The sequence below is a fragment of the Pseudomonas sp. AM4(2022) genome (genome assembly GCF_036346515.1).
Lineage (GTDB): Bacteria > Pseudomonadota > Gammaproteobacteria > Pseudomonadales > Pseudomonadaceae > Aquipseudomonas > Aquipseudomonas paracarnis.
This window is the reverse complement of the sequence record NZ_JAOTNW010000014.1, coordinates 112,474-153,628: the sequence shown is the minus strand read 5'-3', so window position 1 is coordinate 153,628 and position 41,155 is coordinate 112,474. Positions and strand designations below refer to the sequence as shown.

24 protein-coding genes (1 of these 24 cut by a window edge) are annotated in these 41,155 nt (G+C 62.2%); 10 read left to right on the top strand and 14 right to left on the bottom strand.

Translation table 11 applies throughout. The annotated features are described in order from the left end of the window. The coding region (locus ODQ19_RS19685; RefSeq protein ID WP_442962767.1) for an amino acid adenylation domain-containing protein at nucleotides 1–7,795 on the top strand (7,795 nt) is incomplete at its 5' end. A 221-nt stretch (nucleotides 7,796–8,016) separates the two neighbouring features. Here ODQ19_RS19685 and ODQ19_RS19680 read toward each other — a convergent pair. Next, a complete protein-coding gene (locus ODQ19_RS19680; RefSeq protein WP_330211002.1) occupies nucleotides 8,017–10,389 on the bottom strand; it encodes a TonB-dependent siderophore receptor in 2,373 nt (790 codons plus the stop codon). Nucleotides 10,390–10,544: 155 nt separating this feature from the next. Further along, on the bottom strand, nucleotides 10,545–12,197 hold the full coding sequence (locus ODQ19_RS19675) for a cyclic peptide export ABC transporter (RefSeq protein WP_330211001.1): 1,653 nt from the start codon (nucleotides 12,195–12,197) through the stop codon (nucleotides 10,545–10,547). 202 nt (nucleotides 12,198–12,399) lie between these two features. Between ODQ19_RS19675 and ODQ19_RS19670 the strand changes: the two genes are divergently transcribed. After that, complete coding sequence (locus ODQ19_RS19670) at nucleotides 12,400–13,227, top strand: N(5)-hydroxyornithine transformylase PvdF (protein WP_330211000.1); 828 nt, start codon at nucleotides 12,400–12,402, stop codon at nucleotides 13,225–13,227. A 154-nt stretch (nucleotides 13,228–13,381) separates the two neighbouring features. On the opposite strand, the gene pvdO is transcribed toward ODQ19_RS19670, so the two are convergent. Genes pvdO through pvdM form a run of 3 tightly spaced genes read right to left on the bottom strand, consistent with a single transcriptional unit; the run spans nucleotide 13,382 to nucleotide 16,919 of the window. Beyond that, nucleotides 13,382–14,254 carry a dihydropyoverdine dehydrogenase gene (gene pvdO, locus ODQ19_RS19665; protein ID WP_116665926.1) on the bottom strand — a complete coding sequence of 291 codons (873 nt, stop codon included), beginning with the start codon at nucleotides 14,252–14,254 and terminating at the stop codon, nucleotides 13,382–13,384. Between the two features lie 28 nt (nucleotides 14,255–14,282). Next, entirely contained in the window at nucleotides 14,283–15,551 is a 1,269-nt protein-coding gene (gene pvdN, locus ODQ19_RS19660) for a pyoverdine-tailoring periplasmic protein PvdN (RefSeq protein WP_330210999.1), read from the bottom strand. Between the two features lie 18 nt (nucleotides 15,552–15,569). Then, nucleotides 15,570–16,919 (bottom strand): pyoverdine-tailoring dipeptidase-like protein PvdM, encoded by a 1,350-nt coding sequence (gene pvdM, locus ODQ19_RS19655; RefSeq protein WP_330210998.1) that lies wholly within the window; start codon nucleotides 16,917–16,919, stop codon nucleotides 15,570–15,572. 142 nt (nucleotides 16,920–17,061) lie between these two features. Between pvdM and pvdP the strand changes: the two genes are divergently transcribed. Next, nucleotides 17,062–18,690 (top strand): pyoverdine maturation tyrosinase PvdP, encoded by a 1,629-nt coding sequence (pvdP, locus tag ODQ19_RS19650; RefSeq protein WP_330210997.1) that lies wholly within the window; start codon nucleotides 17,062–17,064, stop codon nucleotides 18,688–18,690. Between the two features lie 9 nt (nucleotides 18,691–18,699). On the opposite strand, the gene ODQ19_RS19645 is transcribed toward pvdP, so the two are convergent. Further along, nucleotides 18,700–19,242, bottom strand: a complete 543-nt coding sequence (locus ODQ19_RS19645; RefSeq protein WP_330210996.1) for a thioesterase family protein — start codon at nucleotides 19,240–19,242, stop codon at nucleotides 18,700–18,702. 109 nt (nucleotides 19,243–19,351) lie between these two features. Here ODQ19_RS19645 and ODQ19_RS19640 point away from each other — a divergent pair, with 109 nt between their 5' ends. Next, complete coding sequence (locus ODQ19_RS19640) at nucleotides 19,352–20,323, top strand: GlxA family transcriptional regulator (protein WP_330210995.1); 972 nt, start codon at nucleotides 19,352–19,354, stop codon at nucleotides 20,321–20,323. A gap of 140 nt (nucleotides 20,324–20,463) precedes the next feature. On the opposite strand, the gene ODQ19_RS19635 is transcribed toward ODQ19_RS19640, so the two are convergent. After that, nucleotides 20,464–20,850 carry a hypothetical protein gene (locus ODQ19_RS19635; protein ID WP_330210994.1) on the bottom strand — a complete coding sequence of 129 codons (387 nt, stop codon included), beginning with the start codon at nucleotides 20,848–20,850 and terminating at the stop codon, nucleotides 20,464–20,466. Nucleotides 20,851–20,995: 145 nt separating this feature from the next. Further along, nucleotides 20,996–21,718 carry a pirin family protein gene (locus ODQ19_RS19630; RefSeq protein ID WP_330210993.1) on the bottom strand — a complete coding sequence of 241 codons (723 nt, stop codon included), beginning with the start codon at nucleotides 21,716–21,718 and terminating at the stop codon, nucleotides 20,996–20,998. Between the two features lie 181 nt (nucleotides 21,719–21,899). Here ODQ19_RS19630 and ODQ19_RS19625 point away from each other — a divergent pair, with 181 nt between their 5' ends. Next, the gene (locus ODQ19_RS19625; protein ID WP_330210992.1) at nucleotides 21,900–22,850 is read left to right on the top strand and encodes a GlxA family transcriptional regulator; all 951 of its coding nucleotides are present in this window, start codon (nucleotides 21,900–21,902) and stop codon (nucleotides 22,848–22,850) included. A gap of 150 nt (nucleotides 22,851–23,000) precedes the next feature. Beyond that, nucleotides 23,001–24,449: a winged helix-turn-helix domain-containing protein gene (locus ODQ19_RS19620; RefSeq protein ID WP_330210991.1), complete on the top strand. Its 1,449-nt coding sequence runs from the start codon at nucleotides 23,001–23,003 to the stop codon at nucleotides 24,447–24,449. Here the strand turns inward: ODQ19_RS19620 and ODQ19_RS19615 are convergent. Both ODQ19_RS19615 and ODQ19_RS19610 read right to left on the bottom strand, forming a co-directional pair. Beyond that, the gene (locus ODQ19_RS19615) at nucleotides 24,396–27,158 is read right to left on the bottom strand and encodes an ATP-binding protein (RefSeq protein ID WP_330210990.1); all 2,763 of its coding nucleotides are present in this window, start codon (nucleotides 27,156–27,158) and stop codon (nucleotides 24,396–24,398) included. The two genes, ODQ19_RS19620 and ODQ19_RS19615, sit on opposite strands and share 54 nt — an antisense overlap. Before the next feature lie 58 nt (nucleotides 27,159–27,216). Continuing rightward, nucleotides 27,217–27,615, bottom strand: a complete 399-nt coding sequence (locus ODQ19_RS19610; RefSeq protein ID WP_014718805.1) for a helix-turn-helix domain-containing protein — start codon at nucleotides 27,613–27,615, stop codon at nucleotides 27,217–27,219. Nucleotides 27,616–27,820: 205 nt separating this feature from the next. Between ODQ19_RS19610 and ODQ19_RS19605 the strand changes: the two genes are divergently transcribed. After that, the gene (locus tag ODQ19_RS19605; RefSeq protein ID WP_116665916.1) at nucleotides 27,821–28,729 is read left to right on the top strand and encodes a LysR family transcriptional regulator; all 909 of its coding nucleotides are present in this window, start codon (nucleotides 27,821–27,823) and stop codon (nucleotides 28,727–28,729) included. A gap of 615 nt (nucleotides 28,730–29,344) precedes the next feature. Here ODQ19_RS19605 and ODQ19_RS19600 read toward each other — a convergent pair. Together ODQ19_RS19600 and ODQ19_RS19595 are read right to left on the bottom strand one after the other, a co-directional pair. Beyond that, nucleotides 29,345–29,827, bottom strand: a complete 483-nt coding sequence (locus ODQ19_RS19600; RefSeq protein ID WP_330210989.1) for a copper chaperone PCu(A)C — start codon at nucleotides 29,825–29,827, stop codon at nucleotides 29,345–29,347. Continuing rightward, nucleotides 29,827–30,435 carry an SCO family protein gene (locus tag ODQ19_RS19595; RefSeq protein WP_330210988.1) on the bottom strand — a complete coding sequence of 203 codons (609 nt, stop codon included), beginning with the start codon at nucleotides 30,433–30,435 and terminating at the stop codon, nucleotides 29,827–29,829. The genes ODQ19_RS19600 and ODQ19_RS19595 overlap by 1 nt, the downstream gene beginning before the upstream one ends. Nucleotides 30,436–30,616: 181 nt before the next feature. On the opposite strand from ODQ19_RS19595, the gene ODQ19_RS19590 reads away from it, so the two are divergent. From ODQ19_RS19590 to ODQ19_RS19580, 3 genes are all read left to right on the top strand, one after another. Then, nucleotides 30,617–31,000 carry a DUF2946 domain-containing protein gene (locus ODQ19_RS19590; RefSeq protein ID WP_330210987.1) on the top strand — a complete coding sequence of 128 codons (384 nt, stop codon included), beginning with the start codon at nucleotides 30,617–30,619 and terminating at the stop codon, nucleotides 30,998–31,000. 62 nt (nucleotides 31,001–31,062) lie between these two features. After that, a complete protein-coding gene (locus ODQ19_RS19585; RefSeq protein WP_330210986.1) occupies nucleotides 31,063–31,608 on the top strand; it encodes a putative natural product biosynthesis protein in 546 nt (181 codons plus the stop codon). A 130-nt stretch (nucleotides 31,609–31,738) separates the two neighbouring features. Beyond that, complete coding sequence (locus tag ODQ19_RS19580) at nucleotides 31,739–34,642, top strand: RHS repeat-associated core domain-containing protein (protein ID WP_330210985.1); 2,904 nt, start codon at nucleotides 31,739–31,741, stop codon at nucleotides 34,640–34,642. 54 nt (nucleotides 34,643–34,696) lie between these two features. Here the strand turns inward: ODQ19_RS19580 and ODQ19_RS19575 are convergent, their stop codons facing one another. Together ODQ19_RS19575 and ODQ19_RS19570 are read right to left on the bottom strand one after the other, a co-directional pair. After that, nucleotides 34,697–39,127 (bottom strand): SpvB/TcaC N-terminal domain-containing protein, encoded by a 4,431-nt coding sequence (locus tag ODQ19_RS19575; protein WP_330210984.1) that lies wholly within the window; start codon nucleotides 39,125–39,127, stop codon nucleotides 34,697–34,699. Next, nucleotides 39,124–41,155 carry the 3' portion of a neuraminidase-like domain-containing protein gene (locus ODQ19_RS19570; RefSeq protein ID WP_330210983.1) on the bottom strand. The gene runs 2,648 nt beyond the window's last position, so the window shows 2,032 of its 4,680 coding nt (coding positions 2,649–4,680); its start codon lies off the right edge, out of view — the gene reads right to left on this strand; it ends in the stop codon at nucleotides 39,124–39,126. The genes ODQ19_RS19575 and ODQ19_RS19570 overlap by 4 nt, the downstream gene beginning before the upstream one ends.

Here is a 41,155-nt window from a genome sequence, read left to right as displayed (position 1 = left end):
GTTCGGCAAGCCCGGCGGCCGCGTGTATCGCAGCGGTGACCTGACCCGTGGCCGCCCGGATGGTGTGGTGGACTACCTGGGTCGTGTAGACCATCAAGTGAAAATCCGTGGTTTCCGTATCGAGCTGGGCGAGATAGAAGCGCGTCTGCGTGAGCAGGACAGCGTTGGCGAAACGGTAGTGGTGGCCCAGGAAGGGCCGACCGGCAAGCAGCTGGTGGCGTATGTCGTACCCGCTGATCCAGCCCTGATTGATCAGGTCGAGTTCCGTGAGGTGCTGCGCCGTGCATTGAAAACCTGCCTGCCGGACTACATGGTCCCGGCGCACTTCATGCTTCTTGCCCAGATGCCGCTGACCCCCAACGGCAAGCTCGACCGAAAAGGCTTGCCGCAGCCGGACGTTACCCAGTCCCAAGGTGTATTTGTCGAGCCGGTTACCCCTTTGCAGCAGCAGGTAGCGGCCATCTGGGTCGACGTCCTCGGTGTCGAGCGGATCGGCCTCACTGATCACTTCTTTGAACTGGGCGGGCATTCACTGCTGGCCATGCAGGTCATTTCCCGCCTGCGTCAGTTACTAGCGCATGAAGTCGCCCTGCGCACTTTGTTCGAACAGCCGCAGCTGGAAGGCTTTGTACTGGCGTTGCAAGCGCTGGATAACACCATGCTGGTACCGTCGATGGTGGCAGTCTCCCGTGCCCGACCACTGGCGTTGTCCTATGCCCAGGAGCGTCAGTGGTTCCTCTGGCAATTGGAACCCGAGAGCGCGGCCTACCATGTGCCTAATGCGTTGCGCCTGAGCGGGCAGCTGGATCGCCCGGCCCTGCAGCGCAGTTTTGACGCTTTGCTCGCGCGCCATGAAGCCTTGCGCACTGTGTTTGTCACGGACGGTGAGCACACGCTGCAGCACATCTTGCCAATCGCCACATTGCAGCTGGATTTTGCCCGGTTGGAAGGTGCGTCTGCACAACAGGTGCAGGCGCGGGTGGAAGCGGAAATCGCCCGGCCTTTCGACCTGCGCCAGGGCCCGTTGCTGCGGGTGACGTTGCTGCAACTGAGCGAGCAGGAACATGTGCTGGTACTGGTCCAGCACCATATCGTGTCCGATGGCTGGTCGATGCAAGTGATGGTCGATGAGCTGGTGCAACTCTACGCGGGATTCAGCCAGGGCAGACCGGCGCAACTACCGGCGATCGCGTTGCAATACGCCGATTACGCGGCGTGGCAGCGTGGTTGGATGGACGCCGGTGAGCAGCAGCGCCAATTGGACTACTGGCGTGAACTGTTGGGCGGCGAACAGCCGGTGCTGGAGCTGCCGCTGGATCATCCGCGCCCGGCGGTGCAGAGCTACCGGGGTGCTTTGCTGGAAGTCGGTTTGGATAGCGGTCTTGTTACGGGCCTCAAGGCGTTGGCACAGCGCGAGGGCGTGACGTTGTTCATGCTGTTGCTGGCGTCGTTCCAGACCTTGCTGCATCGCTACAGCGGCCAGTCGGATATCCGCGTCGGCGTGCCGATTGCCAACCGCAATCGTGCAGAAATCGAGCGGCTGATCGGTTTCTTTGTCAACACCCAGGTACTCAAAGTTGATATCGACGGGCAGATGACCTTTGCCCAGCTGTTGCAGCAGGTCAAGCGTCGCGCCCTCGATGCCCAGGCCAATCAGGATTTGCCGTTCGAGCAACTGGTGGAAGCGCTGCAGCCGGAACGCAGCCTCAGCCACAATCCGCTGTTCCAGGTGATGTTCAACCATCAGTCCGAGGCACGTGTACCGCGTGGCGAACAACTGCCCGGCTTGCGGGTGGAAGGGCTGGCGTGGGACAGCCATACCGCGCATTTCGACTTGAGCCTGGATACCCAGGAGTCGAGTGACGGTCTTTGGGCGTCGCTGACCTATGCCACCGATCTGTTTGAGGCCGCCACCATTGCACGTCTGGCGCAGCATTGGCAGAACCTGCTGGAAGATGTGGCGCGGGATGCCTTGCAGCCCATCGGCGAACTGGCGCTGCTCGATCACCAGGAGCAGTTGAACTTACTGCAGGAATGGAACAGCGCCGCCCCTGCATGTACGATTCAACAGGGCGTGCAGCACCTGTTCGAGCATCAGGCGCAACGGCGCCCGGATGCGGTAGCACTGTGCCTGGGTGCGCGGTCCATGCGTTATGGCGAGTTGAATCTTCAGGCCAACCGTTTGGCCCATGCGCTGATCGCCCGGGGTGTCGGCCCGGAAGTGCTGGTGGGCGTCGCGGTGGAGCGCTCGTTCGAGATGGTGGTCAGCCTGCTGGCCGTGCTCAAGGCAGGCGGTGCCTATGTGCCGCTGGACCCGCAATACCCACGCGAGCGCCTGTTGCATATGCTCGAAGACAGCGGCGTGCGGCTGGTGCTGACCCAATCACATATCGACATGCCGTTGCCCGAAAGTATGGCGACGCTGGACCTGAGTGATGCGGACCTGACTCCATACGCTGAGACCAATCCGCAGGTAACGGTCGACCCGCAAAACCTCGCCTATGTGATCTACACCTCCGGTTCTACCGGCAAGCCCAAAGGCGTGGCAATCAACCACGCAGCACTCACCGAATTCTCGAGTATTGCGGCAGGTTACTCGCGACTCACTCAAGATGATTGCGTACTGCAATTCGCCACCCTGAATTTCGATGGTTTCGTCGAGCAGCTGTACCCGGCGCTGACCCATGGCGCCACGGTTGTCCTGCGCGGCCCGGAGTTGTGGGACAGCGCTCGCCTGTACGAAGAAATCATTGCCCAGGGCATTACCCTGGCCGATTTGCCAACGGCCTACTGGAATCTGTTTTTGCTTGACTGCCTGGCCGCCGGCCCTCGCTCTTATGGTGCATTGCGCCAAATTCACATTGGCGGCGAAGCCATGCCGCTGGATGGCCCTGCACAATGGTTGAAAGTCGGTCTCGGCCGTGTGCGTTTGCTCAACACCTACGGCCCGACCGAAGCCACTGTGGTGTCGAGCGTGCTGGATTGCACGTCCGGTACTGAAACCATCGGCGCCACTGCCAGCCCGATTGGCCGCTCGCTGCCGGGCCGTGCCCTGTATGTGCTGGACCGCGACTTGAACCTGGCGCCGCTGGGAGCTGTGGGCGAGTTGTATATCGGCAGCTACTGCGGTCTTGCGCGCGCTTACCTGAACCGCGCATTGCTCACCGCCGAGCGTTTTGTGCCGGACCCGTTTGGTGAAACCGGCGGGCGCCTGTACCGCACGGGCGACTTGGCGCGTTACCGCGCCGACGGCGTGATCGAGTGCGTCGGCCGCGTGGACCATCAAGTGAAGATTCGCGGTTTCCGCATTGAATTGGGGGAAATCGAAGCATTGCTGCTGGCCCAGGACGGCGTACGTGAAACGCTGGTGTTGGCCGCGGATAATCAACTGGTCGCTTATGTGGTCGCCGAGCAGCAAGACGGTGAGGCACTCAAAAATGCCCTGCGTGAACAACTGCCGGATTACATGGTGCCGGCGCACCTGATCTTCCTCGACCGCATGCCGCTGAACCCCAACGGCAAGATGGATCGCCACGCGTTGCCAAAACCCGACGCCAGCCAATCGCAGCAGGCCTGGGTTGCTCCAGTGACTAAGCTGGAGCAACAGGTTGCAGCGGTATGGGCCGATATCCTTGGCGCCGAGCGAGTCGGGTTGACCGATCACTTCTTTGAGATGGGCGGCCACTCGCTGCTGGCGATGCAGATCATCTCACGCTTGCGTAACCTGTTGGGCCGGGAAGTGGCGCTGCGAAGTTTGTTCGAACAACCGCGTCTGCAAGGGTTTGTCGCCGCGCTTTCGACCGACAGGGGCATGCCACTGGCACCGGCGTTGGTTGCGGTCGGGCGCGATCAGCCCTTGCCGCTGTCCTATGCCCAGGAGCGCCAATGGTTCCTCTGGCAACTGGACCCGCACAGCGCGGCCTATCATGTGCCGAGCGCTCTGCGCCTGAAAGGGCGCCTTGACCTGCCGGCACTGCAGCGCAGTTTTGACACCCTGGTAGCGCGTCACGAAAACCTGCGGACTTACCTTCAGCAGGACGGTGAGCGTGTGGTGCAGGTGATCGCCGTGCAGGCCAGCGTCGAGATCGCCCGGGTCGACATCGGTGCATCAGCGATCCGTACCGAAGTGGAGTCGCAGATCGCGCGGCCTTTCGATCTGACTCAGGGGCCGCTGATGCGGGCGAGCCTGCTGCGTGTGGCCAAAGACGATCATGTGCTGGTGCTGGTGCAGCATCACATCGTTTCCGATGGCTGGTCGATGCAGGTCATGGTCGATGAGTTGGTGCAGATGTATGCCGCTTTCAGCCTGGGCCAGGCGCCGCAATTGCCAGCGTTGCCGATCCAATACGCTGACTATGCCGTGTGGCAGCGCCAGTGGATGGAGGCGGGCGAGAAGGCCCGCCAGTTGGAGTACTGGTGCGGCCTGCTGGGCGGTGAACAACCGGTACTGGAGCTGCCGCTGGATCACGCCCGCCCGAGTCAGCAAAGCCATCGCGGCGCGAGCCTGGACATCCAAGTGCCGCCCGCGCTGGTGACGGCGCTGCGCGCGCTGGCCCAGCGCGAGGACGTGACCCTGTTCATGTTACTGCTGGCGTCGTTCCAGATCCTGTTGCATCGTTACAGCGGTCAGTCGGATATCCGCGTGGGCGTGCCCGTGGCCAACCGCAACCGCGTGGAAACCGAACGGCTGATCGGCTTTTTCGTCAACACCCAGGTACTCAAGGTCGATATCGATGGCCAACAGACGGTTGCTCAGTTGCTCGCCCAGGTCAAACAGCGTGCGCTGGACGCCCAGGCCCATCAGGACTTGCCCTTCGAGCAGTTGGTGGAAGCCTTGCAGCCTGAGCGCAACCTGAGTTTCAACCCGTTGTTCCAGGTGCTTTTCAATCATCAGACCCAAACCAGTGGCCGCGACGAAGGTGAGCAATTACCCGGTCTGCACGTCAGTGGCCTGGAGTGGGACAATCATACCGCCCAGTTTGACCTGAGCCTCAACACCCACGAGTCCGCCGAGGGGCTTGCCGCCTCGCTGACTTACGCCACGGACCTGTTCGAGCTCGCCACGTTGGCGCGCATGGCGGCGCATTGGCTGAACCTGCTCAATGGTATGACACGTGATGCCCAGCAGCGTATCGGCCAGTTGCCGCTGCTCGAACCTCAGGAGCAGCAAGCAGCCGTCCACGATTGGAATTCCACCGCGCGAGAATACCCGTTGCAACGTTGCGTGCATCAGTTGATCGAAGAACAGGTCGTCCGCACACCGGATGCACCTGCCCTGGTGTTTGGTCAACAGTGCCTGGACTACGCCGAGTTGAACCACCGCGCCAACCGACTCGCCCATCGCTTGATGGAAGCTGGTGTGGGCCCGGATGTGCTGGTGGGGCTGGCGGTTGAGCGCTCCATCGAAATGATCATCGGCTTGTTGGCAGTACTCAAGGCTGGCGGTGCCTATGTGCCGCTGGACCCTGAATACCCGCGTGAGCGTCTGGCTTATATGCTGGAAGACAGCGGTGTGAAACTGTTGCTGACCCAGGCGCATTTGCAGGACCAGTTACCGATTCCACCCGGTTTGGAAACCCTGGTGCTGGGCGGATCTGTGTTCGAACGCTACAGCGAAGAGAACCCGGGCATCGTTTTGCACGGTGAAAACCTCGCCTACGTGATCTACACCTCCGGTTCCACCGGCCAGCCCAAAGGCGCCGGCAACCGTCATTCGGCCCTGACCAACCGGCTGTGCTGGATGCAGGAAGCCTATGGCCTGAATGCCCGCGACAGCGTGCTGCAAAAAACGCCGTTCAGTTTCGACGTGTCGGTGTGGGAGTTCTTCTGGCCACTGATGACCGGCTCGCGACTTGTCGTCGCCGCGCCGGGGGATCACCGCGATCCGCAAAAGCTGGTCGCGCTGATCAATGCGCAGCGCATCACCACGTTGCACTTCGTGCCCTCGATGTTGCAAGCGTTCCTCCAGGATTCGGCGGTTGCCAGCTGTCACAGCCTGCAGCGCATTGTGTGCAGCGGCGAGGCGCTGTCCGTGGATGCCCAGCAACAAGTCTTCGCCAAATTGCCGCAGGCCGACCTGTACAACCTGTATGGCCCGACCGAAGCAGCCATCGACGTGACCCACTGGAGCTGCCGCGACGAAGGCCGCGACACGGTACCGATTGGTGAGCCCATCGCCAACCTGCGCACTTATGTGTTGGACGCTGAATTGGCACCTGTGCCGGTCGGCGTCGCCGGGGAGCTGTACCTCGGCGGCGCGGGCCTGGCACGCAGTTATCACCGCCGTCCGGCGCTGACCGCCGAACGTTTCGTTCCTTGTCCGTTCCACAACGGGGCGCGCCTGTATCGCACTGGCGATCGCGTGCGCCAGCGTGCAAATGGCATTATTGAATACCTGGGCCGTCTCGATCATCAGGTCAAGCTGCGCGGTTTGCGTATCGAGCTGGGAGAAATCGAAGCACGCCTGCTTGAACTCCCGGTTGTGCGTGAGGCCACTGTGCTTGCAGTCGATGGCAAGCATCTGGTGGGTTACCTGGTGCTGCAACAGGCCGACGACGATTGGCGCAAGCGGTTGAGCGCCTATCTGGCCAGTCACGTGCCGGACTATATGGTCCCTGCGCAATGGGTACTGCTGGAACAGATGCCCCTGAGCCCCAACGGCAAGCTGGATCGCAAGGCCCTGCCCAAACCGCAAGTGAGCGGCCGCGATTACGTTGCACCACAGACCGGACTGGAGCATCAGCTTGCCGCGGTGTGGGCGCAGGTGCTGGAGGTGGAGCGTGTGGGGTTACACGACAACTTCTTCGAACTGGGCGGCCACTCGTTGCTGGTGTTGTTGCTCAAGGACCGTATCCACAAGGCCTGCGGTGCCACGCTCGCCGTCAATCAGCTGATGCTGCACCCGACGATCGCAGGCCAGGCGCGCTGTATCGAGGGGGATGTGGGTGGCTCGTTGATCGTCAGGCTCAACAGCCAGACCCAGGGCACGCCGCTGTACCTGTTTCACCCAAGTTTTGGCTCGGTGCATTGTTACAAGGCTATCGCCCTTGCATTGCGTGAGCAGCGTCCGGTGTTGGGTGTGATTTGTCGGACCCTGGTGGAAGAGGGTGTTGAGGTGCCGACCTGGGCGCAGATGGTCGAGGACTACACCCAACAGCTGTTGCTGGCCCAGCCCCACGGCGCCTTCCGTCTGGGCGGCTGGTCACTGGGTGGCAACCTGGCGATGGAGGTGGCGTACCGCCTGGAGCAAGCTGGCCGGACCGTTGAATTGCTGGGCTGGATCGACGCGCCGCCGCCTGCACGCTTTACCGCATTCTGGCAAGAGGGCGCGCGGGTGGACGAGCGAGTGATTTCCGCCGCCGAACGCCGCGTGGAATTGTTGGCGGTGATGTTCCCGGCGTATGCCGAGCAGATCCAGAACGTCTGGATGGCTGCCGGCGAGCAGGACGAGCAGTGGCAACGTGTGTCCGAGTGGGCCGAACTGACCCTGGGCGACAGCTTCCGCATACTCAAGGATGAGTTGCAAAGCGGCGGCGAGACCGAGCGTTCCTGGGCGCTCAAGCAGGTGCTGGACGAGCGCCTGCAAGACACCGACTACCGTGCGATCAAGGCTCCGGTCAATTGCTGGTGGGCCGCCCTGAGCGAAGGCGGTATTCACCAGGCGCTGATTGAGACCGGCATGCGCGAAGTGATTGGCCAGTCAGGCATCCAGCGCTCGGTGGTGATCGACACGACACACCACCGGATCGTGGACAACGCCGAGTTCATCAGCAGTTTTGTCTCGGCAATGGAGTAAGCGGCTGCGGTAACAGACGCCCCTGGTCAGTGATGACCAGGGGCGTTTTGCTATCTGGTGTGCCCATCACCGGCAAGCCGGCTCCTTCGGGTATACGCATCTTCCGTAGGAGCCGGCTTGCCGGCGAAAAATACCCAGGCACCGCATTCACCCAGGCATGCGTAAAGGGTACAAAAAAGCCCCTGGCCACGTGGTGATCAGGGGCTTTTGGGGTGGCGGGCTTAGAAGTCCCAGCGTGTGGTGACCATTACGTTGCGTGGGTCGCCAGGGTAGGCCGAGTCATAGAAACCGATGTTGGTGTAGTAGTGCTTGTCGAACAGGTTGTTGACGTTGAGGGTGGCCGAGAGGTTTTCGGTCACTTGGTAACGAGTCATCAAGTCAACCAGCCAGTACGGGTCCTGGGTGAACTTCTCAGAGCGGCCGCCACCGGGGTAGCCCCAGTTGTTGACGGTCTGCCAGCCGGCGCTCTGCCAGCGTGCACCGCCACCAATGGTGAGCTTGTCCAGGTTGCCCTGCAGTTTGTAGGTGGTATAGAAGCTCACCTGATCTTCCGGTTCCCAGGTAGCAACCTTCTTGCCATCGTCATCGCGGGCGATCTTGTGGGTGTAACCCGCTTGCAGTTGCCAGCCTCGGGCGAGTTCGCCGGAGATTTCCGCTTCGTAGCCCTTGGTCTTGGTCTTGGTGCCGATGTACGAGAAGTCGACGCCTGGCTGAGAGTTCCAGGCCGTATCGGCAAGCGGACGGTTTTCTTCGTGCACTTCGAAGTAAGCGAGGCTGGAGTTCAGGCGGCCTTCGAAAAATTCACCCTTGAGGCCCAGCTCATAGTTCTTGCCTTCGTTCGGGTCGAGCATGGTACGGGTGCTTGTGCGGTACTGGGTTTGTGGCTGGAAGATTTCGGTGTAGCTGGCATACGCGGTGAAGTTGTCGTTCAGGTCATACGTCAAGCCGGCGTAGGGCACTACCTTGCCGCTTTCCTGGGTGTCGCTGGTACCGGTGACCTGATAGTTGGCGATACGTGAGCCGAGTAACAGGTGCAGCTCATCCGTCAGGCTGAAACGGCCAGTCACATAGGTACCGGTCTGGCGGGTGGTTTCGTCATTGATCTTGGTGGCAGTCCACAGCGGCTCTATGGCTTGGCCGTGCCAGTTGTAGAAGTCATAGGAGTTGTTGAAGTAGGTGGACGCCGTGTAGTCCTTGGCTTTCCATTTGGAGATGGAAAGGGACTGGCCGATCACCAGTTCGTGTTCGCGGCCGAACAGCTCGAATGGCCCCGAGGCGTACACATCGAGGCTGTCGCTGGTAGTGTCGCCGACGTATTTGCGCGCATAAATGGAGCTGGCTGTGGCGGAATCCTGGGAGATGTAACCCAGGGGCGCGTTATAGCCGTTGATCTGGTGGTTGTACTGGCCCTTGGTGACCCAGCCATTGTCGAACGTATGTTCCAGGGTGGCGAATGCAGTGCGGCTGTACTGCTCCCATGAGCCCCATTTTGGGCCGTTGTTGAACGACCGCGGCAGGTCCAGCTTGTTGCCGGTAGCATCAAAGATGGTGCGTGTTCCGGTCCAGCTGGAGCCTTTCGGATCGCTGTCCTGGTAGTCGGCGCCAACGGTCAGCAGGGTGTTTTCGTCCAGGTCGAATTCGAGGATGCCGTAAAGCACACCGGTCTTGCGCGAATAGTGGTCGAGGAACGAGTGTTTGTCCTGATAGGCCGCAACGGCACGGCCACGCACGTTACCGGTTTCGGTCAGTGGGCCGCTGACGTCGACCTGGGAACGATAGTTATCCCAGGAGCCGGCGCCCAGTTCGATACTGCTCTTGAACTCGGAGGTCGGCTTTTTGCGGATCAGGTTGATGGTACCGCCCGGGCCGCCGGCGCCGGTTAGCAGGCCGGTGGCGCCCTTGAGCACCTCGACGCGGTCGTAGATCGCCATGTCGGTCAGGGTCTGGCCGGCCGAGTATTGGGCGTCGCGCAGGGTCGGAATACCGTCGTACTGGAAGTTGACGATAGAGAAACCACGGGAATAGTAGTTGGTGCGCTCGGTGTCATAGGTCGACACGGTGATGCCCGGGGTATGGCGCATCACGTCATCGATAGCGTTAAGCCCGAAATCATCCATCACCTGACGCGTCACCACCGATATCGACTGCGGCGTTTCCCGTGGCGTCAGCACCAGGCGCGTCGCCGTGGCGATGGTCCCCGGGGTATACGAACCGGTGCCTTCTGTCACGGTGCCCAACTGGTTGGCGGTGACCTGCGTGGTCCCCAACTCCAGCCCCGAAGACGCGACCGCGCTGATGGTGATCGTGTTGCCTTGCAGGCCATAACTGACGCCGGCGCCAGTGAGCAGGGTGGCGATGGCCTTGTTGGGCTCCTGCTTGCCCTTGACCGCGGTGCTGTTCTTGCCTTGCACATCAGTCGGGCTGTATAGCACCTGCAGGTTGGTCTGACGACCAAATTCCTGCAGCGCCGTCCCCAACGGCTGTGCGGGAATGTCGATCTCGATCTCCTGAGCCTGCACATAACTGGCCATGGGCAGGGACACCGCGAGGGCAAGCGCGCAAGGCTTGAGGTTGAAATTCAGTGCCCGTCGCATGGATAGCGCTTTGCTCAGGGGGCTGAGACCGAGTCGTACTGACATGGATGCGTTCTCTTCTGTGTTTTTAGGTGGGCAGTTTATAGGTGTTTATTGAGGTCAATTCTCATTACCACTAGTGAGACGTTCCTACCTGAAGAAACCGGAAAAGAAATTCACGCGGGTTCCATGTCATGCACCACCTGGCCCGCACTCAGGCGCACCAACTGGTCGGCAATATCGAAATAGCGATCGTCATGACTGATCACAATGATGGTCTTGCCCAGGCGCTTGAGGTCCGGCAGCAGCTCCGTATAGAAAACGCGGCGAAAGGCCGGGTCCTGGTCGGCCGCCCATTCGTCGAACACTAGCACGGGGCGCTCTTCCAGCCAGGCATTCACAAGGGCCAGGCGTTTGCGCTGGCCAGTGGAGAGGTCGGTGGTGCTGAATACGCCGTCCTTGACGCTGACCTTGTGCGCGATTTCCAGGCGCTCAAGGTACTTGGCGGCACTGTCCAGCGATTGAGTGGCGCTGCCTTGGACCAAGTCATCGAACAAGTAGTAGTCGGCGAATACCGTGGTGAATAGTTGTCGGTAGTCGTCGCGTGCCGGGTCGGTCACGGTTTCGCCATTGAGGCGGATTTCGCCGGCGTGGGGTTGATACAGGCCCAGCAACAGCTTGATCAGGGTGGTCTTGCCACAGCCGTTTTCGCCGACGATAAACACGATATCGCCCTGCTTGATGTTCAGGTTGATCGGCCCCAGGTGGAACGGCTGGCTACCTTCCACTGGCGGCGGACTGTAGCTCACACCGCGCAATTCCAGGCTGTGCACTACGGGTGTCGGTGCTTCGCTGCCGTCCATCAGCAAGTGCGGCTCGGGGGAGGAGAAGCGTTCGGACAGTTCGGTAATGCGTGCAAACGCAATGCGCGCCTTGCCGATGATCGGCAGGTAACCCACCACATGTTCCAGCGGCCCCTTCATGTACAGCAGCACCAGCACGAAGCCGGTGATGACTGCCGGGTCCGGGTTGGGGTTGTAGGCTTGCATCGCCAGGGCCAGGCCGATGACCACAAAAAACAGCATCGAGCCAAAGGTCTTGGCGACGATATAGATGTTCACCGAGCGCACCTGGATATCGCTGATGCGGTCGGCGGTTTCCTGGATGCGGTGAGTGTTCATGCGGTAGCGGCGCGGCCGATGGATACGCAGCTCCTTGGCGCCTGAGGCGATCGCCGAATAATAGCGTTGCAGCTCGTCTTCCTGATCACGGGCCTCGTCGAAGCCACGAATGCCTTTTGCGCCGGCAATGAACTGCACGCTGCTGCCAATGATGATTGCCACCACCATCATCAGGAACATCGGTACCGACAGGTATGCCAGGTAGCCAAGGCAGCCCAGGGTCACGGTCGTAGCGATGGCCAGTGGGGTGAAGGCAAAGGAAAAGTCGCTGATGGTATCGACGTCGTGCGTCAGTACCGGGATAAGGCGATGGGAACGATACTGTTCAATCTGTTCAATGGGTGCTGACAGGACTTTTTCGCCGAGATCTTTGCGCAGGGCGGCAATGATCCGTTGTCCGACGTAGTTGGTGCCGATATCGGAAACGATCGAGCTGGTCAGGGCCAGTAGGCAAAGTGCAGCAAAGGTCAGGATTACCCCCTGTGTCATGCCGGTAGACGAATGCAGGGCATTATTAATCGTCGCCAACAGCAAGGTAATGGCCAGGCCGCCCGCCATGCCAAGGGCAACGGAGACCGTCACAATGGTGCGAAAGGGCCGGAGCAATGCGAGCAAACCTTTGAAGGCGCCGCGCTTGGGGTCGGTCATAAATACTTCCCGGGAAATGAAAAAGAGGGGGCTGGGCACACAGACCCTTACCCATGACAAACGAAGCATCGGCGTGACTATTTAGCGCGGCGTGCCAGGCGGTGGCAGTGAGCGATAAATTGCCTGGGGCCTGGTTCGTTCTTGTTGTGTAGGCGCACGCGTATCGACGCTGTGCGTGGCCCTTTCAGCGAGAGCGAAACAAATGACGAAAAAGAACCTGGTGTATGTCTGGTCCCTGAGAAATGCCGCTGCCGACAAGGCGGGGCAGCCGGTGGCCTACAAGGACCACGAGCGCTACATGAAGTCGGTGCTGGAGTTTCTGGTGGGCTCGCTCAACGACACGCCGCTGGGCGAGGTCTACAACCTGGTGGGCGTGGTGTATGACGACGATGAGCAAAACCCGCGCGACCAACAGTTGGTAGCGGACTATGGCTTCGCCTACAAGCCGGGCCGCCAGTGGTTGTACCCGGCGGATTTGCGCGTGCAGGGCAAGTTGGTCAATGACCTGCTGCTGAGCGTGCCGTCCACCTATCGCCGCCTGCCACGGGGCAGCGCCGAACATATCGCTGGCAAGCAGGATTTCGAGCGGCGCCTGCATGACACCCTGGTGGAGTTGAAGGCCGACATCGTGGTGCTTGACGGTTTGCTGGTGATTCTCGATGAACTGGTGCGTCCGGGCGCGCCGTTTGCGCGGCGCATCATGAACATTCATCCGGGCATCACCCGCATCGAATCACCTTACGAGCGCCGTGGGGCGTACGCCACCTGGAATGCGCTGTACGGCGCGCGTGGGCAGGCGATCACCGACTGGGTGACCAAGGCGACTCAAGCGTGCGAGCCGTTGTATTGGACGGGGGCGTCATTCCACTACGTGGATAACGGCATCGACTCGGGAGAGGTGTTCCACGACGTGCTCAAGACCGAGATTTCGCCCGAGGACACCATCCTTGAGTTGCGCTGGAACAACTTCAACAACAGCCTGTTCCCGGCGCTGCATGAAGGCTTGGCGCTGTTGGCCAGACAAGGCTGAAAACATTCCAAAGGCGGGCGCTGGCTTGCGAATCCTGTAGGAGCGAGCTTGCTCGCGTAAAACGTCAACGATGACGCGCGCTTCCTGAGTAAATGCGGCGTCTATGAGTTTTTCGCGAGCAAGAACTAGGCGTCCCCCTCGCTCCTACAAGGTATTAGAGCTCGCGCACGACCCGAAACCCAATCCAGTCCCCGCGCGTCTGCGGGTAGATATTGTTGCGATTGCCCGAGCGTGAAAACACCGGCGCCTCGCCCCAGTCATTGCCGCGAATCTGGTAGGCCTCGCAGTTGGGCTCCACCCAGGCACTGCCATCAGTCGGCGCGCCGACGTAGTTCGGATGCTCGCAATCAGCCACCCGCTCATACACATTGCCGTGCATGTCATACATGCCAAAGGCATTCGGTGGGTAGCTGCCCACAGGCGACGAATAGCTGTAGCCGTCCGCCGGGCCGTAGGTGTTGGCGTGCTGGGCGATGCTGTAGCCCTTGCCTTCGTCGAACGGGAAGGGGAACGGGCCGGTGGTGCCGGCGCGGGCGGCGTATTCGCGTTGGGCTTCGCTGACCATGTGGTACGTGTGCCCGGTCTTCTTCGACAACCAACTCACGTATTGCCTGATGTCGTCCATGTCCATGCACACTGCCGGCTGGCGTGGGCCCTGGGGGTAGCGTGGCTTGCTGGCGATACATTCGCGGCCGGGGCGGTCGTCGCCGTTGGCGATCTTCACGCCGGTCTGGCGCACGTAACTGTCCCATTCGCCAGCGGTGATGTGAAAACGGCTCATGGCGAACGGCTTGGCGAAGGTCACTGCATGCATGGGGCCTTCGTCGGGCTCGCGGCCCACTTCGTCTTCCGGCGTACCCATGGTGAAGGTGCCGGCGGGCAGCACCACCATTTCCGGGCAGTCCTTGCAGTCTTTGAAGACCTTGCCCGGTTGTGGGGCGGCGGCGTGGGCCAGGCCGGGCAGCAGGGCGCCGCACAGGGCGGTGAACGCCACGGCGGTCAGGGGTTTGAGTCGGGATGGAGTCATGTGGGCATCTCGTTCAAAGGGAAAAATGTCATAACCGCTGGCTCAGCAAGGTCATGAAGCGCTGGATCTCATCCGAACTGTTGAGCAGGCCGGGCGAGGTGCGAATCACCGGGCCGACGTCACGGTCTACCGCGTCCACCACCACGCGGTTTTTCATCAGGTAGGCCGCGACGGCGTCGCTGTCCTGGTTCTTGACCCGGAAGAAGGTGAAACCTGCTGACAGCTCGGGGCTGCGCGGGGTGACCAATTCGATCTGCGAGTGAGCCAGCAACTGGTCTTTGAGTTCGGTATTGAGCGCATGGATACGTGCCTGCACCGGCGCCTTGCCCAATTTGAGGTGCAGCTTGAAGGCCTCGTCGGCGGCCCAGCGATGTTCGAAGGCGTGGTAGCCGCCGGGCGTCATGGTCGTGGCGAAGTCCTTGTCTTCGCAGAAGGTCGGAATCATCGGTGTGACGTATTTGTTTTCGGTCTCGCAGGCGCACACCAGGCCGGTGCCGCGCGGGCCGAACATCCACTTGTGCGTACCAGCGATGAAGAAGTCGCAGTGCATATCGGGGAAGTCGAGGTCTTCCACGCCGAAGCCGTGCACACCATCGACGACATAGAGCAGGCGGTCCGGCTCGTCGCGGTTGCGGTTGTGTTCGGCCACCAGCTTGCCGATTTCGCCAATGGGCAATTTCACGCCGCTGCCCGACTGCACCCACGTCATGCCCAGCACGCGAGTGTTAGGACGGATATTGCGCTGGATATTGCCCAGCACTTCATCGGCCGAGACCTGATTGGGGTTTTTGAACAGGCGTATTTTACGCACCTGGGTTTGCTCCTTGCGTACCCTGAAGTCCAGGCTGAACGCAGTGGCGTAATGCTCATGCACCGTGGTGAGGATTTCCTGGTCGGCGCGTACCTTGATCCCGCCATAAATCATCGCCAGCCCTTCGGACGTGCTGCCGGTCAGGGCGATCTGCGCTGGCGTGGCGTTCAGGTAGCGGCCGGCCCATTCGCGCACCTGGCCCTCACGCTTCCAGGTTTCCTGCAGGTCCCAGTCCATGGCCAGGCCAGGGTTGCGGTCGATCTGTTGGCGGTAGCGTTCGATGGCCTCGCGCACGGGTCTGGGGTGCGAGGCCACCAGGAAGTTGGAAAAGTGCAGATAATTCGGGTCCTGGTTGAACAGTTGCTTCAATCCCGTCCATGGGTCGTTTGTAGCGGCGGCCACTGCCTGGGGCAGCAACGCGGTGCCCAGCGGCAGGCTCGCGGCAAAGAGGCCGGCCTGCTTGAGGAATGTACGACGGTCGGTCATGGACTTACTTCGTGGTGGTTAGCGATTGGCCAATGGCTTGGCGGCTTTTTGTACCTGGTCCCACACCCGCAGGAAGTTGCCTCCCCACAGTTTGGCGATATCGGCTTCGGAGTAGCCGCGCTGGATCAGTTCGGCAGTGACGTTGCGCACCTCGCCGACGTTCTCCCAGCCCTGGAGGCCGCCGCCGTCGTTGAAGTCCGAGGCAATGCCGACATGATCGATGCCGATCTTGCGCACGGTGTAGTCGATGGCGTCGCCCAGGTCCTTGAGCGTGGCCTTGGGTTCTTCCTCGAGGATGGCGTACAGCGCGCTGGCGTACTGGCCGAAGCGTTGCTCGGGCCAGGCGGCAATGATTGCATCACCGGGCATCAGGGCCATGGCCAGGTTGGGCAGTGGCGGCAGGTCGAAGCGTGCGCGCAAGGTATTGAGCTTGTCCTGGGTCGGCTGGCTCAAGGGGCGCAGGTAGGCGGGGAAGCCCACCACCTGCACCACGCCGCCGCTGTTCTTGATCAGTTGCAGCTCCTTGTCGCTGAGGTTGCGCGGGATGTCCACCGATGCCCGTGGCGCCGAGTGGGACGCCACCATCGGCGTGCGGCTCAACTGCGCGACTTGCTCCAGCGCCTTGGTCGACATCTGCGACACGTCGATGATCACCCCCAGGTCATTGAGGCGATGCACCGCTTGCTGGCCGATAGGCGACAGGCCCTCAAGGGCATCAGTGGAGTCATTGAAGAACGGCAGCGGGCGCGACGAGTCGGACCAGGCGTTATTGCCGATGTAGCTGAACCCGAACATGCGCATGCCGCGTGCGGCCCACAGGTCCAGCTGGTTCAGGTCGTTGCCCAGGGGGTAGGCGTTGAGCATGCTGATAAAAATCGCGAACTTGCCTTCGCCGTGCAGGCGTCGCATATCGTCCGGGGTGTAGGCAATGCCCACCTGGTTGGGAAAGTCGCGCACCATGCCGGAGATGATCTTGTAGCGCACCTCCTGTTCGTGGCGGGCCTCTTCGACAAAACCGTCGGTGGGCTTGTGCGGGGCGTTCGCGCCGTTCCAGATTTCCGGCCAGCCGAAGATCGTCAGCGCGGCGCCTGACAACCGGCCGCGGGCCGCCTTGGCCAGGTCGAACTGGCCGCTGCCATCCTTGTCGGCTTCATTGCCCGCCGTGCCGAAATCCAGGGGCAGGGTGATGTGGCTGTCGAATGACAACAGGCGGTCCTGCATTTCATTGGCCTGCTTGATCACCTCCAGCGGGTAGCCGGCGTTGCCCTTGAACCACTGATCCCAGACCAGCAAGCCAGCCCCGGCGCCGATAGCCAGGACCAGCGGCAGGCCGATATACAGCGCCTTTTTCGAACGTGATTTTGTCATTGCCATCTCAGTCAGTTGAGGCCTTTGCTATCAGGGAAGAACGAGCGATGACGGGTGAAATTTAGGTGGCGGGGGCAGGGCGGTAAATTTCGTCGGGCTGCAAACGTTCTAGCTCTGATCAAGCCGTTTCCTAAGGTAGCCAATGACAATCTCTCGACGTGGGTTCATCGCAGGCCTGGCGCTGACCGGTGCAGCGGTGCCTGCGGCCTTTTATGCCCATCGCGAGTTGACGCGGGAAGACGAGTTTCCCATCACCCCCGGCGAAGCCACGGTCGACCTCGCTGACACCCAGGGCCAGCACCTGGCGGACACCCTGCGGGGCGTCTGGAGCCTGCGCCTGGAAGGCCGCAATGCGGGCCTTGAGGGCCTGCCGCTGCAAGGCCTGGAGTTGCTGCTGGACATCGCCCCCCGTGGGCGTGGCCTGCGCGGTTACCTGGATACCGCCGAGCAGCTGCGCGCTGAAGGCGAACCGCGCTACCGCGTCTTGGGCGACCTGCTGACGGGCGAGGGCGCCGTGCTCTATTGGCGCTTGATCGACCGCGACTCAGTCGGCGGTGTGCCGGCCTATGAGTTCAAGATGACCCTCGATGAAGTCTGGGCTGACTTCGGCAATGCCGGCAGCGCCACCCTCAGCGGGCACATCCTCGACCTGGACCGGCCCCTGGCGCTGACCGAACGCGACAACCGTTTTATCGCCCACAAGCAACTGTTCCCCGAAGCCCGCCAGCGCATCGGCCTCAACCCGACCTTGCTGGCCTGGCTGATTTCTCCAGAGCACCGGCTGTTTCACCAACTCTGGCACGCCACCCGTGACCAATGGCACAAGCTCTCCGAAGAAAAACGCGAGGCCCTGCGTGGCATCGGCTGGCAACCGGGGCCCCGTGGCCAGGAACGCGACGCCCGTGGCAAGCGCAAGGATCGCAATGGCTCGGGCATCGACTTCTTTTTTATGCACCGCCATATGCTTGGCACCGCACGCTCCATGCAGGACTTGCCATCGTGGCCGCAGTTTCCCGAACCGCAACCGGCGCTGGAGCGTGATCGCCTGGGCTTTGTGCGCTACTTCGACAACCACGACGGCTTCGCGCTGCCGCCCTGTTGGTCAGCGCCGGATGACGCTGACTACACCCAGTGGGTCAGCGATATCAAGGCGGCCGAGACCTACCACAGCAACTTCCAGGTGTGGGAATCCCAATACCGCGACCCGCGTTACCTGGCCAAGTTGAGCCTGGGTCAGTTGGGCTCGGAAATGGAACTGGGGCTGCACGACTGGCTGCATATGCGCTGGGCTTCGGTGCCCCGCGACCCGTCCAACGGCGCGCCGGTACCCTTTGCCCGTGACCCGGCGGACTTTGCCCCACGTTGGTATGCGCCGGAGAACGACTTTCTTGGCGACCCGTTTTCATCCCACGTAAACCCGGTGTTCTGGCATTTCCACGGCTGGATCGATGATCGCATCGAAGACTGGTTTCGCGCCCACGAACGCTTCAACCCAGGCGAGGTGACTCGGCTGAAAGTCAACGGCGTGGCCTGGTTTGCCCCGGGCCGCTGGGTCGAAGTAGGCGACCCTTGGCTGGGACCGGACACCCACGGCTGCAGCACCACACCGGGGCTGCAGCAGGGGCGCTCGATGGAGATGGACCCGGAGATCATGAAGCTGGCCCTGCGCATTACTTTCGGCGCCGATGAAGAGCTGCTCAAAGGGCTGTTCAAGCGCGTGCCACAGCGGCCATGGTATGCACGGCATTTGAAGGTCAGGCGCGAGGCTTAGCAGGCGTTTTTAAACCTGCTCCTCCCCGCGCAATTGCGCACTCATTTCATCGCAACTGTGTGCCCAGTCGCTCAACCATTGCGGCAGCGGCGGCGAGGTGTCGTCCAAGCCCAGCTCGCGGATAAATTCGGCCGGGGGCAGGGTGCCCTTGGCAGAGCGAAACAGCCCACGCATCACGACCACGCCGACCACTCGCCCATTGCTGACGAAGCGGTGCTCCATCAGGTTCCACTTGTGGTCCCAGCCGAGAATGCGCGTGTGCACTTCGAATACTTCGAACAGTTTCAATTCCCGGCGAAACTTGCCCCAGGTATCGCCGACTATCGGCATGGCCTTGTGGCGCAGTGCCACGCGAAAGGCGCCGGTGCGCAGCACAAAATCCATGCGCGCCACGTCGGCCAGAGTGAAATATCGGCCATTGGTGACATGCCGGTTCAGGTCCAGATCCAGCGGCCAGACCCGCATGCGCACCACCGTGGTGGCCAGGCCATGGACCGGTTTGCGCCAGGGGCGGTGCAACAGCATGTGCAGTAATCGAAACCAGAGATTCATAAAGACGCCAGACAGTTGATCAATGGCCGCACTGTACGGAGCCGGAATCGGCTAAGGTAGATGCGTAAATGACTTATTACATGCGAAAAGTGCAAGCTGGAGTTTTTACATGCACGTCACCTTGCTCCTGGCGGATCAATGCTCCGCTGCCAGTGCCACCCTGGCCATGGAAATGCTCAGCGCGGCCAATCTATTCGCCGATAGCCCGCCCTTTCAGGTGACACTCGCGTCCCTGGACGGCCAGCCGGTGAAGGTGTGGGGCGGGCAATGCCTGCAGGTACACGCTTGCCTGGCGCAGGTCGCGCACACCGACCTGGTGTTGATTCCCGGTTTTCTCTTCACCCTCAAAGAAGCCATGCCGACGTTCGCCGCCTACGGCCCCTGGTTGCGTGAGCAGCATGAGCAAGGCGCTGTGTTGGCTTCGATGTGCACGGCGGCCTTCATGCTGGCCGAGACCGGGTTATTGCATGGCTTGCGGGCGACGACTCACTGGGCATTTGCCGGGTTCTTCCGGCGCCGGTATGCCCAGGTCAGCCTGGATGAGGGGCAGATCCTCTGCGAAGAAAATCGGCTGGTCACGTGCGGTGGCGCCACGGCGGCGATGGACTTGATGCTGCACCTGATCCGCCGTTTCGGCTCGCCGGAGCTGGCTCACACCTGCGGCAAGTACTTGCTGATCGACGCCGGGCGCACCGAGCAGTCGGCCTATGCGATGTGGTCGCTGCCCAAGAGCCACGGTGATGCGCAGATCCTGCGTGTGCAGCATTGGTTGGAGCAGCACTTTGCGCAGTCATTGGTGATCGACGAGGTTGCCCAGCGCTTTGGCTTTGGGGTGCGTAATTTCAAACGGCGCTTCAAGGAAGCCACGGGGTGTACGCCGATTGGTTATCTGCAGAGCCTGCGTCTGGAGCGCGCCAAGCAGATGCTTGAGTCGACACGGATGACGCTCGATAGCATCACGTATGCGGTGGGTTATGAGGACAGTAATTCGTTTAGGCGGTTGTTTCAGCAACGGGTGGGGATGCTGCCAGCGGCGTATCGCAAGAAGTTCCTGATCGCCCAGGGTGTGAAGACGACCTGATACACCCACGATCCCAATGTGGGAGCTGGCTTGCCTGCGATGGCGGCCTGACAGCGGGTGATGTCGATACTTTGCAAATCGAAGACGAAAAAAAACCGGCTGATCAGGCCGGTTTGGGGTGTCCCGCCAACAGTGCGGGGTTATACGTGGGTGCTCAGCAGGCGCTCGGCACCACCTTCAGCGAGACCACGTTCTTGCAAGCGATCAGCACCGCCTTCAGCCAGGCCGCGTTCTTGCAAGCGATCAGCACCGCCTTCAGCCAGGCCACGTTCCTGCAAGCGATCAGCACCGCCTTCAGCCAAGCCGCGTTCTTGCAAGCGATCAGCACCGCCTTCAGCGAGACCACGCTCTTGCAAGCGATCAGCACCGCCTTCAGCCAAACCACGTTCCTGCAGGCGATCCGCCCCACCTTCGGCAATACGGGTTTCTATCAGGCGATCCGCGCCGCCTTCAGCGACAACCGGGTGGGCAAAAGCGTTTGCAGCGAGTACCGAGAAAGCGAGGCTAAGCAGGATTTGGCGTTTCATGATGGTGTGCTCCGAGTATTCAAGTTGGGTGCCGTTTGGCATGGGTTTGATGTTACGCGTTGCATTTTTTAAGAGAACTTCATTGCGCTGATGGTGACTATCGACGCCAACGATGGTCCCGCTGGCGGGACCATCACTGCGACCGTCATGGCATTTGCGGCAGTTCGTTGGGGCGCAGGTCAAACACCAGCACTTCGGCGTCTTCGCCATGGCTCAGGCGGATCTGGCGTTCGTCCCGTATGCGTACACCGTCGCCTTCCTGCAAGCGCTGGCCGTTGAGTTCAATGCTGCCGCGCGCCACATGGACGTAGGCGTAACGATCCGGTGCCAGTTCCAGGCGGGCACTTTCGTCAGCGTTGAACAGGCCGGCATACACCCGTGCGTCCTGGCGCACTTTCAGCGAACCGTTGGCGCCCTCTGGCGAGATGATCAACTGCAAGCGCCCACGTTTTTGCGCTTCTGTGAAATGCTCCTGCTGATAGCGTGGCTTGGCGCCGGCTTCGTTGGGCACGATCCAGATTTGCAGGAAGTGCACGCCGTGACGCTGGCTGTGGTTGAACTCGCTGTGGGCCACGCCGCTGCCCGCGCTCATCAGTTGCACATCACCGGGGCGGATCACCGAGCCGGTGCCCAGGGTGTCCTTGTGTTCCAGCGCGCCTTCGAGCACGTAGGAGAAGATCTCCATGTCGCGGTGTGGGTGCTGGCCGAAGCCTTTGCCTGCGGCGACGCGGTCATCGTTGATCACCAGCAGGTCGGAAAAACCCTGTTCCTTGGGGTTCCAGTAGTTGGCGAAAGAGAAGGTGTGGAACGACTTCAGCCAACCGTGATTGGCGGCGCCGCGTTCGGAAGCTTTGCGAAGGGTCAGCATGGTCCAGTCCTCAAGTGAGCGCGGGCTGCGAGATGCAGGGCGCTTGCGTTGAGAAGGAGGTTAATGGTTAACGAATGATTGATTAAGAAGATGAAAATAGAATAACTGTCTCTTTTAAGTTGACAGTTAAAGTCGTGCCATAATGCCCATCGCACTCCTTCTCGATGGATATTTCCCGCTTATGAAAACCGTGGCCATGGCGCTGTTCCCGGACTTCCTGCTGCTCGACATGGCCGGGCCGCTGGAAGTGTTTTCAATTGCCAACCGCTACCTGCCAGCGGCCGATCACTACCAGATCCTGACCATCGGCACTGAGCCCGGCCCGTTGCAGGCCTCCAATGGCGTGAGCGTGCAGACCGACCTGCTGTTGGAACAGGCCCAGGCGGCTTATGACCTGCTGTTGGTGCCGGGCGGCCCCGGCGCCTATAACGAATGCCATCCCGCGCTGTTGCCCTGGCTCAAAGCTGCGGCGCCACGAGCTCGGCGTTTTGGCTCGATCTGCACCGGCGCTTTTGTGCTCGGCCATGCAGGTTTGCTCGACGGGCACCGCGTGACCACCCATTGGCACTACACCGAGCGGTTGATCAAGGCGTTTCCCAACGCCATCGTCGAGACCGACCGCATCTATTTGCAGGACGGGCGCCTGATCACCTCTGGGGGCGTCACTGCGGGTATCGACCTGGCCCTGTCGGTCGTTGCCCAGGACCACGGCAAGCAAGTGGCGGTGGACGTGGCCAAGGTGCTGCTGGTGGTGATGAAACGCCAGGGCGGCCAGGCCCAGTTCAGCCCGATGACTGCCGCCGTGGCGCCCCAGGAAACCCCGATCACCCGCGTGCAGAACCACGTCCTGGCGCATCTGGAACAACCCTTTACCATTGAGTCCATGGCTGAGTTGGCCGGAATGAGCGCGCGCCACTTCGCGCGGCTGTTCGCCAAGGACGTGCAGATGACGCCCATGGTGTTCCTGCAGGGCGCGCGCATCGACCGGGCCCGCCACCTGCTGGAAACCACCGACCTGCCGCTCAAGACCGTGGCCTTCCACGCAGGCTTTGGCAGCGTGCGGCATATGCGCTTTCTGTTCAGCGAAAAGCTCGGGCTGAACCCAACCCAATACCGACAACAGTTCAGTTAACGACACCATGTCCGTCTCAGGCACCCGATTGTCCGTATCGCTCCCCGTGCCAGCATTGTCCTGTCATCGCCAACTGGCAAGATAGCGTCGAGCCCATGGAAAAAGGATGCGCAGGCACTCAAGCACGGGTGTTTCAGCGCTGTGACGGACATGCAAAATGGTACGGCGGTGAGCTTTGGCCCCTACACCTTTCATCGGCAGCAGCGCCTGGTCAGCAAGGCGGGCTGGCCGGTACCGCTGGGCGGGCGAGCCTTGGATATTCTCGCGGTACTGCTCGAAGCGCCCGGGCACTTCATCAGCAAAGCGACCTTGATCGAACGGGTGTGGCCCAACAGCGTCGTCGAAGACAGCAACCTGCGCGTGCACATCGCCGCGCTGCGTCGTGCCCTGGACGGCCAACGCTGGATCCTCAATCACCCCCAGCGTGGTTACTGCTTCGCTACGCCTGCGCAGGACGCGCTGCCGACGCTGCTGCCTCAGCACAATCTGGCTGCGCGGCTCAGCCCGGTGTGGGGGCGTGATGAACTGGTGGGCGTGCTGGCGCGACGGTTGGCCGCGCAGCGGTTGTTGACCCTCACCGGTGTGGCTGGCATTGGCAAAAGCACACTGGCCCTGGCCCTGGCCGAGCGGGTATTGCCGCGTTATCGCGACGGCGTATGGTGGGTCGACATGGCCGCTGTGCAAGCGCCAAGCGAACTGCTCGGTAACCTGACCAGGGTCTTGCAGTTGCATTCGGCGCCCGCCAGCCTCACCGAACTGGGCCGGCGCCTGGCTTCCCGCCAGTTGTTGCTGGTACTCGACGGCGCCGACCTGCTGCTGGGCGCGTGTCGACAGCTGCTGCGTGCGCTGCGTGAAATGGCGCCTGGCATCAGCGTGCTGATCACCAGTCGCGAAGCCTTGCTGGCCCCTGGCGAGTGGGTGGTGCGTGTGCCTCGGCTGGCGGTGCCGTCGCCGTCGGCCAATGTCGAACAGGCGATGGCCTGTCCTGCGGTGCAACTGTTCGTGGCGCGCGCGCGTGCCAATCAGCAGGGGTTTGATTTGCGGCCCCAGGATTTGGCGCCGCTGCGCGACCTGTGTCGGCGCCTGGATGGCCTGCCGTTGGCCCTGGAATTGGCGGCTGCCCAGGTGGATGCGTTGGGCATCGGCGGTGTGCAGGTGCAAGTACGCACAGGCTTGCAAGTGCTGGCCCGTGGGCGCCGCACGGCGGTGGCGCGCCATCGATCACTTACCGCGGCCCTGGATTGGAGCTACGAGCGCTTGAGCCTGCCGGAGTGCTGGCTGTTTCTGCAATTGAGTTTGTTCAAGATAGCAGTCACCTTACCCACCCTGAGTGACCTGGTGGCCGGTACCGAGCTTGAACATGCCGACCTGTCTTACCTGCTGGCACGCCTGGTCAACGTCTCGCTGCTGAGCATCGAGCCCGGCCTGGGCCCGCCGCGCTATCGCCTGCTCAACTGCGTGCGCAGCTACGCCCTGGGGCAACTGCGGGACCCGCGCCAGGTCGAGCGTTTGCAACAAGGCTATGCGCCTTGCCTGGGCGCGTTCTCAGGCCGGCCGCTTGTCCTGCAACTCGTCGAGCAGGCAGCGCACGCGCAGTAGATCCTGGGTGGCGAAGCCTTCGCTGAAGCGTGCATGGATTGAACTGAGCAAGTCCCTGGCGGCCTGTAGGCGCCCTTGTCGTTGCCACAGTTGCGCCAGGGACGCACCGCAACGCAGCTCCCAGGCCAGGGCACCTTGCTGGTGCGCCAGGCCCAGCGCCTTCAGCAGTAGCGCTTGCGCGGCGTGCTCATCCTCTAGCTGCAAGGCGTACACCCGCAGAATCTCCGGGGCGCACCAGCCCGCCGCGCCACTGCGCGCGCGTTCCAGGGTTGGGGCATCCACCGCATGGGTGCCGAAGGTGATCAAGGTGTCTTGGATCAGGCCCAGGCCTTGCCAATCCGGGTGGCCAAGAATACCGGCGTAATGCCCGGCCCAGGTCTGGAACAACTGCACCGAATGCTTGTGCGATTGCTCCAGCAGCAGCCGTTGCAGGGCTTGGGCGTCGTCTTCGGCGCCGTTGTAGCGGGCGATCACCACTCCAGCCAGGGCCAGGGTGTAGCAGATCGAGGTGCCGTGGTTGATCTGTAGCGCCAACTCCAGCGCCTGGCTGGCGGTGCGCCAGGCGCGCTCGGGAAAGCCCTGCAACCACAGGATTCGCGCCAGCACGGTCAAGGAGGCGACACCCTGGTCGTATTGCACGCCAACCCCGAGGGCAAAGCGGTTCACGTGACCACTTTGGGCCATACGCTGCAGCACCTGCTCGGCGTGGTGCCGGGCAAGGGCCTGGTTCCCGGTGTAATGCTGGCCCAGCGCACGCAGCCGCTGGGCACTCAGGTCCAGCAACGGCTCGGTGTGTGGGTCGAGGCGATCGAACTGCAGGCTCAGCTCCTGCGCTTGGCTATAGCGTCCGGCGCACAGGTTTACCGCCATCAGCCCGGAGACGGCGCGCAACTGGCCTGCACGGTCCTGGCGCGTCTCGGCCAGGCGCGCAGCCCCCTCGAATGCCGCAATGGTCCGAGGCGCAGCGCCCATGGCGTGATAGGAGAGGCTGCCCAGGGCCAATTGCAGTTGCAGGGTCAATTGCGTGCAGGGCGCGGTGACCTGGTCGATCAGCGCCAGCGCCTGGTCCACATAGCCGCCGTGCTCACGCAGCAACGACAATTCTTGCCACAGCGGCATCGCGCTGACCGTCAGGCGGATAGCCAGCAACTGCGCACCGCCATCGGCAAAGCCCCAGTCGAGGGCGGCACGCACGTCTTCGCGCAGCGGTGCGTAACGGTCGATCCACGGCTGTGTGGCGATCAAATCCCAGTCGCCCTGGGCCTGTTCCATCAGCGCCAGGCAGCGTGCGGCGTGGCGCTCTCGCGTGGCATGCAGCTCGCAGGCCTGGCTGAGCTTTTCCAAGGCATAGGTGCGGGTGATGTCCAGTAGGCGATAGACCATCTCCTCATCGCTGGCCTCCACATTCAACAACGACTTGGCCACCAGTTGCGTAATCGAGCCCAGCACTTCGGCGGGGGCCACCTGCTCACCGGCGATCACCGCCGCTGCGCTGGCCAGGCTGAAGCCCCCACGAAAGACCGCCAGGCGGCGCAGGCAGATTTGTTCGCACGCGGTGAGCAGGTCAAAGCTCCAATCGAGCGTGGCGCGCAGGGTCTGCTGGCGAGGCAGGGCACTGCGTTGCCCACGGGTCAGCAGGCGAAAGTTGTCTTCCATCTGCACCAGCAGGCCCGGCAAGCCAAACCGTTCGATTTGCGCGGCCACCAGTTCGATCGCCAGGGGAATGCCGTCCAGGCGCTGGCAGATATCAATCGCCAGGGGCAGTTCAGCTTCGCTGAGGGCAAAGCTCTCCTGGTGGGACATGGCGCGCTCGATCAGCAATTGCATGGCCGGGTAACCCAGGGCCTGGGCGCGGTTGCCGGTGGCGGGCGGGCAGGCCAGCGGTTCAAGGCGCTGCACATACTCACCTTCGGCGCGCAGGGCTTCGCGGCTGGTGGTGAGGATGTGCAGGTGCGGTGCATGGCGCAGCAGGGTTTCACTGATCATGGCGATGTCGTCGAGCAGGTGCTCGCAGTTGTCGATCACTAGCAGCATCTGGCGTGCCTGCAGGCTGCGGGCGAGGCTGGCCAGAGACGCGTTCTCGCCCGGTGTCAGGACGAGCAGGGCGGCCAGGTTGGGCAGGATCATGGACGCCGCACTGAGCGGCGCCAGGTCCAGCAGGTGAATACCGTCGCGGTAGTGCCCGATCAGCAATTCGGCGACGCGCAGGGCGACGGTGGTCTTGCCGATGCCACCGGCGCCGGTCAGGGTGATGAAGCGTTGCTGCGGCAGTTGTTGCACCAGAGCGTCGATCAGCGCTTGGCGACCGATCATGCGTGTGCGGCGCAAGGGCAGGTTATGGCTGGGGCGTTGGGGCGCGCCGTCGGTGGGCAGCGTCATGGGTTCAATGCTCAGTGGCGCAACAAAACTGTAGCCGCGCTGGGCGACCGTGACGATATAGCGCTGCCCGGCCTGGCCGTCCCCCAGTGCTTTGCGCAACGCAGCCATGTGCACCCGCAGGTTGCCGTCTTCCACCACGCTTTTGGGCCAGACCCGCGCGATCAACTCCTGTTTGCTCACCACATTGCCGGCGTGCTCCAGCAGGATCAGCAGAATGTCCACCGCCCGCCGCCCCAGGCGCAGCGGGCGGCCGGCCTCCAGCACCAGGCGCTGGCGCGGGTGGATGCGGTAGGGGCCGAAATGCACGGCCTGGTCGTTCAAGTCGGTCATGGCTGCCCAGGTTCTGGAGGAAGAGAGCGGCCAGCATATTCCAGGTGCGTGCAGACCACTAGGCAGCGATCACATCAGGTTTGCTGCGCGAGTGGTGGTTTCGCCAGGTCATCGGGTTGACGCCTTCGCTGCGCGTGAACATATGGCAAAAGTGCGCCTGGTCGCAAAAGCCACATTCCAGGCTGATCTGGGTGAGGCTCAGGGACGAGCCGGTAATCAATTCCTTGGCGCGCTGGATGCGTTGCTGGCGAATCCATTCCTGGGGCGACAGCCCGGTGGTGCACTTGAAGGCGCGGGAAAAATGGCTGCGCGACAAGGCGCAGGCCTGGGCCAGGTCGGCAATCGCCAGGCTTTCGCCGAGGTTGGCGAGGATCAGTTGCTTGGCGATGCGTTCACGCCGGGGGCACAGGCCGCCGGTGGGGGATAACCGGGGGGCATATTGCTCGAGTCGGGCCATGACAAATATCCGCAGTCGATGGGAACGTTCCCGGTGGATGGTTGCAGTGTAGACGCGCTTCATCTTGTCGCCGGGCCGCCTGGCTGACGAGTTAATCGTTGTTAATTTCGCCAGGTGCGGTGCTGGAAAAGACAGCACAGCTATGCAATCCCAGGCATGCGGTGCATGCTTCCCTGGCCCTCTGGAAAACGTTTGGATAGCGCCCATGAACCGCAACGATCTGCGCCGCGTCGATATGAACCTGCTGGTGATTTTCGAAGCCTTGATGTTCGAAAAAAACCTGACCCGGGTAGCCGAAAAACTGTTTATCGGCCAACCGGCAGTGAGCGCCGCATTGGGCCGTTTGCGCGATTTGTTCGACGACCCGTTGCTGCTGCGCAACGGCCGTGCCATGGAACCCACGGCGCGTGCACTGGCGATACTCAAGGAGCTGCAACCGGCCATGGACACCATCTCGGGCGCCGTCAGCCGTGCCAAGGATTTCGACCCCTCCACCAGCTGCGCGGTGTTTCGCATCGGTTTGTCCGATGATGCGGAGTTCGGGCTGTTTCCGTCGTTACTCAGCCGCCTGCGCGAAGAAGCGCCGGGCATCATCGTGGTGGTGCGCCGCGCCAATTACCTGTTGATGCCTTCGCTGCTGGCCAGCGGTGAAATTTCCGTGGGGGTCAGCTACACCACCGACCTGCCGGCCAATGCCAAGCGCAAGAAGCTGCGCGATATCCCCTGCAAGGTCCTGCGCGGCGATGACGGCGAGGCGCCGCTGACCCTGGATGATTACTGCGCCAGGCCCCATGCAATGGTGTCGTTCTCCGGCGACCTGAGCGGCAATATCGACCTGGACCTGGCCCGCATCGGCCGCTCGCGTCGGGTGGTGCTGGCGGTGCCGCAGTTCAGTGGGTTGCGGGCGTTGCTGGCGGGGACGCAGATTATCGCGACCGTGCCCGATTACGCCGCGTGCGCGTTGACCGAAGGCACACGCCTGCGTGCCGAGGACCCGCCGTTTGCGATTGATGCGGCGGAGCTGTCGATGGTGTGGAGCGGGGTGCATGACAACGACCCGGCGGAGCGGTGGTTGAGGGGTAGGATTGCGGAGCATATGGCGCGGGAAGTGTGATGGGGCTGACAGCTTGGCAATCGGCGCTCGGTCCCAATGTGGGAGCTGGCTTGCCTGCGATGACGGCCAGCCAGCCGACGCTCATCTACCTGACACCCTACGATCAACCTGTGGGAGCTGGCTTGCCTGCGATTGCGACCTGAAAGCCGACACCCATCTACCGGACACCCCGCAATCCAAATGTGGGAGCGGGCTTGCTCGCGAAGGCGGCCTGACAGCCGACCAGAATCTTGGATCAGGCCGTGTACATATCCGTTATTTAGGTAACGGCTGCTTATGGTTCCGCTTTTACAGCGGGTCACTTTTGGAAAAGAGCCCGGAATGCCGGCCCAGCCAAAAGTAACCAAAAGGGCTCTTGCCCCACCACTCGGCACCTCGCTCTGGCTCGGTGTGCCCGAACGCAGGCTTGAATCCGTGGGCCGCCGCCACGCGCCATCCATGGCGCGGGGCGGCTAACCCGGCGTCCTGCCGGGTTACCCACGAATTCAAGCCTGCGTTCGGCCAGCGTGGTTTAACGGGGCGCCTGAGATCAAAAGCAGATCAAGAGCAGAGCAGGAGCGGCTCGCTTCGCATCGTGGTGACGTGGGAGCAAGAACCGCAGGCTTACTTGCGCGCTCAATGCATCTTGCTATGGTCCATTTTGCTATGGTCCACGCCATCCAGCCCACGGGCTGTCGCCTTCACTTCCACAGCCTGCTTTTCCCCCTTGGCATCTTGCACCGTCAGCGTCAGCGGCACTTGGTCGCCTTCCTTGATCTGGGCGGTCAGGCCCATCAGCATCACGTGGTAGCCGTTCGGGTCGAGCTTGACGGTTTTGCCGGCAGGCAGGGCCACCGAGTCCACTGGGCCCATGCGCATCACGTCGTCCTTCATGCTCATCTCATGAATCTGTACGTCCTTGGCGACCGGCGAGGCGACGCTCAGCAGTTTGCTGTCGCTGTCGGCGGTGAGGGTCATGAAGGCGCCGCTGGACGGTTGGCCCGCTACGGAGGCGCGCACCCAGGCGTCGGTCACTTGTACTTGGGCGCTGGCGTGGGCGGCGAGGCCCAGCAGGGTGAGGCCGAGGGTGAGACGCTTGAGGTGTTGAACGGCAGTCATTAGCAGACCTCCATGACGGTGAGCAGATCTTCTGCGCACTCTTGAGCGGTAAGGGATGCCTGCAAGCCAAGGCGCAGGTTGCCACGGGTGTCGAATACGAAACTGGTGGCGGTGTGGGAGAGGGTATAGGTGTCGCCGGCGGGGATCTTTTCATAAAAGATCCCGAACTCCTTGGCGGCCACGGCGATTTCTTCCGGGCTGCCATAGAGCGCTTCGAAGCTGGGGTCGAAAGCCTTGACGTAGTTGTTGAGAATCTCGGGGGTGTCGCGCTCGGGGTCCAGGGTGATGAACACCACCTGCATGATCTTGCCATCGCGGCCCATCAGCTTCTTGGCTTGGGCGGCGCGGGCCAGGGCTGTCGGGCAGACGGCGGGGCACTGGGTGAAGCCGAAGAACACCACCGGCATCAGGCCGCGGTACGAGCTCAGGGTGACGGTTTCGCCGTCGGTGTTCTTGAGCTTGAAGGTGCGGCCCATGATCTTGTCACTGAGGTCCTTGCCGTACTTGAAGTTCAGCTTGGGGCTGTAGTCACAGCCGCCCAGCAGGCTGCCCAGGCCCAACAGGCCCATGCCGGTCAGCACTTTGCGGCGGGTGAATAACGTACTCATCAACTGTGCATCCTGTGAAACGCCTGCAAGGCAGTAGAGCTGCCCCACCAGGCTTTGAAAAGGAGTAACGAGAAGGGTGCAGAGTCTAGCAACCCTGGCCCGTGCGCGTAATCTGCGACGTTCTGCCACAGGGGCGCGTCGCATTTCGTCCTTTTGTGGCTTCGGTGGTAGAGTCGCCGCCATGAAATTGCGCCACTCTGACCGCTCACTGATCGCCTGGGCCCTGTACTTTTGCGTGCTGATGAACCTGTTCGCCTGCGGTTTGGGGCATGGCCAGATGATGGGCCAGCAGCTCAACGGCATTGGCGGGCTGTTCTGTTCGGTGGACGGCGGCCAGTCGCCAATTTCCGACAAAGGGTTGGCAAACCCGTCTTCCAGCAACATCTCGAACTACTTTGCCTGCCCGGTGTGCAACGCGGTTAGCGTCGCCCTCGTGTTCCTGATCGGCCTGGCCTGGCTGCTCGGCCTCACCCACGCCCCGCGTGCCGCCCATGAGCGGCGCAACAAGGCGCCTCCGCGCTATTCCTGGCCCTCGGCCAACCCCCGCGCTTCTCCTGCCTCCTGACGTGTGCCCTGGGCTTCCTGTAACCAGGAGGCATTCTCTCGTCACGATTGTGAGAACGCTCTATGAACCCTCAATTGCCTGCCGGCGCCAGCCGCCTGGTCAGCAAGGCGTCGCGGCGCCTGCGTGCGCAGCCGGCGCTGCCTGATTACCCGAGTAATTCGCGTTGTTTCGTGCACCTGGATGCGCGCCTGCTGCCTCACTGGCATACCTTGTTCGACATCTGCCCGGCGCTGCTCAAACTCGACCCACCGGAGGGCTTGAACCTGTTTCGCGCCTTTATGACCTGGGCCTATCGCAACCAGCCGCCGCTGGACTGGACCTACCATCTGAACGTATGCCGCTGGTTGCTGAGTTCGGCGTACCGCACGCAGATCGATGAGGAACCGATCGAGGCCTTCATGGCCGCCGCGGCCGCGCGATGGGTGCTGACGGACGACAGCCCGGCGGCAGGCATTGTCCTGAGCTGGCGCGATTGGACCTTGTTCGATTGGAAGGGCTACCCTTCGATTGCCGCGCAGCAAGCGGCATTGCCGCCTCCCACCTGGGATTTCGCCTGGTGCCCATTGAGTGCGCAAGGCGCCTTCAGCGGCTGGCGGCCAGTGCCCTGAAGCGCCGCGCCCGGTAAGCCTCACGACACCCTCGGAAGCGCCGCACACTATGCAGTGTGCGGTGCCCGCAGGCTTGCATCGACCTGATGACTAGGCTCTAGGCTTCTTTGGTTTTGCAGGTCATCAGGTTATGTCTTCTTTACATCACAACACGCCCACCCTGACGGTAGTCGACCCGCGAGGGTTAGCCGTGCGCAGCGTGGCGTACCATCGCAATACCGCGCAGCAATCACCCACCGCGCAGGTCACGCGGCAGGTATTCGACGCTCGCGGCCTGTTGCAGCAACAGTGGGACCCCAGGCTGTTTGAGTTGCACGCTGCCGATTCCGACGTGCCGGCCAATCTCTCTCATCGTCATAGCTTGAGCGGGCAAGTGTTGAGCACCGACAGCGTGGATGCGGGTCGTCAGACCCGCTTGTTCGGCAGCGGTGGCCAGGTCGTGCAACAGTGGGACAGTCGGGGCGCCCACCAGCGGTTCGAATACGACCCGTTACTACGCCCCGTGGCGGTATTCGAGCGCGCCGAGGAGGAGGCGGCTGAACGCTGTGTTGAGCGCATGAGTTACGCGGGCATGACGTCCACTGAGGCGGCGCGCAATCGCTGTGGCCGCCTGATTCGTCACGATGACCCGGCAGGCACGTTGCTCGTTGAGCGCTACGACGTGCAGGGCAACATCACTGCGCAAACCCGGCGCTTGCGCACGCCGCTCACGGCACCCGACTGGCCGTTGCCCGTGGGTGAACGCGATGCCCAGTTGCAAGACGAAGCCTTCACCACTACCTGGCAGTACGATGCGCTGGGGCAACGGCAGGAGCAAGTCGACGCGCGCGGCAATCGCCAGCAATCTCAATACGGTGTCGACGGCCAGTTGACGAAAAGCGAGATCCTGTTCAAAAGCGGAGCGCGCAAGACCCTGGTGGATCAACGCAGCGTCAACGCCTCGGCCCAGGTGTTGAGCGAACGCTTGGGCAATGGCGTGCTCAGCGTTGCCGAATATTCGGAGACCGATGGACGTTTGACACGCTTGAGCGCCCACCTCAAGGATTCGGCAGGCAAGCGACTGCAAGACCTGTTCTACAGCTACGACCGGGTCGGCAATGTGTTGCGCATCCGCGATGCGGCGCAGCCGACCCGCTGGGTCAGCAACGCGCAGGTGGAGGCAATAAGCACATTCGAATACGACAGCCTGTCGCGCTTGATCAAGGCCACCGGCCGTGAAAACGCGCGCAATACCGGCGCATCCGCACTGCCGGGGCGAGTCACGTTCGGCGCCAAAGACGACAACCTCTGGGGCAATTACACCCGCCACTATGCCTACGACTCGGCCAGTAACCTGACACAGATGCGCCATGTGCCCAGCACCGGCAGCGGTTATACCCAACGGATGCAGGTGGGCGAACACAGTAATCACAGCGTGATTGCCCGCGAGGGCGCGAAGGCGCCGGGCCTGGGTAACGGCTTTGACCAAAGTGGCAATCTCCAGGCCCTGGCGCCTGGGCAGGCATTGATCTGGAATGGGCGCAACCAGTTGGTTCGCGTCGCGCAGGTGGTGCGTGACAATGGCGAACATGACGATGAAGTGTATCTGTACGACGGCGCCGGCCAGCGAGTCATCAAGCGTCGCGTGGCACATGGCAACACGCAGACCCACACCCATGAAGTGCTTTATCTGCCAGGGCTTGAGTTGCATCGCCAGGGCGCGGATGGCGAATGGCTGAACGTGATGCTCGCCCAGGCCGGGCGCCATTCGGTCAGAGGGTTACAGTGGGAACGGCAGCGTCCCGAGGAAATGCCGGATGAGCAACTGCGCTTCAGTCTCGACGACCATTTGGGCAGCAGTACCCTGGAGTTGGACGAGAAAGCCGCTTTGCTGAGTCAGGAGAGTTATTACCCGTTCGGCGCAACAGCCTGGTGGGCGGCAAAAAATGCATTGGAAGCGGGCTACAAAACCCGGCGTTATTCGGGCAAGGAGCGCGACGCCAGTGGGTTGTATTACTACGGTTTCAGGTACTACGCACCGTGGTTGTTACGGTGGATCAGCGCAGACCCGGCAGGGGATGTGGATGGGTTGAACCTCTATGCGATGGTGGGGAACAATCCCATGGGGTATGTAGATGATGATGGCTTGCAGCGGCATCCCATCATCGATATTGCGACTCTTATCGTTACGCTGGTGTTGGCAGGGTATGCGGCGCAGATGGACGCGAGTCAGCGCGTTCAGTTGGCTGTCCTGGGTTTTGCGCTGGGCATCCTGGGCGTGACGGCGCTTGGCTATCGTCAGTACAGAGAGCAAGTCAGCCGGCGTGCTCGGCGCAAAGCGTTTTATCAGCAAGCCACCCTGGAGTATGCACAGACTCTGGGGGGCGTACATGGCGCCAGTGAAGATGAAGTCGCTGAGCTGGCGGAATTTTATCTGCCACACCGGCTGTCTACTCCTGACACTGAAAGTCTCGCTTATGGGTTGACCCCAGGCGCACGTGGCGGGCTATATGGCTACATTGGCCCAACCAAGCACAAGGCCAGGGCCGACATAGCCTCCCACACGGAAAACAACCCCCATTTTACCTTGGCCAGATTGGGCTTTTTAGGCATGGAGCTTCGCGCCCCGGCACGCAAGGTGGGCGCCAGCCCGCTTCCAGCGGCTGGGTTGACCCACACCGAAGTACAACCGCAAACCAGGGTCACGAGCGTGGGCCGCCAAGGCTCCGCTTCTGAGGAGCCCGCCGTGCAACCGGTAAGCCCAGGACCTTCCTCCGGGCTGGAGCCTGAGCGGCTCGTGATTGACGTTGAGTCTGTTCTCAATGAATTACGCGGCCCTGGCGGTGGGATTCTCAGGAACGTGATCAACCGCCTGGAAGCCCGCACCCTGGACTTTCATACCGGGCATGCCATGGCGGGCGGGCAGAATGTCCGTAGTTTTGACTTGCCGGGCTATCGCGGGCAGCGCGGTCGTGGCGCCTATCGAGTGATGATCCAGCACACCAGCGGGCTCAATTATCGGGCGGTCAGGGTGATGAACCCTCACCGCCGTTAATGCGCGCAACGTCAGTCGCAGCAGCTCGGGCTGTGTAACGGCCCGGCTCTGTTGTCAGGTTGGCGCGCGAGTGTCGTTCTCGTCCTCAGCGATGCTGTACCAGGCCCAGTAAGTCTGACGCCGTGTGTCGCCATTGGCAGTGAGCACGCGCACCGGGCGCCCCAAGGCGTCATAAAAGTGTTGCTCGCTGGGACGCGCGGTATTGAAGGCCGCATCGTCGATATAGCCGGCACGGTCGGCGAAGTAAGGTCGCCAGGTCCGCGCCAGGCCACCCTGGTTGTCGTACTCCACCCGGCCACTGATCCGCCAACGGTTCGCTGAGTCTGTTTGCTCGGCGCCTGCGCGCAATAGACCGCTGTCATCGACCTGAAAGGCTGGTCCCGGCGCAGCTTTTTCCTGGGTTTGCCGCACTCGGCCAAAGCCGTCGCTGAAGGCCAGGGCGACATGGATCTGCCGTTCCTGCGAGGTTCCTTGCCAGCGGTCGGCATGCAGCACCACGGCATGCACGGGCACTTGCCTGGCCGCGCGAATCAGGCGCTTGAGGGTTTGATGATGGGCCTGCGGGTCGGTCAGGCTGTTGAGCCGCACCCAGGCCGAGGCGCGAATATGCCCGCTGGGCAGCAGGTAAGCGCTACTGACCCAGGCTGCCTGGAGACTGGCGGACGGGATTTGTCCCATCCAACTGAACACATCGTAGACGCACGCACTCTGGGCGTTGAGCAAGGCTGTCTGCGGATCGGCCAGCGCCTGCGTCGGCCCGTAGTCGAGCGCGCGGGTGAAGGACTGGCGAGTGTCATGGCCGACAGGTTTGCTCTGCTCTTCGCCCTTGAGGCCGGTCGCCAGCAAATGCCCGTGGGCATCGTAGTGTGCATACCGCTGGGTACGCTGCGCATCGGTCACCAGCACCGGCAAGCCCAGACGATAGTCGTACTGTGCCTGGGTCGAGCAGCCGTCGGCCGATTGCACCTTGATAACGTGCAGCCCATAGGCATCGTATTCGGTGTGCGTGAACCCGTGGCTCAGGCTCGCCTGATGACGACGAGGCCGGTAGAAGATGTCGGCTTGGCCATACCGGGTGTAACCCTGGCCGAGCGACCACAGGGTGATGGCCTCGTCACGCCCTGCGGCTGGCGACAGGAACGCGGTCAGGGGCCGATAGTGCTGTTCGGTCAGCGTGGCAGTGATAGCGCGGTCCTGATACACATCCAGGGCCTGCTGATCGAGTTCGGCTGTTTCGACGTAAGCGAGCAGGGCCTGAAAGTTCGCGGTTCCGGGCGGTAAGGGCGCAGTGTGTTCGGCCAGGCAATAATGCTGCCTCCACAGCCCGCCCAGTTGGCGTTGGGCATCCGGCCCCAGCGGGTTGGACGAGCCCTCGGCGACAAAGTGCTCATAGCTGATGGTGCTACCCGATAACGCCTCTTTGCTCAGCACCAGCGCGTTGTTGCGTTGCTGGTAGGGCAGCCGCAAGCGCCACCGCTGCGCGGCGTCCAAGTGGATGAATTGGGCGCAGGTCTCGCTCAGGTAATAAGCCTGCTGCGCCGGGTCGTGTGCGTCGCGCCACCACTGCTGCTTGTGGGCCAGCGCCGCTGGCGGGGAGTCGCTGGCAGTCTTGCGGCGGGCATAATCGACCACCACCCGCTGCAGATTACCCGCGTAGCGGTCCCAGCGCAGATTCAGGGTGTGCTGGCAGCAAGGGTCATCCTTTTGGCGCTCGTAACGACAGGTCATCGATTCCAGCAGCAACGGCAGCAGCACGGCCGGCTCGCCGGCCTTAGGCGAAGGGTTCAATTGGCGCACCAGATAGCGCTGTTGCTGCACTGAGTATGGCACTGCCTGCTGCGGCGCATCGGCGGCGGCATACACCTCTTCGCGTAGTAGGCTGCCCGCCAGTGCACGCTGCATGGCGCGCAAGGTCGAGGCGCCGGGTGTGGCGACCAGCGTATCGCGTGTGTGGCCGGCTTCCAGTTGGCTCAGCAGGGACGGGCCGAGCGTGGGGGCCTGCGGGTCAGCCGCGTAAAACGCTTCGCGCGGGGGCGCCAGCGTGTTGAACCAGCGCTTGGTCAACACGCCTGACGGTGCGTGGGTATTAGGTGGCTGAGCGGTTTGCAGCACCAGGCCGAAGCCGATGAACTGGCGCTCGTCACGGTCATAGCTGGCTTCGCGGTAACAAAAGTATTGGGTCGAGCGGTTGCCGCTGACCAGGTCCTTTTGCCGTTGCCGGTTGACCACTGGCACGGGGAACGCAAGGCTACTGTCCGGGGCCATTCCCAGTGTCTGCCAGTGGTGTTTCTCATCGAGCCATTCCTGGGCGCTGCTGCGGTAGCGCAATTGGGTGGCCGCTCCCATGTTGTTCAGGGTGGCTGTTAACAGGTACGGTTTGACGCTGACAAAGTCATAGCGCCAATGCTGCGGTTGGATGTGCGGCACACTCAGGATCAGACTGGAACAGCCCAGGCCTTGAAGGTCGGCGAAGCTGACCTGGCACGTAGCGTCATGGCGCATCCCCTCGGGCCAGCGCAGCGTCATCGGTGCCGATGTCAACCCGTTGCCGGCGCGGTTCATGTAGACCTGTAAGTGGTCGGGTGCCAGGTAAATCAGGTCCACGGCGCCTGATCCATCCAGGTCGGCGAGGCGAATGTTGGCGGCATCGAAGGTGGCAGGGTCGAACGCCAGTGGGGCGAATACAAACCCCTTGCCGAAGCGACCACGCCCGAGGTTGGGCCAGCACTTGAGTTCGTTATGGCGAATGCGTACCAGGTGTTGTTGACCGCTGCCGAGCGGGTCGCAAAAAGCGATCAGCTCTGTCGGCGTGTGGCTGAGGGTTGGCAGCCCGTCATCGTCGGGCCCATGGCGCACGTCCTGGCCAGGATCAAAGCCTCCGTCCTGGCGCTGGGCATAAAGGCGCACGCTGCGGCTGCCGATCAGGGCCAGGTCCAGCCTGCCGCTGCCCATCAGGTCGGCCAGTTGCCCGTGGGGGTGGAAAAACTCCTGGGGCATCGCCGCAAAAGGTACGAATCCCGACCATTGCCGCTGCGAGTCGAGGCTGAAAAAGCCGCTCAGCCCCGGTTGCGCCACCACCCATTCCAGATGCCCATCGCCGTTAAGATCCGCCAGCGCCTGGCGCGTGGCCTGGGTGCTATCAGCGAGGGGAATGCGTGGCAACGCCTGCCATGGCCCATACGCCAGCGCATTGCTGTCGGCCTGGCCGGACGCCCTCAGGGGCTCGCGGTAGTACCAGCTTTTATCGGTGCGGTGGAGGATGCCCGGCAAGCCGTCGCGGTACAGGTCGACCAGTTGGTAATGCTGCCCGTCGTTGATGCCCGCCATGGCGTCAAACGTTTGGTAGTGCGCGGTTTCCAGTGTCGGCCCGAAGGCGCTGTAGGCCAGCTCCAAGGGCGGCCAGGCACGGGCGGTGCCTTGGGCGTCATAGGCCTGGTTGTGCACGGCGAACAGGCAACTGCCGATGGCGTGGCGATCGGTGTACTCCAGCAACATGCGCCGCGTCAGCACCGGCTCGGCGCCCAGGCTCGGCTCGTCGGGGAAGTAATGAAACATCAGCACTTGTTGGCACAGCCGCCGGGTGCCGAGCTCAAAGCCATAGGCATAACTGCTGATCGGGTCGTTGCGGACCGGCCAGGCGTGTTGTTCGGCATAGGTCGGCACTTGGCTCAGGCCAGTGTGGCGTTCGCCATAATCCAGCAGCAGTTCGAAGTGCCATTGCTTGTCAGCGAGGGCGTCCGCGCGCCACAGCGCCAGGTGCTCAAGGGGCTTGAGGTTGCCATAGCACACCCGCGCCAGATAACGCTGGGCGCGATAATCCCTGGCGGCGCTTGGCGGCTGGTCGTCTGGTTTGTAGTGGTAATAGATCTGCTCACCCAAAGGGTTGAGGCTTTCCTGCAACAGCCATTGGGCAACACGTAGGCCGTCGTTCGGGTCTGCACACCGCGCGATCAGGGTCTTGCCGAACAGGTGCACGCAGCCGTCGGCCCCCTGAACCAGCCAGAACCCGGCCTTGTCGCTGTCGCAAGACCAATGCTCGATACGGTCGAAGCGCGCTTCTATCACCGGAAAATAGCGCACCACCCGATGGGGTTCATCCAGGGCCAGGCCGTTATAGTGGTCCCAGGTGGTGGCCTGAATTGCGCCGTCGGCATCACGCTCAGGGATCATGTCGATGCCTTGAGGGCTGATGAAACGGTCGTCATCACCGTAGGCCGGTACGCCTTTGCGGGTATCACGACTGATGGCGCCTGCCGACACCGCCCAGCCGAGGCCGAAGGGCCCGTTGCCCTGGGAACTGCGATAACCCAGGCTCAATGCAGGCGTGAAGCCACGGCCCGGCGAAATCGGCAAGGACACCTCCAGGCACGCTTCGCCCCGTGTGCCCACGGCGCCCCATTGCGCGCTGGGGCCCTGGATGGCGCCACCGCCCTTGGGCAGCGCAGGAATCTTCGGTTCCAGGAGGTCGGGCGGCTGCACGCTCATCGTTGACCTCCGGTGTTTTTAGCGGTGTAGCGCAGGTGCACGATGATATCGGTGAGGGATTCGAGCAGGGCGTTTTGCCGGGCGTGGTTGGGAAAGGTCAGTTGCCAGGTGGAGATGGCCCCGGTGTATTCAAACGGCAGGTAACGCTCGTCGCTGTCGAAGTTCAAGGTGAACAATCCGCTGTCGTTGAGCCCGCTGGACAGGGCGATTTGTTGTTTGGCGCGCAGGTCTTTTTTTACTGCAGCTTCGGTGTGTTTGGCCGCAGGGGTGAGGTGCGTGGTGTTGGTGGTCTGGGTGAGGATGGCCTTGATATCTTCATAAGGCCCCAGAGTGGCAGGCAGGGACACGCTGAGGTGCTTGATGCGCCGCAGATAGTGGCCGGGGTAATCGTCGTCGAACAGCTTGAGGGTCAGTTCAAAGGTCAAGGTGCCAGTTTTCACCAAGTCAGCTTTAAGCGTGGCCCACGGCTTTTCGCGCGTCGCCACAGGGTCTTTGCTGTGCAGATGGCGCAACGACACGGTTTTAGTGATCTCCAGCAAACGCTCGTTGTGGGTGAGGTAGGCGCTGCTCATGTTCAGCAGATTGTGCTTGAGCGCTTCGCCGGCACTCAAGCCTCGGTATTGATGGGTCCAGGGCTGGGTTTGAATGAAGTGCTTGTCCCACTGCGCGCGCTCTTCCTGCCAGCAGGCCTCGGCCGCCAGGCACAGTGACAGCGTCGAGTCATAGGCCTGGTAGTAGAAGGTCGACAACTGGCCGTTGAGCCATTGATACAACTGGGCGTTGGTGAAGCGTTTGCCGAGTTGGTCGTACAGGGTTCGTGCTTGGGTGAAGCTGGCCTGGGCCAGGCCCAGTTGCAAGCGGGTATGGGCTTCCTGCTCGGTGTAAGCCTGCAATTGGGCGTCGACCTGCGTCAGTTCAAGGCGTGCCTGGTCCAGTGAATGGGCCCATTCGGCGGCGCGCCGGGCGAACAGGTCGGCGCGGTCCAGGTGGGCTGCGTTGGCGCGCTTATCATTGGCAATGCCTTGGGACGCCGCGTGCAGCGCGTGAAAAGCGCCCTCGTAGCGCACGCCGCCGTTGGAAGTGCCGAAAATGTTCGGTATCAGCATGGCCAGGCCCGCGCCGGCTTGTGCCACGGCGGCGGCGGTGTCCCAGCGCGCACTGTCCTGGTACTCCTGGGTGGCCTGGGCCTCGGCCGGGCTGATGCCACGCTTGAGTTGCTGTTCGAAGAACGCGACGCGCGCCTCGACAATGCGACGCCCGGCCAGCAAGGCCTCTCTGTTCCTGGCATCGAACTGTACGGCTTGGGCTTGCTGCTCGACGGCCAGCCTGGCCAAATCCCAGGCTTGCTGCTGCTGGGTTTCCAGGTACTGGGCCTGCTCCTTGCGTTCGAACAATGACAACAAGGTCGTCCCCAATTGGGTCAGGTTGTCGACTGCCTGCAACGCGTGCCCCAGCAGCACCTGGAAGCGATAGTGCGCGGCCTGGGCGGTGCGCAGCGACGGGCGCAGGCTGGCGCCGGCAGACCCTTGCTGGTAGGCAGCGAGCAGCGTTTGCGGCGACAGCGTGGCGGTGTACAGCTGCAGGCTCAAGGGCTTGCCGGTCAGGTCCAGATGATGGCGCAGGTTGTGCAGGCGAGATTCTATTTTGTCCCAACGCAGCAGCAAGTCAGGGCTCAGGGACCGACACAGCCGCGAGGTGTTCGCAGGCACTGCCTTGCTGTCGAGGGTGGAGGGGTTTTGCAGTTTGTCCAGGGTCGTGGTTGCCCAGGGATCCATCGGGTTGAGCGGCGGTCTTGGCCCGAGCAAACCCTTGGCGCGGATGTACCACAACTTGGCTTCGGCCAGGCTGTCACGGGTCAGTTGCCGGTAGGCCGCATCCCCGCGATTGAGCAGAATGTCGACGTACAACAGGTACAGCGCCTGGCGAAAATGTACCGCACTGCTTTTCGCCAATGGATGGGACAAGGAAGAGGCGTGGTGCCCTTGTGGCGTACTGGCAAGCAGCGCGGGCAGGCGCCAAACGTCAGAT

Excerpts from the sequence above, each read along its gene's own strand:
- ODQ19_RS19630 (WP_330210993.1), bottom strand. The coding sequence starts at position 21,718 with ATGCTGACCCTTCGCAAAGCTTCCGAACGCGGCGCCGCCAATCACGGT.
- ODQ19_RS19610 (WP_014718805.1), bottom strand. The coding sequence starts at position 27,615 with ATGGCCCGACTCGAGCAATATGCCCCCCGGTTATCCCCCACCGGCGGC.
- ODQ19_RS19680 (WP_330211002.1), bottom strand. The coding sequence starts at position 10,389 with ATGCGACGGGCACTGAATTTCAACCTCAAGCCTTGCGCGCTTGCCCTC.
- pvdN (WP_330210999.1), bottom strand. The coding sequence starts at position 15,551 with ATGACCGACCGTCGTACATTCCTCAAGCAGGCCGGCCTCTTTGCCGCG.
- ODQ19_RS19670 (WP_330211000.1), top strand. The coding sequence starts at position 12,400 with ATGACGAAAAAGAACCTGGTGTATGTCTGGTCCCTGAGAAATGCCGCT.
- ODQ19_RS19625 (WP_330210992.1), top strand. The coding sequence starts at position 21,900 with ATGAAAACCGTGGCCATGGCGCTGTTCCCGGACTTCCTGCTGCTCGAC.
- pvdO (WP_116665926.1), bottom strand. The coding sequence starts at position 14,254 with ATGACTCCATCCCGACTCAAACCCCTGACCGCCGTGGCGTTCACCGCC.
- ODQ19_RS19595 (WP_330210988.1), bottom strand. The coding sequence starts at position 30,435 with ATGAGTACGTTATTCACCCGCCGCAAAGTGCTGACCGGCATGGGCCTG.
- ODQ19_RS19590 (WP_330210987.1), top strand. The coding sequence starts at position 30,617 with ATGAAATTGCGCCACTCTGACCGCTCACTGATCGCCTGGGCCCTGTAC.
- ODQ19_RS19585 (WP_330210986.1), top strand. The coding sequence starts at position 31,063 with ATGAACCCTCAATTGCCTGCCGGCGCCAGCCGCCTGGTCAGCAAGGCG.
- ODQ19_RS19605 (WP_116665916.1), top strand. The coding sequence starts at position 27,821 with ATGAACCGCAACGATCTGCGCCGCGTCGATATGAACCTGCTGGTGATT.
- ODQ19_RS19600 (WP_330210989.1), bottom strand. The coding sequence starts at position 29,827 with ATGACTGCCGTTCAACACCTCAAGCGTCTCACCCTCGGCCTCACCCTG.
- ODQ19_RS19580 (WP_330210985.1), top strand. The coding sequence starts at position 31,739 with ATGTCTTCTTTACATCACAACACGCCCACCCTGACGGTAGTCGACCCG.
- pvdM (WP_330210998.1), bottom strand. The coding sequence starts at position 16,919 with ATGACAAAATCACGTTCGAAAAAGGCGCTGTATATCGGCCTGCCGCTG.
- ODQ19_RS19675 (WP_330211001.1), bottom strand. The coding sequence starts at position 12,197 with ATGACCGACCCCAAGCGCGGCGCCTTCAAAGGTTTGCTCGCATTGCTC.
- ODQ19_RS19620 (WP_330210991.1), top strand. The coding sequence starts at position 23,001 with ATGCAAAATGGTACGGCGGTGAGCTTTGGCCCCTACACCTTTCATCGG.
- ODQ19_RS19635 (WP_330210994.1), bottom strand. The coding sequence starts at position 20,850 with ATGAAACGCCAAATCCTGCTTAGCCTCGCTTTCTCGGTACTCGCTGCA.
- ODQ19_RS19645 (WP_330210996.1), bottom strand. The coding sequence starts at position 19,242 with ATGAATCTCTGGTTTCGATTACTGCACATGCTGTTGCACCGCCCCTGG.
- ODQ19_RS19575 (WP_330210984.1), bottom strand. The coding sequence starts at position 39,127 with ATGAGCGTGCAGCCGCCCGACCTCCTGGAACCGAAGATTCCTGCGCTG.
- ODQ19_RS19615 (WP_330210990.1), bottom strand. The coding sequence starts at position 27,158 with ATGACCGACTTGAACGACCAGGCCGTGCATTTCGGCCCCTACCGCATC.
- ODQ19_RS19640 (WP_330210995.1), top strand. The coding sequence starts at position 19,352 with ATGCACGTCACCTTGCTCCTGGCGGATCAATGCTCCGCTGCCAGTGCC.
- pvdP (WP_330210997.1), top strand. The coding sequence starts at position 17,062 with ATGACAATCTCTCGACGTGGGTTCATCGCAGGCCTGGCGCTGACCGGT.